Annotated in this window: 46 protein-coding genes (2 of these 46 cut by a window edge); 37 read left to right on the top strand and 9 right to left on the bottom strand. The window is 33.1% G+C overall.

Annotation, left to right across the window (positions count from 1 at the left end; all coding sequences use genetic code 11):
* The 12 genes from AC2D6V_RS11350 to AC2D6V_RS11295 all read left to right on the top strand — a co-directional run.
* Positions 1-164, top strand: the end of a protein-coding gene (locus AC2D6V_RS11350; RefSeq protein ID WP_484648313.1) for a heavy metal translocating P-type ATPase. It extends 2212 nt beyond the left edge of the window; the window shows 164 of its 2376 coding nt (coding positions 2213-2376); the start codon falls outside the window, past its left edge; it ends in the stop codon at positions 162-164.
* A 73-nt stretch (positions 165-237) separates the two neighbouring features.
* Complete coding sequence (ccoS, locus tag AC2D6V_RS11345) at positions 238-429, top strand: cbb3-type cytochrome oxidase assembly protein CcoS (protein WP_484648312.1); 192 nt, start codon at positions 238-240, stop codon at positions 427-429.
* 2 nt (positions 430-431) lie between these two features.
* Positions 432-2627 (top strand): cytochrome-c oxidase, cbb3-type subunit I, encoded by a 2196-nt coding sequence (ccoN, locus tag AC2D6V_RS11340; RefSeq protein ID WP_484648311.1) that lies wholly within the window; start codon positions 432-434, stop codon positions 2625-2627.
* Positions 2628-2647: 20 nt separating this feature from the next.
* Complete coding sequence (locus tag AC2D6V_RS11335) at positions 2648-2842, top strand: CcoQ/FixQ family Cbb3-type cytochrome c oxidase assembly chaperone (RefSeq protein ID WP_484648310.1); 195 nt, start codon at positions 2648-2650, stop codon at positions 2840-2842.
* Positions 2830-3759 carry a cbb3-type cytochrome c oxidase N-terminal domain-containing protein gene (locus tag AC2D6V_RS11330; protein WP_484648309.1) on the top strand — a complete coding sequence of 310 codons (930 nt, stop codon included), beginning with the start codon at positions 2830-2832 and terminating at the stop codon, positions 3757-3759. The genes AC2D6V_RS11335 and AC2D6V_RS11330 overlap by 13 nt, the downstream gene beginning before the upstream one ends.
* Before the next feature lie 66 nt (positions 3760-3825).
* Entirely contained in the window at positions 3826-5250 is a 1425-nt protein-coding gene (gene ccoG, locus AC2D6V_RS11325; RefSeq protein ID WP_484648308.1) for a cytochrome c oxidase accessory protein CcoG, read from the top strand.
* Between the two features lie 38 nt (positions 5251-5288).
* Positions 5289-5735, top strand: coding sequence for a FixH family protein (locus AC2D6V_RS11320; protein ID WP_484648307.1), 447 nt, complete (start codon positions 5289-5291; stop codon positions 5733-5735).
* Position 5736: 1 nt separating this feature from the next.
* Complete coding sequence (locus tag AC2D6V_RS11315; protein ID WP_484648306.1) at positions 5737-6438, top strand: sulfite exporter TauE/SafE family protein; 702 nt, start codon at positions 5737-5739, stop codon at positions 6436-6438.
* A 187-nt stretch (positions 6439-6625) separates the two neighbouring features.
* The gene (locus AC2D6V_RS11310; protein ID WP_484648305.1) at positions 6626-7297 is read left to right on the top strand and encodes a TetR/AcrR family transcriptional regulator; all 672 of its coding nucleotides are present in this window, start codon (positions 6626-6628) and stop codon (positions 7295-7297) included.
* A 2-nt stretch (positions 7298-7299) separates the two neighbouring features.
* The gene (locus AC2D6V_RS11305) at positions 7300-8964 is read left to right on the top strand and encodes a peptidase domain-containing ABC transporter (RefSeq protein WP_484648304.1); all 1665 of its coding nucleotides are present in this window, start codon (positions 7300-7302) and stop codon (positions 8962-8964) included.
* A gap of 3 nt (positions 8965-8967) precedes the next feature.
* Positions 8968-10326, top strand: coding sequence for an HlyD family secretion protein (locus AC2D6V_RS11300; RefSeq protein ID WP_484648303.1), 1359 nt, complete (start codon positions 8968-8970; stop codon positions 10324-10326).
* A complete protein-coding gene (locus AC2D6V_RS11295) occupies positions 10323-11726 on the top strand; it encodes a TolC family protein (RefSeq protein ID WP_484648302.1) in 1404 nt (467 codons plus the stop codon). Before AC2D6V_RS11300 ends, AC2D6V_RS11295 begins: the two co-directional genes overlap by 4 nt.
* A gap of 72 nt (positions 11727-11798) precedes the next feature.
* Here the strand turns inward: AC2D6V_RS11295 and AC2D6V_RS11290 are convergent, their stop codons facing one another.
* Together AC2D6V_RS11290 and hemN are read right to left on the bottom strand one after the other, a co-directional pair.
* Entirely contained in the window at positions 11799-12632 is an 834-nt protein-coding gene (locus tag AC2D6V_RS11290) for a universal stress protein (protein ID WP_484648301.1), read from the bottom strand.
* Between the two features lie 17 nt (positions 12633-12649).
* On the bottom strand, positions 12650-14014 hold the full coding sequence (hemN, locus tag AC2D6V_RS11285) for an oxygen-independent coproporphyrinogen III oxidase (protein WP_484648300.1): 1365 nt from the start codon (positions 14012-14014) through the stop codon (positions 12650-12652).
* A gap of 124 nt (positions 14015-14138) precedes the next feature.
* On the opposite strand from hemN, the gene AC2D6V_RS11280 reads away from it, so the two are divergent.
* The 3 genes from AC2D6V_RS11280 to AC2D6V_RS11270 all read left to right on the top strand — a co-directional run bounded on the left by AC2D6V_RS11280 (position 14139) and on the right by AC2D6V_RS11270 (position 15813).
* Positions 14139-14714 carry a superoxide dismutase family protein gene (locus AC2D6V_RS11280; RefSeq protein ID WP_484648299.1) on the top strand — a complete coding sequence of 192 codons (576 nt, stop codon included), beginning with the start codon at positions 14139-14141 and terminating at the stop codon, positions 14712-14714.
* 193 nt (positions 14715-14907) lie between these two features.
* The gene (locus AC2D6V_RS11275) at positions 14908-15165 is read left to right on the top strand and encodes a hypothetical protein (RefSeq protein WP_484648298.1); all 258 of its coding nucleotides are present in this window, start codon (positions 14908-14910) and stop codon (positions 15163-15165) included.
* Positions 15166-15813 (top strand): DinB family protein, encoded by a 648-nt coding sequence (locus AC2D6V_RS11270; protein WP_484648297.1) that lies wholly within the window; start codon positions 15166-15168, stop codon positions 15811-15813.
* A 117-nt stretch (positions 15814-15930) separates the two neighbouring features.
* On the opposite strand, the gene secDF is transcribed toward AC2D6V_RS11270, so the two are convergent.
* From secDF to AC2D6V_RS11250, 4 genes are all read right to left on the bottom strand, one after another.
* Positions 15931-18912: a protein translocase subunit SecDF gene (gene secDF, locus AC2D6V_RS11265; RefSeq protein WP_484648296.1), complete on the bottom strand. Its 2982-nt coding sequence runs from the start codon at positions 18910-18912 to the stop codon at positions 15931-15933.
* A gap of 177 nt (positions 18913-19089) precedes the next feature.
* Positions 19090-19704 (bottom strand): hypothetical protein, encoded by a 615-nt coding sequence (locus tag AC2D6V_RS11260; RefSeq protein WP_484648295.1) that lies wholly within the window; start codon positions 19702-19704, stop codon positions 19090-19092.
* 72 nt (positions 19705-19776) lie between these two features.
* Positions 19777-20703: a malate dehydrogenase gene (gene mdh, locus AC2D6V_RS11255; protein ID WP_484648294.1), complete on the bottom strand. Its 927-nt coding sequence runs from the start codon at positions 20701-20703 to the stop codon at positions 19777-19779.
* A 196-nt stretch (positions 20704-20899) separates the two neighbouring features.
* Positions 20900-21898, bottom strand: a complete 999-nt coding sequence (locus tag AC2D6V_RS11250) for a DUF6588 family protein (protein WP_484648293.1) — start codon at positions 21896-21898, stop codon at positions 20900-20902.
* Between the two features lie 109 nt (positions 21899-22007).
* Here AC2D6V_RS11250 and AC2D6V_RS11245 point away from each other — a divergent pair, with 109 nt between their 5' ends.
* Positions 22008-22772, top strand: coding sequence for a membrane metalloprotease (locus AC2D6V_RS11245; protein ID WP_484648292.1), 765 nt, complete (start codon positions 22008-22010; stop codon positions 22770-22772).
* 59 nt (positions 22773-22831) lie between these two features.
* Here AC2D6V_RS11245 and gyrB read toward each other — a convergent pair whose 3' ends face one another.
* Entirely contained in the window at positions 22832-24781 is a 1950-nt protein-coding gene (gene gyrB, locus AC2D6V_RS11240) for a DNA topoisomerase (ATP-hydrolyzing) subunit B (RefSeq protein ID WP_484648291.1), read from the bottom strand.
* A gap of 388 nt (positions 24782-25169) precedes the next feature.
* On the opposite strand from gyrB, the gene AC2D6V_RS11235 reads away from it, so the two are divergent.
* The 16 genes from AC2D6V_RS11235 (at position 25170) to AC2D6V_RS11160 (ending at position 49477) form a co-directional block, all read left to right on the top strand.
* Positions 25170-26306, top strand: coding sequence for a helix-turn-helix transcriptional regulator (locus tag AC2D6V_RS11235; protein ID WP_484648289.1), 1137 nt, complete (start codon positions 25170-25172; stop codon positions 26304-26306).
* 241 nt (positions 26307-26547) lie between these two features.
* Positions 26548-27615: a hypothetical protein gene (locus AC2D6V_RS11230; RefSeq protein ID WP_484648286.1), complete on the top strand. Its 1068-nt coding sequence runs from the start codon at positions 26548-26550 to the stop codon at positions 27613-27615.
* Between the two features lie 15 nt (positions 27616-27630).
* Positions 27631-30063 (top strand): T9SS type A sorting domain-containing protein, encoded by a 2433-nt coding sequence (locus AC2D6V_RS11225; RefSeq protein WP_484648283.1) that lies wholly within the window; start codon positions 27631-27633, stop codon positions 30061-30063.
* A gap of 464 nt (positions 30064-30527) precedes the next feature.
* Positions 30528-31289: a hypothetical protein gene (locus AC2D6V_RS11220; RefSeq protein WP_484648281.1), complete on the top strand. Its 762-nt coding sequence runs from the start codon at positions 30528-30530 to the stop codon at positions 31287-31289.
* Between the two features lie 556 nt (positions 31290-31845).
* Positions 31846-32115 carry an Asp-tRNA(Asn)/Glu-tRNA(Gln) amidotransferase subunit GatC gene (locus tag AC2D6V_RS11215; protein WP_484648279.1) on the top strand — a complete coding sequence of 90 codons (270 nt, stop codon included), beginning with the start codon at positions 31846-31848 and terminating at the stop codon, positions 32113-32115.
* Positions 32116-32118: 3 nt separating this feature from the next.
* Positions 32119-33519 carry an amidase family protein gene (locus tag AC2D6V_RS11210; protein ID WP_484648277.1) on the top strand — a complete coding sequence of 467 codons (1401 nt, stop codon included), beginning with the start codon at positions 32119-32121 and terminating at the stop codon, positions 33517-33519.
* A complete protein-coding gene (gatB/aspS, locus tag AC2D6V_RS11205; protein ID WP_484648275.1) occupies positions 33519-36866 on the top strand; it encodes a bifunctional amidotransferase subunit GatB/aspartate--tRNA ligase AspS in 3348 nt (1115 codons plus the stop codon). Before AC2D6V_RS11210 ends, gatB/aspS begins: the two co-directional genes overlap by 1 nt.
* Positions 36867-37436: 570 nt before the next feature.
* A complete protein-coding gene (locus tag AC2D6V_RS11200; protein WP_484648273.1) occupies positions 37437-39428 on the top strand; it encodes a S9 family peptidase in 1992 nt (663 codons plus the stop codon).
* 95 nt (positions 39429-39523) lie between these two features.
* On the top strand, positions 39524-39997 hold the full coding sequence (locus AC2D6V_RS11195; protein WP_484648272.1) for a hypothetical protein: 474 nt from the start codon (positions 39524-39526) through the stop codon (positions 39995-39997).
* 104 nt (positions 39998-40101) lie between these two features.
* The gene (locus AC2D6V_RS11190) at positions 40102-41289 is read left to right on the top strand and encodes a S41 family peptidase (protein WP_484648270.1); all 1188 of its coding nucleotides are present in this window, start codon (positions 40102-40104) and stop codon (positions 41287-41289) included.
* 721 nt (positions 41290-42010) lie between these two features.
* Positions 42011-43519, top strand: coding sequence for a M61 family metallopeptidase (locus AC2D6V_RS11185; RefSeq protein ID WP_484648269.1), 1509 nt, complete (start codon positions 42011-42013; stop codon positions 43517-43519).
* A gap of 220 nt (positions 43520-43739) precedes the next feature.
* The gene (gene arsB / locus AC2D6V_RS11180; RefSeq protein ID WP_484648268.1) at positions 43740-44786 is read left to right on the top strand and encodes an ACR3 family arsenite efflux transporter; all 1047 of its coding nucleotides are present in this window, start codon (positions 43740-43742) and stop codon (positions 44784-44786) included.
* A 569-nt stretch (positions 44787-45355) separates the two neighbouring features.
* On the top strand, positions 45356-45823 hold the full coding sequence (locus AC2D6V_RS11175; protein ID WP_484648267.1) for a hypothetical protein: 468 nt from the start codon (positions 45356-45358) through the stop codon (positions 45821-45823).
* 333 nt (positions 45824-46156) lie between these two features.
* Complete coding sequence (locus tag AC2D6V_RS11170) at positions 46157-46903, top strand: DUF3667 domain-containing protein (protein ID WP_484648266.1); 747 nt, start codon at positions 46157-46159, stop codon at positions 46901-46903.
* Positions 46904-47552: 649 nt separating this feature from the next.
* A complete protein-coding gene (locus AC2D6V_RS11165; protein ID WP_484648265.1) occupies positions 47553-48293 on the top strand; it encodes a DUF2268 domain-containing putative Zn-dependent protease in 741 nt (246 codons plus the stop codon).
* Between the two features lie 503 nt (positions 48294-48796).
* Positions 48797-49477 carry a DUF4386 domain-containing protein gene (locus AC2D6V_RS11160; RefSeq protein WP_484648264.1) on the top strand — a complete coding sequence of 227 codons (681 nt, stop codon included), beginning with the start codon at positions 48797-48799 and terminating at the stop codon, positions 49475-49477.
* A 459-nt stretch (positions 49478-49936) separates the two neighbouring features.
* On the opposite strand, the gene AC2D6V_RS11155 is transcribed toward AC2D6V_RS11160, so the two are convergent.
* Positions 49937-50662: a LytR/AlgR family response regulator transcription factor gene (locus tag AC2D6V_RS11155; protein WP_484648263.1), complete on the bottom strand. Its 726-nt coding sequence runs from the start codon at positions 50660-50662 to the stop codon at positions 49937-49939.
* 6 nt (positions 50663-50668) lie between these two features.
* On the bottom strand, positions 50669-51700 hold the full coding sequence (locus AC2D6V_RS11150) for a sensor histidine kinase (protein WP_484648262.1): 1032 nt from the start codon (positions 51698-51700) through the stop codon (positions 50669-50671).
* Positions 51701-51925: 225 nt separating this feature from the next.
* Between AC2D6V_RS11150 and AC2D6V_RS11145 the strand changes: the two genes are divergently transcribed.
* The 5 genes from AC2D6V_RS11145 to AC2D6V_RS11125 all read left to right on the top strand — a co-directional run.
* Positions 51926-53740, top strand: coding sequence for a serine hydrolase (locus AC2D6V_RS11145; protein WP_484648261.1), 1815 nt, complete (start codon positions 51926-51928; stop codon positions 53738-53740).
* Positions 53741-54300: 560 nt separating this feature from the next.
* A complete protein-coding gene (locus AC2D6V_RS11140) occupies positions 54301-54567 on the top strand; it encodes a hypothetical protein (RefSeq protein ID WP_484648260.1) in 267 nt (88 codons plus the stop codon).
* Between the two features lie 182 nt (positions 54568-54749).
* Complete coding sequence (locus AC2D6V_RS11135) at positions 54750-55460, top strand: hypothetical protein (RefSeq protein WP_484648259.1); 711 nt, start codon at positions 54750-54752, stop codon at positions 55458-55460.
* 137 nt (positions 55461-55597) lie between these two features.
* Positions 55598-57085 carry a hypothetical protein gene (locus tag AC2D6V_RS11130; protein WP_484648258.1) on the top strand — a complete coding sequence of 496 codons (1488 nt, stop codon included), beginning with the start codon at positions 55598-55600 and terminating at the stop codon, positions 57083-57085.
* A gap of 527 nt (positions 57086-57612) precedes the next feature.
* Positions 57613-57671, top strand: partial view of a LytTR family transcriptional regulator DNA-binding domain-containing protein gene (locus AC2D6V_RS11125; protein ID WP_484648257.1) — the start only. It continues 787 nt past the right edge of the window; only the first 59 of its 846 coding nucleotides appear in the window; its start codon is at positions 57613-57615; its stop codon lies beyond the right edge, outside the window.

The following is a 57671-nucleotide window of genomic DNA, read 5'->3' as shown; positions in this document are numbered from 1 at the left end:
GGAGTTTTGCTTTGTCTTTAATATACAATGTTATTGGGCTATATTTTGCAGTTACAGGACAACTAGCACCTGTAATTGCTGCTATTTTGATGCCCTTGAGTTCGATTAGCATTGTGGTTTTTACTACAATTTGTACTAATATTTTAGGAAGAAACTTAGATTAAAAATAGAATATGACAAATGTCATATAATTAGAAAACAGATGAAAGTATTTTTGAAGCATAACTTCAATTAGGTATGAGTGTTATATATATTTTATTAACTATAAGTATTATAGTTGCAGTAGGCTTTTTTGTAGCCTTTATCATTGCTGTAAAAAGTGGTCAGTATGACGATAGTTATACACCATCGGTACGCATGCTTTTTGAAGACGAATTAACAAAAGATAAACCAAAGAAAACGATACTAACCAAAAAGAATAACAATTAATTATGGAAATGCAACAATTTCATTACGATAATAAAATCGTTAAAAACTTCCTTTATGCCACAATAATTTTTGGAGTTGTAGGAATGGCGGTAGGCTTGCTACTCGCTTTTATGTTTTTATTCCCAAACCTAACTGATGGAGTTTCGTGGCTAAGTTTTGGAAGGTTAAGACCTTTGCATACCAATGCTGTGATATTTGCTTTTGTAGGGAATGCGATGTTTGCAGGGATTTATTATTCACTTCAACGTTTATTAAAAACCCGAATGGCAAGTGATCTTTTAAGTAAGATTAACTTTTGGGGTTGGCAACTAATAATTGTAGCTGCTGCAATTTCACTGCCTTTAGGATATACAACTTCTAAAGAATATGCAGAATTAGAATGGCCAATCGATATTGCCATTGCGCTTATTTGGGTCGTATTTGGTGTAAATATGATTTGGACCATTTTAAAACGTCGCCAACGGCATTTATACGTTGCGGTTTGGTTCTACATTGCAACATTTGTTACGGTTGCTGTACTTCATATTTTTAATAGCTTAGAATTACCTGTTAGCGCAATGAAAAGCTACTCGGTTTACGCTGGTGTTCAAGATGCCTTAGTACAATGGTGGTATGGACATAATGCAGTTGCCTTCTTTTTAACAACACCGTTTTTAGGATTGATGTACTATTTTGTTCCTAAAGCAGCTAACAGACCCGTCTATTCTTATAGATTATCTATTGTACACTTTTGGTCGTTGATCTTTATTTATATCTGGGCTGGACCTCATCATTTATTATACACGGCTTTACCAGAATGGGCGCAAAATCTAGGTGTGGCCTTTTCTGTGATGCTTTTAATGCCTTCTTGGGGTGGTATGATAAATGGTTTGTTAACGCTGCGTGGTGCTTGGGATAAAGTACGAACTGATCCTGTTTTGAAATTTATGGTAGTAGCCATTACAGGTTATGGTATGGCAACTTTTGAAGGCCCAATGCTTTCGCTTAAAAACGTAAATGCCATTGCCCACTTTACAGATTGGATTATTGCTCACGTACATGTTGGTGCTCTAGCTTGGAATGGTTTTATGGCCTTCGGTATTATTTATTATTTAATTCCTAGGTTATTTAAAACGAAATTATACTCTTTAGGTTTAGCCAATTTACACTTTTGGCTAGGCACTTTAGGGATTATTATATATGCTTTACCCATGTATGTTGCTGGATTTACTCAAGCAAGTATGTGGAAACAATTTAATCCTGACGGTACTTTAGTTTATGGTAACTTTTTAGAAACGGTTACTGAAATTATGCCTATGTACTGGATGCGCGCAATTGGCGGAACCCTTTATATAATTGGTATGTTTATACTGGTTTATAATGTGATTGCTACTGTAAGAAGTGGAAGCAAGGTTCAAGATGATTTAGCCGAAGCGCCTGCTTTAGAACGCGTGACAAAAAAACGTACTTCAAGCGAAGGATGGCACACTTGGTTGGAAAGAAGACCTATTCAATTAACCTTATTGGCTACTGTAGCGATTTTGATAGGTGGTATTATTCAGATTGTTCCAACGATTATGGTAAAATCGAATATCCCAACAATTACAAGCGTGAAACCCTATTCTCCTCTTGAATTAGAAGGAAGAGATATTTACATTCGAGAAGGATGTGTAGGTTGTCACTCGCAAATGATACGTCCTTTTAGAAGTGAAGTAGAACGTTATGGAGAATACTCGAAAGCTGGAGAGTTTGTTTACGACCATCCATTTTTATGGGGAAGTAAACGAACAGGACCAGATTTACATAGAATTGGTGCGAAGTATTCTGATAACTGGCACTTTAACCATATGTACGATCCACAGAGCACCTCATCAGGTTCTATTATGCCTCGTTATCCTTGGTTGATTACAGGCTCTTCTAGTGCTCTTGATAAATCGCAGACCGAATCTAAAATGGAGGCTATGGTAACTTTAGGCGTACCATATACAGATGAGGAAATAGCCAATGCACAACAAAGCATGCTGGATCAAGGTGCCCAAATTGAACAAAACTTGTATAGCGACCCAGACTTTGCCAAAAACTATGAAGCTGACAAAAAATACGCTTCTGAAAATGGTGAGGACTTTATAGAGATGAAAAACAGAGAGATTGTAGCCCTAATCGCATATTTACAGCGACTAGGAACAGATATTCATGTTAAGCCAGAGCAACAACAATAACCGTCAAAATTATTTTTATCATGTTAAAATTTGTAAAAAATCATATGGATAGTATCGCAGGGATAGAGATATACCCAATAATTTCGCTACTCATATTTTTTATCTTTTTTGTAGCACTTTTTTGGTGGGTACTAACTGCAAAAAAAGACTATATAAAAACTGTTAGTAATATTCCATTAGACAACCAAAACGACGATATATCATGCGAAATTTAATTCCATCCTGGATTCGTGTTCCAGTAGCATTCTTTATTATTTTCGGAGCCGTAGAATTCTTTATAGATTCTGGAGAGAAACCCGCATTTATAGAATACCCAGCAGTATTACTATTTTTACTGTTAGTACTTTTAATTCTTATAGCAATTGAAGCTATTATTGGTGCTTTAGAAAACGTAATGCTTCATAAATTAGATGAAGAAGCTAAGGCTCGTTTTTTAGCTGAAAAAGAAAGGTCTTTTGAGTTTACTTGGCTCAAAGAAACTTACAACAAGCTTTTAGGTCAAAAACCTATTGAAGAAGAAGGTGAAATTATTCTTGACCATAACTATGATGGTATTAAAGAATTGGATAACAACTTACCACCATGGTGGCTATATGGCTTTTATGCTTCTATTATTTTTGCTGCGGTATATCTAGTAAAATATCATGTTTTCGATGGCGATAATCAAATAGATGAATTAGAAACCGAATTGGCCGATGCAAGAATTGCTATTGAAGCCTATAAAAAAACCGCAAAAAATTTAGTAGATATTAATACTGTCACACAACTTACTGAAGCTTCAGACTTAAATGCAGGTAAAACTATTTTTGAAACTAACTGTGTAGCTTGTCATATGGCAGATGGTGGCGGTGGTATTGGACCAAATTTAACTGATGAACATTGGATACTTGGTGGTGGTATTAAGGACATATTTAAAACTGTTTCTGAAGGTGGACGATCAGGAAAAGGAATGATAGCATGGAAAGCGCAACTAAAACCTTTAGAAATGGCTCAAGTATCTAGCTACGTCTTAACTTTTAAAGGTACCACACCAGCAAACCCAAAAGCTGCTGAAGGCGATATTTGGGTAGATGAAAATGCTGAAACACCAATTGAAACCGTTACAGATTCAACACAGTTTATATCAAACTAAGCTAAACACAACTAAAACCTGTTAGTTCAACTAAACTAGCAGGTTTCTTAAAAAAGCATTAGTACTTTGGAAACTCCAGATACCGAAAATTTTCGAGATTCAATTGGCACCATTACTGAAGAAGGTAAACGTGCTTGGGTATTTCCTAAAAAACCTATTGGAAAGTTTTATGAGTATAGAAAATATGTAAGCTACTTTTTATTAGCTTTTTTATTATTGTCACCTTTTATAAAAATTAATGGGAATCAATTTTTGATGTTCAATGTGTTGGAACGTCGTTTTAATATTTTTGGATTTCCATTTTGGCCTCAGGATTTTCATTTGTTTGTGATTTCGATGCTTATTGGTGTAGTTTTTATAACGCTTTTTACAGTTGCTTTTGGACGTATTTTTTGTGGATGGATTTGCCCACAAACCATTTTTATGGAAATGGTTTTCAGGCGTATAGAATACTGGATTGAAGGCGACAGGAATAAACAACGTAAACTTGATAGACAAAAATGGGATGCTGATAAAATACGTAAAAAAGGATTTAAGCTTATAATATTTGCCCTTATCTCATTTATAATTGCAAATGTCTTTTTAGCTTATTTAATTGGAAGTGATAAGCTCATTGTACATATTACTGAAGGGCCATTAAACAACCTAAGCACTTTAATTTCATTATTGATTTTTACTGCGGTATTTTATTTTGTTTTTGCATGGTTTAGAGAACAAGTTTGCATTATAGCTTGTCCTTACGGAAGGTTGCAAGGGGTTTTATTAGATACTAAATCTATTGTTGTGGCGTACGATCATAAACGTGGTGAAGCTGAAAATGGCAGAAAGAAATTCAGAAAAAATGAAGATAGAGAAGCTTTAGGTTATGGAGATTGTATTGATTGTTTACAATGTGTGCATGTATGCCCAACTGGAATAGATATTAGGAACGGAACGCAATTAGAATGTATAAACTGTACAGCTTGTATTGATGAGTGCGATCATATTATGGAAAGTATAAATCTTCCAAAGGGGTTGATTCGTTACGCAAGCGAGGAGGAAATTCAAAATAAAGCTCTTTTTAAACTGACTCCAAGAATAAAAGGTTATATAGCCGTATTAGCCATCTTGACCGGTTTATTGATTGGAATGCTATTTTTAAGAAATGATTTAGAGGCCAATGTTTTAAGGCTACCAGGTCAGTTATACGAGCACAAACAGAACAACATTATTAGTAATGTGTTTACTTATAAATTGGTAAATAAAACCTCGGCTGATATTAATGATGTTAGTTTCAAATTGATGTCGCATAAAGGCACGTTAAAATTGGTTTCTACTAGTGCTTATTTTGTGGTACCAAGCCAAGGGATTGCTGAAGGGACTTTATTTATAGAAATAAATAATTCGACATTGTCTGGAGACAGAAATAAGATTAAAATTGGTGTTTATAAAGGGTCTAAGTTGATTGAAACAACTACGGCTAATTTTTTAGGACCAAGGAGTTATAAGTAGTTAATAGAATTATAACCAGTAACTAAATAGAAATGAATATGAAATTTAATTGGGGTACCGGAATTGTGTTAGCATTTATTGGCTTTATTGCTTTTATAATGTACTTCATTGTGAGCATGAATATTAACGATAAGTACGATCATGACTTAGTGAGTGAGGATTATTATGCAGATGAACTGCAGTACCAAAATGATATTAATAAGTTAAAGAACTCAAAAGATTTAGAAACCAATATTAGTTACCAAAAAAACACGGATGGCTTATTAATAAAATTTCCAAAAGATATTGATTACAAACAGATTAAAGGAAAAGTGTTCCTATATAGACCATCTAACAAACAATTAGACTTTGAAGCTGCTATTTCATTGTCTAATCCATATTTGCTCATACCTGACAAACGTTTGGTAGATGGTCGTTGGAACATTAAAATTGATTGGCAATATAAAGGAAAATCTTATTTGTTTAAAGAATCTATAAATTATTAATATGCTCTTATCTGCGTTAATCTTAGGGTTATTAGGGAGTTTTCATTGCATAGGTATGTGTGGTCCCATTGCTTTTATGTTACCTGTAGATCGAAGCAATTCGGTTAAAAAAGTATCACAAATCGCGATATATCATTTTGGCAGATTGCTAGCTTATAGTATTATCGGGTTGATTTTTGGGCTAATTGGTAAGAGCCTACATATTTTTGGATATCAACAACAACTCTCAATAATTATTGGTGTATTAATGATTTTGGTAGTTGTAGTTCCACAAAAACAAATCAACAAATACAACTTCTCTAAACCTATTTATAGGCTTATTTCTAAAGTAAAATCTGCATTAGGCACCGCACTAAAGAAAAAAACTATGGATACCTTTTTAACTATTGGTTTTTTAAACGGCTTCTTGCCTTGTGGTTTAGTATACATGGCGTTATTTGCAGCTATGGCTGCCGGAAATGCAGCAAGCGGTGGTTTATATATGGCTGTTTTTGGTATAGGTACCATTCCATTAATGACAACAGCAATTTACTTTAGTCAGTTTTTAAAAGGAAAAACGAGGCAGCGTATCCAAAAAGCAATTCCTGTTTTTGTTATACTTATCGGAGCTCTTTTTATCCTTCGTGGCCTTGGTTTAGGCATCCCTTACCTTTCTCCTGCTCCAATTTATGATATAGTTTCTAACGAAATCAATTGCCATTAGAGTCTTATTTGGTGGTATTTATAGGTATTTGGGAAATAATATATTCTAAAACTTCTTCATTAATAACTCATTTTCAAATAGTTATTATATGCATAAATTTTCTTTATCAAACCCATTAGCAGAATCAATAGTTTAATTCACAATATTAATAGTAATGCTATTATATTTGCCATTAAATTGATTAATTATGGATTCATTACTTTCAAATTTAAAAATTGCGGTTCCTGAAAAAATCTATGTAAAAGACCCTGAGTCATCCGATTTGGGAAAGCGTATTATACAGCATAGTATCTTATTAATAAACGATATTGGTTTTGATAGTTTTACCTTCAAAAAATTAGGAACGTTAATAGGCTCTAACGAGAGTTCCATCTATCGCTATTTTGAGAGTAAACACAAATTACTTCTTTATTTATCTTCTTGGTATTGGGCATGGATTGAGTATCAATTGGTATTTGAAACCCATAGCTTAAACCCAACCAACAAACTTGAAAAAGCAATTGAAATTGTAACAAGAGCTATTAAAGAAGATTCCAAATTCTCGCATATTAATGAGATCATTTTAAACAAAATCATGGTGAACGAAAACTCCAAATCGTTTCTTACAAAGGAAGTCGATCAAGAAAACAAAGATGGGTACTTTGTTATTTATAAGCGCATCGTACATCGCCTACGAGATATGATTATAGTTTTACAACCTAAATACAAATTCCCTTCTAGCCTTGCAAGTACCATTCTAGAAGGAAGCTTACATCAACATTTCTTAAAAGATCATTTCACATCTATGACAGATTGTAACGATGGGCTTTCTCCAACTGAATTTATTAAAACCTTAGTCCTTAACACTTTGAAATCCTAAATATGGAAAACAAACAAATGACACCATGGCAGCGTTTGCTGGGATTACTTCAATTAGAAAAAAGAGATATCCTTCAAATTTTTTACTATGCCATTTTTGCTGGAATCGTGGCATTATCTTTACCGTTAGGTATACAAGCCATTATTAACTTAATTCAAGGTGCACAGATTTCAACCTCTTGGGTCATATTAGTAATTATTGTAACACTGGGTGTAGCATTTTCGGGAGCCTTACAACTTATGCAACTTCGAATAATAGAAACTATACAGCAACGCATTTTTACAAGATCTTCTTTTGAATTATCATACCGATTTCCAAAGATAAAAATGGCTGAATTACGTAATTATTATCCGCCAGAATTAGCAAATCGCTTTTTCGATACGTTAACCATTCAAAAGAGTTTATCAAAAATTTTAATCGATGTGCCAACGGCAGTTCTGCAAATTTTATTTGCTTTAATTCTACTATCCTTTTATCATCCTTTTTTTATTATTTTCGGATTACTTCTTTTAATGCTAATTTTTGTTGTTTTCAAATTCACAGCTATCAAAGGGCTTGAAACCAGCTTAAAAGAATCTCAATATAAGTATAAAGTTGCACATTGGATTCAGGAAATTGCGCGTTCCGTTATAAGTTTTAAGCTTTCTGGAAGTACAAACTTAGGTATCAATAAAAATGATGACTTAGTAAATGATTACTTAAAAGCTAGGGAAAGTCACTTTAAAATATTGATGCTTCAGTTTATTCAAATGATAAGTTTCAAAGTGATTGTAACTGCTAGTTTACTATTAATTGGTGGTGCTTTGGTGTTAAATCAAGAAATGAATATTGGGCAGTTTGTTGCTGCAGAGATCATTATCATTTTGGTAATTGCTTCGGTTGAAAAACTCATTCTTGGTTTAGAATCGTTTTATGACACTTTGACGTCATTGGAAAAAATAGGACAAATTGTAGACAAAGATTTAGAAAGCCAAACAGGGGAAACACCTCAATTTAGTAAAGGCATCCATATTGAATTGGAAAATGTTTCTTATGAAGTTGGTAATAGAGATAAACATATTCTAAAAGACATCTCATTAAAAATAAACTCCAAAAGTAGGCTATTAATTAATGGCGAAAGTGGCTCTGGAAAGTCTACTTTATTAAGATTAATTGCTGGGGTTATTCAAGCTACATCCGGACATGTTTATGTAAACGATATGTCTATTAATAGTTTGCACCTAAACTTTTACAGATCTCAATTAGGCCTTTCATTATCTGATGAAAGCCCTTTCGAAGGCACTATTCGAGACAACCTTAATTTTGGCAACACTAATATTCAAGATGAAAAAATATATGAAATTCTTGATATTGTAGGTCTGAAAAATTTTATAAAGGAACAACCCAAAGGCTTAAATACAGTGCTTTATCCCGATGGAAGACAAATGTCTTACTCATTGTCTAAAAAACTTGTTTTGGCGCGTGCCATTCTAAAAGAACCAAAAGTATTAATTCTTGAAGATGCTTTAGATAGATTTAACAGATTAGAAACAAAAGCTATCGTAGATTATTTATCACACAAAGACAGACCTTGGGCCCTAGTCGTAGTTAGTTTCAGCACCGTTTGGACAGATAAATGCAACGAAAGTATCACTTTAGAAAAAGGACAAATAAAATCTAAAAACTAGTTTATGCTTAATATATCTCATAACCAATTGAATAAAAAAATAGATTTAGCTCAATTTAAGTCGGGAAAAAACATCATGAATGTGAATTATTATAAATATTTCAACAGGTTTTTATTGGCAGCTGCTATTATTGGTTTCATAACATTGTTTTTACCATGGACTCAGAATATTTCAGGTCAAGGTATTGTTACAACATTGAAACCAAATCAACGTCCGCAACACATTCAATCTCAAATACCAGGACGTATTGAAGAGTGGTTTGTTCAAGAAGGTGATTATGTAAAAGAAGGTGATACTATTTTAAGAATTTCTGAAGTAAAAAGTGACTATTTTGATGATAGGCTTATGGAAAGAACCAACGATCAAATAGAAGCTAAATCATCTTCTGTAACCGCTTATGGAGGTAAAGTTGATGCCTTAAACAGACAAATTTCGGCTTTAAGAAATGAGCAAAAGTTAAAAATGGAGCAAACTAGAAATAAACTATTGCAATCTCAATTAAAAGTAAAAAGTGATAGTATTGATTTGGAAGCTTCAAAAACCAATTTAAAAATTGCAGAAACACAATTTAATCGTATTAAAACATTACAAGCAGAAGGATTAAAAGCAGTAAAAGATGTAGAAGAAAAACGCTTAAAATTGCAAGAAACACAGGCCAAACTTATTTCGCAAGAAAACAAATACTTAGCTAGCCAAAATGAAGTTATTAATGCTAGGTTAGAATTATCAAGAACTAATGCTGTTTTTGTTGATAAAATTTCCAAAGCACAAAGCGATATGTTTACAGCACAATCTAGTGGTTATGACACCCAAGCACAAGTTACAAAACTTAAAAACTCCTATAGTAATTATAAAAAACGAAATAGCCTATTGTATGTTACGGCTCCCCAAAACGGATTTATAAATAAAGTTCTAACTGGAGGTATAGGAGTTACCTTTAAAGAAGGCGCAGAATTAGTTGGCATAATGCCTGCCCAATATGATTTGGCTGTTGAAACATTTGTTAGACCTATAGATTTGCCTTTGCTTCATATTGGGGAAACTGTTCGCGTTCAATTTGATGGATGGCCTGCTATTGTATTTAGTGGTTGGCCTAATGTATCTTACGGAACTTATGGAGCAAAGGTTGTAGCAATTGAAAGGTTTATTAGCGACAATGGTAAATATAGAGTATTGCTAGCACCAGATAAGACCGACCATGAATGGCCAGAAGCCATACGAGTAGGTTCTGGAGCCAAGACCATTGCGTTGTTAGAGGACGTTCCTATTTGGTTTGAATTATGGCGTCAAATAAACAGCTTCCCCCCTAATTATTATCAACCAGAAGGAAATAAATCAGCTTTAATGATGAATAAAAAATGAAACATTTAATAGCAATTATATTATTATTGGTTGGCAGTCTTGCCCATTCGCAAGATTCGACTTCTGTTATTACGTTAGCTGAATACCTAGGGTATGTAAAATCATTTCACCCCATAGTTAAACAAGCAAATTTAGTGGTAAACGAAAGTGAAGCAAATCTAATGAAATCGCGAGGAGCTTTTGACCCAAAGCTAGAAGTCGATTATGACCGAAAGAAATTTAAGAATACCGAGTATTACGATAAACTAAATGCTACCTTTAAAATACCTACGTGGTACGGTATAGAATTAAAAGGAAATTTTGAAGAAAACACAGGTGTTTTTCTAAACCCTGAAGCAAATGTACCTATAGATGGTTTATATAGTGCTGGTATTTCGGTATCTCTTGCTCGCGGTTTTCTTACAAATAAACGTATGGCTATGCTAAAACAGTCAAAACTGTTTGTTAAGCAAGCTTTAATGGATAGACAATTGCTGGTAAACGACATTCTTTTTGATGCAACTCTCAGCTATTTTAAATGGCTAAAGACCTTTAATGAAAAACGTGTCTACGAAGATTTTTTAGCAAACACAGAAATGCGTTTTAAAGGTATTAAAAAAAGTTATGAGGTTGGTGACAAACCTGCTATAGACACTTTAGAAGCAAGAATAGCATTAAATAATAGAAAACTAAATTTAGAAAAATCAAAAATTAAGTTTATCAAATCATCATTGGAATTATCTAATTATTTATGGCTTAATGATAATACGCCTATTGAAATTCGTGATGGTATAATTCCAGATATTAATACATTCGAAAATATTGATTTAACGTTAAATACTTCTGAATTAGATGTCGAAAATTTTAATTTAAATAACCATCCTAAACTTCAATCGTTAGACTATAAATATCAGAGTCTTAATGTTGAAAGACGCTTAAAGCTAAACAACCTTTTACCAAAAATAGATTTGCAATACAACTTTTTATCGCAAACTCCAGAAGTATCAAGGTCATTTAGTACCTCTGCCTATAAGAGTGGTTTAAATGTTAGTTTTCCTCTTTTCTTAAGGAAAGAACGCGGCGACTTGAAATTAGCCAGACTAAAGCTACAAGACACTCGATTCCAAATACAATCGACTAGAGTTACTTTAAAGAATAAAATAGGTGCCATAAATCAAGAATTAGATTCTTATGTTTTACAAAATAGTTATACAAAAACTATTGTAAGTGATTATGCCAAAATGCTGAACGCAGAAGAACGAAAATTTTTTTTGGGAGAAAGCTCGTTGTTTTTAGTAAACTCTAGAGAGTCTAAACTTATTGATGCCAAGTTAAAAGCGATTGAAATTGAAAATAGTTTCTTTAAAACAAAAGCCAGCTTATTTAACGTACTGGCAATACCTAATTTTGAAATAAACTAAAATAACAAGAGGCTCTAAAAAGAGCCTCTTGCATTGAATATTTGGTTGCTATTACCAATTCATAAAAGCCAGCTAAATCTTAAAAGTCATTACTGGTAAAGTAGCATGATTTGCTAAATCTTCACTAATACTTCCTTCAAAGAAATGCGCCAACCCTTTTCGTCCATGTGTAGGTATAGCAATTAAATCTGCACCAACTTTATTAGAAAAATTTAAAATACCTTCTTCAACAGTATAATCACTAATATAGTGAATAGTTTCCATTTTATCTAAATTATCGTCTGCTTTATTCAAAAACTCAACAACACTTTGTTCAATTTCTTGGGAGCTTTTAAAACGATCGTTTGGCAAATTAACATGAACTAAATACATTTTTGCTTTCATGTATTCAATCATATTTTTTGCCTTTAAGTAAGATTCGATAGAGTCTTTCGAAAAATCGCAAGCGTAAACCACCACTTCAAAATCTACTTCAGGCAGGTCTTTTTTAACCACTAAAACTGGAATTTCTGAATGTCTCACTACCCTTTCTGTATTTGAGCCAACAAAGAATTCTTTCATTCCGCTAGAGCCATGAGACCCCATGACAATAATATCAGCTTCGTTCTTTATGGCAACATCATTCACTTCACTAAACACCTTAAAATGCTTTACGATAGGAACAACTGTAATTCCTTCTAAATAATCTTTCTTTAAAAAATTCTCAAAACGTTGTTGAGCTAGCTTAAAAAAGAAAGCGGCCTTTTGATTTTGAAGTTCGTCTGTGGCTGTTAACATAATATCAGACATTTCTAACATATGCAAGACTAATAATTCAGCATTATTTTTTCTTGCCAATTTAGCTGCTGCCTTTAAAGCAAATTCAGAATGCTCTGAAAAATCTATGGGTACAATAATTTTTTTCATGATAATAGTGTTTTAAGTTAAACAGTCATCGAAAACAACTTTGTTTCAGGTTGCTTTCGTTGTAACAATAAATCGAATGCCATACAAATATTCCGAACAAATGGACGGCCTTTTTTAGTCACCTCAACATAATTAGTTCCTATGTTGATTAATTCATCAGCCTCCATTTCTTTCAGCGCAATGAGTATGTCTGGTAATTCATTAAAACATAAACTTTTATCCTTCCATGATGTTTTAAATTGACACATTAGGTTTAGTATATGCTTTCGAATAATCAAATCTTCTTTATTTAAAATATGACCTCTAAAAACAGGTAAAATATTTTCTTTGATTAAATGGTAGTATTCTTCAATCCTTTTTACATTTTGAGCAAAGCCATACCAACTATCACTAATTGATGATACACCCAAGCCAATCATCACTTTGGTTTTAGAGGCCGTATAGCCCATAAAATTTCTGTGTAATTCACCTTCAATCATCGATTGGTATAAACTATCTGTTGGCAACGCAAAATGATCCATACCTATTTCAAAATAACCAATTTCAGTTAATAGTTCTTTCCCATGTTCGTACTGCTGTCTTTTTTCTTTAGCGGTAGGCAAATTGGAATCGTTAAATCCTCTTTGTCCATTACCTTTTATCCAAGGCACATGTGCATAGCTATAAAAAGCTAATCTATCTGGACGCAAAGCCTTGGTCTTAACAATAGTTTCTTTAACATGTTCTAATGTTTGGAATGGCAATCCAAATATAATATCGTGCCCTATAGATGTATATCCAATTTCTCTTGCCATTTCTATGGCTTGCTTAACATTATCAAACGGCTGAATTCTTCTAATTGCTTTTTGAACGGTTTCATTATAATCTTGCACACCATAACTCACACGCCTAAAACCAACATTAAACAAAGCTTGCAGATGCTCTCTGGTGGTATTATTTGGATGCCCCTCGAAGCTAAACTCATAATTTTCAGCAAGAATAACATGCCTTAAAATACCATTTACTAGTCGTTCTAAATTTTCTGGACTAAAGAAAGTTGGTGTGCCACCTCCAAGGTGAATCTCTTTAATTTTTGGTTTATCTCCTAAAATATCTAAATACAAGCGCCACTCTTTTAGCACCGCACTTATATAAGGCGATTCAACATTGTGTTGTTTTGTTATTCGCTTATTACAGCCACAAAACGTGCACATGCTTTCACAAAAAGGCAAATGAATATAAAGACTAATGCCTTCTTCTTCGTTACTTTCGTTAAAAGACTGCACTAATGAGCCTTTCCAACCTTTGAGGGAAAATGTGTTTTGATTCCAATAAGGAACCGTTGGATAACTGGTATAACGTGGACCAGCTACATTGTATTTATTTACTAATGAACTTAACATACCTAACAATTAATAATTCAAAACTACAATTTGGATTTAGCAAATAATATGATATATGTCATATTGAATATTTGCAATTCATTTAATATTCCCCTAACTTTCCATAAAATAAAAAACTACTAAAATGAAAAAAATCAGCTTCCTATTAATTGTATTGGTATTAGTTGTAATCGCTTGTAAAAATGAGAAAAAGACAGGAAAACCTATTGAAATTGAAACTGTTGTTGAAGAGTTAAAAGTAGTTAGCCCTAAAACAGTAAAAGCGTCTTTAAATGCGAAAAGCAATAGTAATGTATCAGGCGAAGTAACATTTAACGAAGTTGAAGGCAAAGTAATTATGACTGCCGTAATGACTGGTTTAGAGCCTGGTGTGCATGCTATTCACTTACATCAAACTGCAGATTGTTCTTCTGATGATGGGAAATCGACTGGAGGACATTGGAACCCAACCAATCAACCACACGGGAATTGGGGAGCTTCAGAAGGCTATCACAAAGGTGATATAGGAAACTTTACCGCAGACGAAGCTGGAAATGGAAAGGTAGAATTTACCACAGACCAATGGTGTATTGGTTGCAACGATGAAACCAAAAATATTGTTGGTAAAGCCGTTATTGTTCATGCAGGGGAAGACGACTTAACATCTCAACCTTCTGGTGCAGCAGGTGCTCGTGTAAGTTGTGCTGGTGTTATTGAGTAATTACTCATTAGATTATTTAAGTAGTTAAGATGGATATATTCTTTTATGGCTTATTTATGGATACTACCATTTTATCAAAAAATGGTATCAAACCATCTAACCCCAGAAATGGGGTCTTAAATAATTATACTTTAAAAATAGGGAATCGAGCATCACTAATTTCATGTAAAATAAAAAATCATATGGAGTTGTCATGACAGTTGATAAGACTTCTATAATAAATCTATATGCCGAAGCTAGTGTATCAGATTATATTCCAGAAGAAGTCAATATTATTATTAATGATAATATTCCTGTAAAAGCGACATGCTATAATTTACCAACCACGTTAATTACTGGTGCTAATACCATATATGCGAAATCGCTGTATAAATTAGTAAGGAAAAAAGGCTTCCCGAAAGAATATTTAGATGAAATTTATGAGCTGTCGAAAACTAACAACAAAATTTAAATGAAAAACCATTCTAAAACTACAAGAAGAAATTTTATTAAAGGGACGTCGCTATTAACAGCTGGTTTAATTGCAGCTCCGTTAATAAATCACGCACAACCAACAACAATAAACAAAGAAGACAAAAGCATTTACTTGATTGGGCCACAAGAAGGGTACACGCTACATGTTGGTACGCTGTTGTCTACTATGACGATGATGCGTAAATGGGTAATTGATACAGTGAAAGACTTAACCATTGAGCAATTAGATTTTCAAATAGATGAACAATCAAACTCCATTGGTGCAATGCTACTGCATCTTGCAGCTACTGAGCGATACTATCAATTAAACACATTCAATGATTTAAAATGGGGAACATGGGATGACGAAATAAAAAAAAAGTGGGACATCGCTAGTGGTTTAGGTGAAAAAGGGCGTGAAATAATTAAAGGCAATGACATTAATTATTATCTAGGTAAACTTGAAGATGTTAGAAAAGTTACTGAGCAAGAATTTGCCAAAAGAGATGATCACTGGCTTATGAAATCTGAATCATTTTTTGAAAGAAAACCAACCAATAATTATTGCAAATGGTTTCATGTGTGTGAACATGAATCGAACCACCGTGGACAAATTAAATTTATTATTAAAAGACTACCATCTTAGATTAAATTAAACTTGATTTCATTATCCAACTTTTCATATATAGACAATTTCTATTTGGAATAAAACAAAAAGCCTATCAAAAAAATTGATAGGCTTTTACTTAGAAAAAAATTTGAGTTAGTCTTTCTTCTTTCCTTCTAGTTTATTTACTGTATCATACATAATTGGTGTCGCGATAAATAAAGACGAATATGTACCTACTATCACACCAACAATTAATGCAAACATAAATCCTCGAATAGAATCTCCACCAAAAATAAAGATAGCTAGTAATACAACCAACGTTGTTAAAGAGGTATTTAATGTTCTACTTAATGTACTACTTAATGACGTGTTTACTACGCGATTAAATTCCCAGCTTGTATGCTCGTTAAAGAATTCACGAATCCTGTCGAATACCACCACCGTATCATTTAATGAATAACCAATAACTGTTAATATCGCCGCAATAAATGCTTGGTCTATTTCCATATTAAATGGCATAAATTTGTACGTTAAAGAGAATATTCCAAGTACAATTAAAACATCATGAAATACTGCTGCAACTGCACCAAGTGAATATTGCCATTTTTTGAAACGTAATAAAATATACAAGAACACTACTATAAGCGAACCTAAAATAGCCCAGAAAGATGCTTGTTTAATATCATCGGCAATAGTTGGACTAACTTTGTAATATTTCATTAAACCAGTGGTTTTCGTATCGGCATCGCTTATAAAATCATCATAAGACATACCTTCTAAATGAGGAATTAAAGCATCATATAATGATTTTCTAATTTCTTCATCTACCTCAGCTCCAGTTTCATTTACTTTATATTTTGTGGTAATTTTTAACTGATTAGCATCACCAAAAGTTTTAGCGTCTGCACTACCAAAAGCATCAGTCAATGTAACCGAAATTTCTGAAGGACTAACATCTTGTGCAAAACGCACTTGATAGGTTCTACCACCCACAAAATCGACCCCTTGGTCTAATTTATTAACTACTAACGACCCCAAACTTAAAGTAATAAAAATTCCCGAAATAATATAAGCAACCTTACGTTTTTGTAAGAATTTGATATTAATATTTCTGAAGAGGTTTTTAGTAATTGCTGTTGAGAAATCTAATTTACCTCCTCTGTTTACGTACCAGTCAACTAATAAACGTGTAATAAAAATAGCTGTGAATAATGATGTACCAATACCAATTAATAAGGTTGTTGCGAATCCTTTAATCGGACCTGTACCAAATATAAATAAGATTAAAGCTGTTAAACCTGTAGTAATATTTGCATCTAAAATTGACGATAAGGCATTGCTAAAACCATCTTGAACAGCTTCTTTTTGTCCTTTTCCTTTGGTAAGTTCTTCTCGAATCCTTTCATATATAAGTACATTCGCATCTACCGACATACCAATTGTTAAAACAATACCTGCAATACCTGGTAATGTTAATACTGCTCCTAAGCCAGATAAAATTCCGAAGATTAAAAGTATATTTAATAGCATGGCAATGTCAGCAAAAATTCCCGCTTTACCATAGTAGAAAATCATCCAGATAAGAACTAATGTCAACGCAATTAAAAATGATGTCGTGCCACTATCAATAGCTTCTTGACCTAAAGATGGCCCCACAACTTCACTTTGAATAATATCAGCCGAAGCTGGTAATTTACCTGCTCGTAAAACGTTTGCTAAATCAATAGCTTCATTTAAAGTAAAATCTCCAGAAATAGAAGAACTACCACCTGCTATAGGTCCAGTAGTTACTCCGGGTGCAGAATACACAACATCATCTAAGACAATGGCTATTTGACTTCCTTGAGTATATGCCTTTCCAGTCATTTCTTCCCATATTTTAGCCCCTTTAGCATTCATCTGCATAGACACTTCAGACTTTCCTGTTGGTCCAAACTGGTTTCTAGCATCGGTCACAACCGCCCCACTTAATTGTGGTGTATTTTCTCTATTACCTACTAAGGCATATAATTCTACTAATTCACTATCCTTCTCTGGCTTACCAAACACAAACTCTGCATAACGTTGTTCTACAGGCAATAAAGATCGAACTTCTGGCATATTCAAATATTCAAGAATAGTTTCTTTATCCTTAAGTTCAAATCTCCCAATAACTGGCCCACCTTGATATCCTGGTCCTCTAAATAAATCTAATAAAGGATTTGCAACCGCTACAGCTGTAGAATCTGTGTCTGCTTCACCTAAAAGATCATCAATCGCTGCATCTTGTGCATCTTCTTCATCTTGACTTTCAACTTCAGCTGTTTCTGTTTGAACATTAACTATACCTTTTAAAGTTTCATTAGCTTGTGATAAAAAACCAAAAAATTGCTCGCCTTTATAAGCATCCCAAAATTCTAATTGTGCCGTACTTTGTATCAATGAAAGTGCACGATCTTTATCTTTTACTCCAGGTAATTCTACTAAAATACGTCCAGAATTACCTAATCTTTGAATTGTTGGTGATGTTACACCAAATTCATCAATACGTTTACGCAATACTTCAAAAGCTGAAACTACAGATTCATCTATTTTTACTCTAATGATATCTTTAACTTCATCATCAGACATACTTCCATCAATTTCCCCATCTAATGCTTTTGTATAAAATATATCTGGTGACGCTAATTTTGTATCGCCTTTAATGGCATCAAAAGCAACGAAGAAATCTTCTAAAAAAGTATTCTGACTATTTTTTTGAAGTTCATTGGCATCCTCTAACGCTTTATTAAAAACGGGTTCTGTAGTGTTATTTGCTAGTCCTTTTAAAATATCTTTTATTGATATTTGTAAAATGGCACTAACACCACCTTTAAGGTCTAAGCCTAATGGCATTGCTTTTTGCTTCACATCATTATAAGAGAATTTTGCAATACCTATATTAAATACTGTATCGGTAGCTTTCGCTTCTAAATAATTAACTTCTTCCTGACTTCTTTTTGCACGATAGTCGGCTTCTGTTTCTGGAACAGCGCTTATGGCTGCTTGTTCCGCTTCGCTTTCAATTTGATTTGCTTTGAATGTAAATGATAATTGATAAATACTTACCAACCCAAACAAAAGCGCGAATAATTTCACTAATCCTTTATTTTGCATTTTTCTGTTTTTAAGTCAAATTTTATGTGAAGATAAATTTGAAATTCACTTATTAAATTGACAATTTATTATGTTTAATTAAAATAATTTAGGCTATTCAATATATATGGAATAGCTTTTTTATGAGATGTTTTTTAGGGATGCTTTAAAACTGAAAATAGTTTCAAATTAACCAATTTAGCAAGCAGGGCCTGCTCTAACTTCTGGAATGTATTGAAGTGTATTATTTATTGCTAAGGCAATAGTACTATGTATTTTTAAAGCTAGTAATGTTTCGGTATCATCTTGTTCAGAATTCGATATTGGAACAGATGCACCCATTTTAGGTTTGAAGAAGCGATCTGCTTTAGGCTTAAATTCTGAAACAACGATTCCATTTAAACCAGAATCAGCATCAGCTGTTTTTTGAATTTCATAAACATCGAGATTATAAGCAATATTCTCATCATGCAAAGGGAAGTTTATAGGCGCTTCTTCTTCATCAGAAGACGCTTCTAATTCAGCACGTATTCTTTTTGAAAGAAGTCCTTTAATTACAGTAATATCTGCTTCACTATAGTAAGTGATTTTTAATCTTCCTGTATCATTTTTCTTAACCTGAAAATTATGTACACCTATATTTTGCAATGTTTCCTTAACAATTGCAATTGTAGCTAGAGTATCTTCAGAAGCTAATTCTACGTCATTAAATTGTAATACAATTTCTTGATTAGGAAGCGTAACTTGCTCTCTATCAATTATGCCAAGTACGGCAAGAAGAACTACTAAAGTACCTATGTACCATTTTTTCATGCGCCAAATATAAAAAAATAAAGACTGTATCACTACAGTCTTTAAATAAATATCCATTTAATAGTTTAAAGATTATAACTCTAATAAGCCATTAGTCTTTTTAACACCTTCAGCGCTTGCTTGCATATGTGCTTTTTCAGCATCACTTAAAGGAACATCAACGATTTTTTCAATTCCGTTTTTACCTAAAATAACTGGCACCCCAATGCAAATATCATTTAAACCATACTCCCCTTCTAAGAATGTAGAACATGGAAACATTTTCTTTTGATCACACGCGATAGCTTGAACTAGCCCACTTACTGCCGCTCCTGGTGCGTACCACGCAGAGGTACCCAATAATTTGGTAAGTGTTGCTCCTCCAACCTTAGTATCTTCTTTCACTTGATTTAATCTATCCTCACTTAAGAATTCTGAAACTTTTATACTATTTCGTGAAGCCTGAGATGTTAACGGCACCATACCAGTATCGCTATGCCCACCAATTACCATTCCATCTACATCACTAATAGGTGCTCCTAACGCCTCCGCTAAACGGTATTTAAAACGTGCAGAGTCTAAAGCCCCACCCATTCCAATAATTCTGTTTTTTGGAAGATTCGTAGATTTATGAGCTAAATATGTCATAGTATCCATAGGATTACTCACAACAATTAGAATCGTATTCGGAGAATGCTCGATCAAGCTAGACGATACCGCTTTTACAATTCCAGCATTAATACCAATTAATTCTTCACGTGTCATTCCAGGTTTACGTGGAATACCAGAAGTAATCACACAAATATTACTATTTGCTGTTTTGCTGTAATCATTAGTAACGCCTGTAATTTTGGTGTCAAATCCATTTAAAGATGCACATTGCATCAAATCCATAGCTTTACCTTCGGCATACCCTTCTTTGATATCTAACAAAACGACTTCTGAAGCAAAGTTTTTAATTGCAATATACTCTGCGCAACTTGCTCCTACGGCTCCTGCTCCTACTACTGTAACTTTCATAAGTTTATATTTAAATTGTTTTTGATAAGTTTAAAATTCTTGTCAAAATTCACAATTTCTAACTATTTAAAACATGACTTATGTTTGTTTTTGTTATTATAAATTTTGAAACACAAAAGTATGAATTAAAATACTTTTAATGAAAAAAGCACAGGATAAAATCCCGTGCTTTTTGTAGTATTTTTTACTTAGAATTTTATCTAAAGCTAAAAGCTATTCCAGCCGAAAAGATATTATACTCTTGCAGCGTATAACTTCCATACATTTTAAAGAACCCTAAGCTTAATCTAGCACCTAAGGTTGCTCCAAATCCACTGGCATCAAAATCTAAATCAATCGGATCTGTTACAGTATCTACAACAGTTCCTCCATTGTACTCCAGATTATATGTTCCTAACATCTTTAGTGTTGAGCTACCACCAGAATAGCCAAAACCTCCATAAATATTAATTATTGGAAAGTTTAAAGAGGCAATTGCTTGAGCAGTAAATGAATTCAAATTAAACTCAGCTTTTTGGTTTTGTCCCGAAAATGTATCTTGATCAATAGCGTAATCTACATTCATTGAAGTATAAGCTGCCAATAAAGAGACATGCAAAGGCAACTTCTCTAACGGTCCAAATATACTTGTGATTTCCTTTTTAAGACCTATACCAAACAAATTTCCTTTAACATCATCATCCCCAATTTTGGGCACAGCACGTAGCATAATATCAAATTTATAAGGAAGTCCTAAACTAACTTGAATAGCTGGTGCAGGAACAGCATTTAGAGGAAGATCATCCTTAATTCCCTCTGGCATTTCAAAGGTAGTAGCTACCGGCTGTCCTTGCACGGTTGTAGTAACAACTAATGATGCAACATTACCAGAGCCTGCAACTGTAGGAGATGTAACTATACCTGAAGGCAAGTTTATTGATTCCAAGCCAGAAAGTGTAAATATTTCATCTTCAGAAGGTACAAAAGAAGCATTAAGTCCAATGGATATATCGAAACCTAATTTTTTATGAACCTTAGCTGTATGATACCATCCGCTATTCATGCCATATATCATTCCAGTCATCGCAGGATTAATATAAGCTTCTGTTAATTTATTAGCATCTTCTCTTGCCGCCAATAAAATGCTTTCAAACTCTTGTGATATTGAAACCTGAGTTCCAAAAATCAATACGATAAGTAGGGTTAACTTTTTCATCTGTTTATTAAATTTGGTTACAACAAAAATATAACATTTTTCACACAAATCAACTTTTAATCGTTAAAAAATACATTTAATCGGATTTTTATTATATTAGCATAAAAAAATGAAAAATAAAGCTTTAGCTTTCCTTTTACTCTTTGTCTTCATATATGGCTGTTCCAAGGACACGGTTAATGAAGAAGATACAATAAACGTATTTGATAATAGACAATTAACAGGAAGTAGTGCTAATGATATTTTATCTGACGACTTATATACAAGTATTGTTATTGAGCTAGTTTATGTGCAAGGGTTTGAACCAACACAAGCAACTATTAATAATTTTGTGTCTTTTTTACAAGCACGAACTTTTAAACCGAACGGAATTATAGTTGAAAAAAGAGCAATTCCCTCACCCGGAATAGAAATTTACTCGATAGAGGAAATAGCCGATATTGAGCGAGAACAACGAACCATATACAATAAAGGTTCCCAACTTGCAATTTGGGCTTATTTTTCTGATGGAAAATCTGAAAATGATTCTGAACAAGATAATACAACTGTTTTAGGTACCGCATATTGGAACACCTCATTTGTTATTTACGAAGAAACTGTTCAAGCATTAAGTAATAGCCCTTTTGAGCCTGATCGAACGGTACTAGAAACGACAATTATTAATCATGAATTTGGTCATATTCTAGGTCTCACAGATTTGGGTTCGCCTATGCAAACAGAACATGAAGATGAAACACATGAAAACCACTGCGACGTAGCTAGCTGTTTAATGTATTGGGCTTCAGAATTTGGATCTGGAATTAGTAATATGAGTGCTATCCCTCAATTAGATTCACAATGTATTGCGGATTTGCAAGCAAATGGTGGGCGATAATATTAATAAAAAATGCCGCTTAAATTAAGCGGCATTTTTTATTTTACAAACTGTCCGGTCTATGCATCAATATTAGCATAAACCGCGTTTTTCTCTATAAATTCTCTTCTTGGCGGTACCTCATCTCCCATAAGCATCGAGAATATTCTATCAGCCTCCGTTCCATTATCAATCTGTACTAAACGCATTGTTCTAAACTCAGGATTCATAGTAGTATCCCAAAGTTGTTCTGCATTCATTTCTCCTAAACCTTTATAACGTTGTATTTTAGAACCATCTCCAAAATCAGACACAATATCATCGCGTTCTTTATCAGACCATGCATATTGTTTTTTAGCACCTCTTTTAACTAAATATAAAGGTGGTGTAGCAATATATATATGACCAGCTTCAATTAGTTCCTTCATATATCTAAAGAAGAAGGTCAATATTAAAGTAGCAATGTGACTACCATCAATATCGGCATCACACATAATTACTACTTTATGATAGCGTAATTTTGAAAGATTTAAAGCTTTACTATCTTCTTCCGTCCCAATAGTAACTCCAAGTGCTGTAAAAATATTTTTAATCTCTTCGTTTTCAAAAACTTTGTGAACCATCGCTTTTTCAACATTCAAAATCTTACCCCTTAAAGGTAAAATTGCTTGAAATGCTCTATCGCGGCCTTGTTTAGCGGTTCCACCTGCCGAATCTCCCTCTACAAGAAATACTTCACATTTAGCAGGATCTTGTTCAGAACAGTCAGATAATTTCCCAGGAAGACCACCAATACTCATTACCGTTTTACGCTGCACCATTTCACGTGCTTTTTGAGCTGCATGACGTGCTTGAGCTGCTAAAATTACTTTTTGTACAATTATTTTAGCATCATCTGGATGTTCTTCTAAATAATCCGTCAACATTTCTGAAACCGATTGACTTACCGCTGCAGAAACCTCTCTGTTTCCTAATTTTGTTTTAGTCTGACCTTCAAATTGAGGCTCCTGAACTTTTACAGAAATAATTGCAGTTAGCCCTTCACGGAAATCATCACCTGCAATATCAAACTTTAATTTGTCTAACATTCCAGAACCATCAGCAAATTTCTTCAATGTATGGGTTAACCCACGACGGAAACCAGATAAATGGGTTCCACCTTCATGTGTATTGATATTGTTTACATAAGAATGTAGGTTTTCGGCATAAGATGTATTATAAATCATCGCCACCTCAACAGGTACGCCATTTTTTTCACCTTCAAATGCAATTACATCTTTCATTAAAGGCTCACGAGTGGCGTCCAAATATTGGATAAATTCTTTAAGTCCTTCAGTAGAATGGAACGTTTCTCCTTCAAACCCTCCATCTTCTTTTTTAGTTCTTTTATCTACCAAATGAATTGTAATTCCTTTATTTAAATAGGCCAACTCTCGTAATCTACTCGCTAATGTATCGTAGCTGTATTCTAAAGTTTGTGTGAAAATTGTTGAATCTGGTCTAAAAGTTACCGTAGTACCCCTTTTATCCGTTTCACCAATTTGCTTAACCGGATACATGGTTTTACCACGCTCGTATTCTTGCTCGTATATCTTACCATCTCTAAAAACAGTAGCCTTTAAATGTTCCGATAAAGCATTAACACAACTTACACCTACCCCGTGCAATCCACCCGACACTTTATAAGAGTCCTTATCGAACTTACCTCCTGCACCGATCTTAGTCATTACAACTTCTAGGGCAGAAACACCTTCTTTTTTATGTAAATCTACAGGAATTCCACGACCATCATCCTCTGTAGTTATAGAATTATCTTCATTAATAATAACTGTTATATTATTACAATGCCCAGCTAAAGCCTCATCAATAGAGTTATCTACAACCTCATATACTAAATGGTGTAAACCACGCGTTCCAACATCTCCAATATACATTGATGGACGCATACGTACGTGCTCCATACCCTCTAATGCCTGAATACTATCTGCCGAATAATTGTGCTTATTAAATTCTTCTTTTGCTTCGCTCATATTCTATTTTTATCTTAATTTGAGTTAGTTTTATTTCATAAAAAAATGACGCAATTGCATCATTTTTTGATACTAACAAATATACGAAATATCGAAGTCAATAAAAAGCATTTTGGCTAGTACATACAATAATTATCAACAATTGTTAATTATTTGAAAGTCGCTTAAATCGCTTAAAAAGTGTCTTAAAATTGATTTTGATTATTTTTTAACTATTCTAAAAGTCAGAATTTTACAAAATGTTTTAAAAGCTCTTAAATGAATGCCTCTCCCCTGAAAAATACATTTTATTCAAAATTTAACGTGATAATATTTTACTAATTATAACTAACTAATTGTCAGATTTTTAAAGGAATTTTGTATATTATTATGAGAAAATCCCTCATTCATGAATTTCAATATTTATAATACAATAATTATTGCTGGAATTTTTCAAGGGATTATTTTTGTGACCGTAGTTCTATGCTCTAAAAAGTTCAGATCTAAAAGCACCCTATTTTTAGCAACCTTAGTATTTTGTTATTCTTTAAGTAATGTTATTTACATAATTCCAGATATTGGACTTATTCCCTTAATTGAAGCTTACCATTACTTCTTTATTCCTCTGGCACCACTGATACCTGTTTTAATTTATTTTTATGTATTATTCTTTTTAAATCCTATACGAAAGCTCTCCTATAATGATAAACTCTTATTTGTGCCATTTATATTTTTTCTTGCTATTTTTTTAGCTTTCAAATTTGCCGTATTGTTCGGTTCGCTTAAAACCACAGAATTGACACCATCCTTTTTATTTTGGATTAGATGTAATGAAATTTTTTCTGTTCTTTATAGTATTGTTTTATTGGTTTTAGTACTAATTAAAGTTTATAATCACCATAAGTTAAAAGAGACATTCAATTTAAAAAAGATTAAATCTAGCCTCGCATGGCTAAAATTAATGCTAACCACCATTTTTTTCTTCACTTTGTTTTGGGCTTATCTTACTTATGCCAATATTTTTGGAAATACCGTTGGTGAAAAAGACTTTTATATTCTCTGGATTTCTATGGCAGCCTTAATCTATTTAATGGGGCATATTGGCATCTATAAATTCGGAGTTCTTAAAGAGCGTAATAGAATTAGACGTTTTATTATTTCTAAGCAAATTGATGTTTCCCAAGTTAGCATAAATCAACATATCAGAGATTTTGAAAATTACCTCAAAGAAGAAAAAGCTTATTTAAACCCTAATTTATCTTTAGAAAGTGTTGCTGAGCACATTAAAATTAGCCCAAGTTATTTATCCAGAACAATACATAATGAACTGGGTACTAGTTTTTCAGATTATGTTCATAATTTAAGAGTTCAAGAAGCCAAATTGTATTTATGTAAATCTGAATTTTCAAATTACACTATGGTTTCTATAGGTCTTGAGGCTGGTTTCAACTCTAGATCTTCCTTTTTTAACACCTTCAAGCTGGAAACAGGAAAAACCCCATATCAATACAAAAAGGAGTGTTTAAAAAATGACTTAAAGTGTTAGTACTATATTGTAATAGTCAAAAAAGAAGTTTATTTAAATATTACTGCATACAAAATAAGTCCAGATAATTGACATCTACAGAAAATTGGACTCCAAAAATAACTCAAGTATATATATTTAAATATCCAATTCTCCCCATAATTTCATCTTCTTTCTCTGAGCATTAATAGCAAAAACACTTATGCTTTTACTAAATGTAAAAGCAATGACATTCTATTAACTCATTTAAAACACTTGAATCATGAAAAATTTTATTTCAATTTCAAAGAGTCCCCTAATCTTTTATGCCTTTTTACTGACTACAACTTTAATGGTCGCACAAACAACACACATAGTTAACAACAACCCAGATGTTTCTACAAATTTTACCGATTTACAGGCAGCTATAGATGCTGCCAATAATGGTGATATCTTGTACGTACAACATTCTCCTTCAAGCTACGGAAATGTCGAATTAGATAAAGAATTAACAATTATTGGACGTTCTCATGCCGATGTGGGTTATACCACCACCATCGGAACTTTAAGCTTAAACGGTGGTGCAGACAATTCTGTTATTAAAGGATGTAGAATTAATAGCGTTAATAGATTAGGTAGTGGCTCTACCATAGACAATGTTTCCTTTAATGACAACAGTATTGGGTCTTTCGATTTAAACAATACTCATAACTGGACCAATTTCACAATTAAAGGCAATGTAATTACAGGCTCCGTGACTATTAGATCTACCATGGAAAATATCGTCATAACAAATAACCTTTTACTAGGTGCGGGCTTTACTTTTTATGAGGTTGAATCAGTATTTTTTAGTTATAATGTTATTGGCTATGGCACCAATTACCCTATTAATAATTTTGACACAGATGACTCTCAACAGTTAAATATAAGTAACTGTATCTTTGTTCTTAATAGTGGTGCCAATAGAACCATTAATTTAAATCCTAATGGTACTAATATTATACAAATAGACAATTGTGTAACCTATAATTATGGTAGTGGAAATTACACGTTTTCGGGCGGCAACATAAATGGAAATGTACAAGAGAACACAAACCCAAATTTTACAAGTGTCAATTCAGGAAGTACTGCATCATTAGCGGGAACTGGCTCAAATTACGACCCTCTAAATGACGATTTAACCTTAACAGATGGACCAGGATTATTTGGTAGTGAAGGCTTATTTGAAGGGTATAATTTTATCAATTTAGGATTACCTACAGGGTATCCCAGTGTAAAAATATTATCCCATGACCCCACCATAGCTAAAAACGGGAATTTAAGCGTTACTATAGAGGCCAAGACTAACTAAGAAAATCCAGAAATCATGAAAACAAAAATCATAACTTGGTTATGCTGTTGTTTTGCTGTACTTGGATTTGGGCAATCTATTGACAAAATTGAGTACTTTTTTAATTCAGACCCAGGACTTGATAACGGTATAGATATTACACCAAATGCCAACTCTGGAAATTTAACACAAACAGAAAGCATCAGCATAAGTTCCTTAACAGGCTTTAATAGCCTCTATATTAGAACCATGGATAACAATGGAACCTGGACCATGTACGAAAAGCGCGTATTCTATGTCACCGATTTTATGCCCATAGTAGGAGCATCATCAATAACAGCAGCAGAATACTTTTTTAATACTGACCCTGGTTTTGGCATGGGTGATCCCATTTCTTTAGGGAGTTTTCCACTAACCTTTTCTATAGACACGTCATTGGAAGGCTTACCTGTAGGATTTAACAGCATCTACGTGCGTGTTAAAGACAATTTAGACGTATGGAGTATATATGAGAAACGGATCTTTTATATAACAGATTTTATGCCTATGGTTGGTGCTTCAAACATAGATGCTGCAGAGTATTTTTTTAATTCTGATCCAGGTTTAGGTAATGGTAAGCCAATAACGTTAGGCAGTTTTCCTCTCATGTTCGATATTGATACTACTTCGGATAATTTATCAGTTGGGTTTAATAATTTATACATTCGAACACAAGATGATTTAGGTGTATGGAGTATATACGAAAAGCGAATATTTTATGTAGAAGACACCTCTAATTTAAACATACCAACAATTACAGGAGCCGAATACTTTTATGACACCGATCCAGGGTTTGGAAATGCCTATGCCGCTTCTATAACAACAACTGGCAATCCTAATGAATTCACCATTGATTTAGGAACCTCACTAGAAACATGCGATTTGCACGATTTTTATATTCGATTACAAAACTCAGATGGCACTTGGGGGCTTTACGATTATAGTGAAGATTTAGATATTTTTGATAACGCACCACCAACAATTGTAGTATTTCCAAATATTACAGCAGAATTGGATGCTAGCGGTCAAGCTTCCATAAGCCTTGCAGATGTAGACAATGGCACATTTGATGATTGTGAATTGGTTTCTGTGGCTCTTAACCAAGCGCAATTCGATTATACTTGCGCTAATTTAGGAAGTAATTCTGTAACCATTACAGCCGAAGATGCAGAGGCTAAAGTAAGTAACCAAAATGTTAATATTAACGTTGTGGACTTAATTAATCCGGTTGCAGCTGCTAAGGATATTACCGTTCAATTAGATGGTACGGGTAATGCAACTATTACAGGAGCACAAATAGATGATGGGTCGAGCGATAATTGCTCTGTAACCAGTTTTTTTCTAGATATTTCTAGCTTTGATTGCAACGATTTAGGAGCAAATAGTGTTACACTAACTGCAATTGACCAAAGTAATAATAGCAGTACTAATGCGCCAACGGCAACCGTTACCGTGCAAGATGTTATGAACCCAACAGTGGTAACACAAAACATTAGCGTGCAACTAGATGCTTCAGGTAGTGCTTCAATAATAGCAAATAATATTGATAACGGATCCACAGATAACTGTACAATAAGCAATCGTAGCTTAGATGTTTCAGCGTTTACTTGTGCCAATTTAGGAGCTAATGTAGTGACACTAACAGTTACCGATCAAAGTGGAAATTCAAACAACAATAATGCAACTGTTACCGTTCAAGATATCATTCAACCAACAGTGGTAACACAAAACATTAACATGCAATTGGATGCTTCAGGTAATGCTTCAATAACAGCAAATGATATCGATAATGGTTCTACAGATAATTGTACAATAAACAATCGTAGTTTAGATGTTTCTTCGTTTACTTGTGCCAATTTAGGAGCTAATGTAGTGACACTAACAGTTACCGATCAGAGTGGAAATTCCAATAATGACACAGCTACGGTAACGATCGAAGATATGATAGACCCTGTCGCTATTGGTAAAGATATTACGGTCGACTTAGATGGAAATCCATCTGTAAGTATTACCGCTAACGATGTCGACAATGGATCTTCTGATAACTGTGGGTTCTCATTGAGTATAGATATAGACACTTTTAATACAGAAGGTGTTTATCCTGTGGAATTAACTGCAACCGATGGTTCTGGAAATACACATAATGTAACCGTTATGGTAACTGTTGAGGACACTTCTTTGGGAATTGAGGATTTTGAAATTGCTGCCAAAAATATTTTGGTTCACCCGATTCCAACTGATAATATTTTAAGCATTACCACAGAATTAATAATTGACAAAATCACGATATTCGATTTATCTGGTAAAAAGATTCGAAGCGAGACGTTTTCTAAAAACCAAATAGATATAGGTAATTTATCTTCTGGATTATACTTTATCAAGTTTGATGTTGAAAACAAAGCTTTAATAAAACGAGTAATTAAAAAATAAAACACTTAATCAACAAAAAGGCCAATAACATTTAAAGTATTGGTCAACTATCTTAAACGACCATTTCTTTGAAAGCAGGAAAACATTATTATTTTAAAAGTGTTTTAATTAATGATTTCCAAGTTCTGGAACTGTTTTCTTAGGAATGGTTTTTATTAAAAAAATAAAAACTAAACAATTCCCACATATTCAGAAGCAACTTTTAACTAAGTGCAAGTTTTTTTTAATATTATGATTTATCTCAAAAACTACATCGATTAAATTATTAGATATGATAATTAATTTAGGAATTCAACCATTAACAAAAGATTCTAATAAAATAAATTATTTCAAAAGCTATTTGAATGCAGAAAAAAGTGTTCTTTTATCATTTTCAAACAATTACATCTTCAAATTGAAACATATATTTCCCATATTTAAATATATTTTTTATAACTTTAAAAAACTAATCAAATTCACATATTATGAAAAAACTATTATTATTTGCATTTGTGCTTGTGTTTACAGGTACTGCATTTGGCCAGATTGCCTATTTGCAATATCGCAATGTACCCGCTGAGCACCAAGCTAAATTCGAAGAAAGAGAAACCAAACATTGGTCGAAAGTTGCAAAAGCTGCTATTGAAAAAGGCCAAATGACTGGATGGACCTTGTGGCATAAAGTTGGAGTTACTAAATCTGATGCCCCAAATTATGTATTTGTCAACTCTCATGAAAGTTTAAAACAACTCGATGCTAATATGTGGGGAGAAAATATGGATGCTTTAGGTGATGTAAAACCAGAGGATGTGGAGACCAATTCTTTTACAACAGTTACATTTGATTATTATATACAAATGGAAGATTTTGTTGCTGGAGATTATAAGTATGCAATTGTTAACTATGCAAAACCAACAAATTTGGGGCAGTTTATTCAGGAAAATAAAACGTTATGGAAACCTTTCCACGAAAGCAATATTAAAAATGGAGGTGGCATGACAGCTTGGGGTATGGCTTCAGTTATTTATCCAAGTGGTAATCAAGATCGTTTTAGCGTAATGACATGGGACGGATTTAATAAACTTTCTGACGCCCTGAATTACTTAAGTTATCGAGCTCCATCTGATGATTCTAATTCTGGAGATAATCCTTTTGCCGAAATTATGTCTGAATCTAAAATGGGAGAAATTCTTCCTGATGGATTTAATTATAGCATTATATATGAACGTGTTATGACTATAGAATAAATAATTATAATAAAATACAATTTATATTAATCAACTGTCTACCGGTTTATACTTTTTATAATTTTGGCTAGAAAATCAGTCAGTTGTTGAACCAATAATAAATAATTGAATCCTTAAATTATAATTCATAACCAAAAAGAAAGGCCAATATGATTAAAATATTGGCCTTTCATTTAAAAAACCATTTCGTTGAATGCAGGAAAACATTATTATTTTAATAAGTGTTTTAATTAATGATTTCCATGTTCTGGAACTGTTTTCTTAGGAATGATTTTATTAAAAAAAATTAAAAACTAAACAATTCCCACATATTCATAAGCAACTTTTAACTAAGCTCAAGTTTTTTTAATAATATTATAATTATGCTAAGTTAGTTCGAACAAATTGTGTGCAGTACATTTTTTCTACATATATTTGATCTCAGCAAAACGTAATGATAAATAATAACAATAATAATTTCAATAATCCTAATACTTAGGATAGGAAGGTTATTGTTTAAAAATATATGAAGCCTTCCTAATACGGAAGGCTTTTTTTAATCTAAATATTTAGAAAGATGAGTAAAATTATGACAGTCGACATATTGTCGAGTATTAAAGGAGCACAGCCATCTGAAGCAGTGAACAAATTGTTTGAAGTTATTAAAAATGCCAACCCAAATAATAATAACTCTTTTATTAATAATCATAATTATAGTGTGTCATTAGATGACTTAAGGGATGATGTGGTGATTGAAAGTTCTGTAACTGAAAAACAAATCATCATCGAAAATTTTCCTAAAGAAAAGAACGGCTATTTAGTAGTATCTAAAGTTATTGAAGCATAAATTATGGAATCTCAAATACATAAAATTCATCTACAACTGGTAAACAGAAAAATAACTTGTACCAATTTGATTCAAGAGAAGTTAGATTTACTAAAAAGCAATACTCATAATACGGTCAATTCCTTGCTTGATAATTTAGCTCTTGATTTAGCTGCAAAAGTAGACGTAAAAATTGCTAAAGGCGAAGCTATAGGGTTACTAGAAGGCATCCCATTTGGCATCAAAGATGTGTATATGGTCCAAGGCACTTACACAACTGCAAGTTCAGACTTGCTTAAAAATTATAAAGCGGCTTACACAGCAACTGCCATTCAAAAATTATTGGATGCTGGGGCTATACCTTTAGTTAAAGAAAACTGTGACAGTTTCGGGCATGGATCATCAAGTGAAAACACCATTTTTGGAGCTGTAAAAAATGCTATTAACCCGGAATTGGTGGGAGGTGGTTCTAGTGGTGGTTCTGCTGTTAACGTTGCTAATGATTATACTGTTTTTTCTATTGGTGGTGATACTGGTGGTTCTGTACGTCAACCAGCAGGATATAATAATGTTTATGGTTTAAAACCTACTTACGGACGTATTTCGCGTTTCGGATTAATGGCTTATGCATCTTCTACGGATTGTGTTGGACCTATTGCAAAATCAATAGAAGATATTCGTATTGTTTTGAATGTGATGAGCGGTAAAGATGTAAAAGATCAAACCACTTACTCTTCCACGGAAATATCGCAAGATGCTATTTCATCTTCTGAAAACATAAAAACCATCGGTTATTTTAAAAACTTTATTGAAACTGATGCGATTGACGCTCAAGTGAAAGCAGATTTTCTTGATACCATTGAAAAAATAAAAGCTAAAGGTCTTGAAGTTAAAGCACTGGATTTCTTTGAATCGAATACCTTAGTTTCTACTTACTATACAGTAGCAATGGCCGAAACAGCTTCTAACCTATCAAGATTAGACGGCACAAATTACGGAAACCGTATTGAAGCAGACAATTTAAAAGAAACTTATGCTGTAACACGTTCAGAGAACTTCTCAGAAGAAACGAAACGTAGAATTGTTGGAGGAAATCAAGTATTATCCCAAGGATTTTCGGATGAAATATATTTGAAAGGATTGGCGCTACGCGATAGTATATCTGAAAACTTTGAAAAAGATTTTGAACAGGTAGATATCATCTTATCACCCGTTACGCCAAACACACCACCAAAAATTGGAGAAAGCCTAAAAGACCCTTTAGCTATGTACTTATCTGATGTTTATACTGTTGGTTTTAGTCTAGGTCAATTACCAACGCTTACTGCCCCTCAGGGTACAGAAACGGGATTACAAATTACAGCCGCTAAAAATAATGACGAACTCGTTTTGAAGTTTGCTAACTTCTTAAAAGATACGCTATAATGGAATTAGAACAATTAAACGACTTATTAAAAAAGCACGAGTTAGAATTAGTTATAGGACTGGAAACTCACGTACGTCTCAATACAAATACAAAGTTATTCTGTTCTTGCCCTAATCAAGAAATAGAAACACCTAATCAAAATATTTGTTCGGTTTGCACAGGACAAATGGGAGTTTTACCTGCAATAAATAAAGAAGCTATTACAAAAGCAATTTATTTTGGGAAAGCTGTAAAATCGACTTTTGAGAATGATGTCATTTCATGGGATAGAAAACATTACGAGTATCCAGATAACCCGAAAAACATACAGATAACTCAGTTTCACAACCCCGTTATTCCTGACGGCCAAGTGTCTTGTTTCCGTAATGATGGCTCACAGTTTACAGTAAATTTAACACAGGTGCATATTGAGGAAGATGCTGCTAAACTAGTACACGAAAAGAAAATTTCTTTGGTAGATTTTAATAAAGCTGGCGTGCCTTTAATTGAAATTGTTACCGAACCTTGTATTCGCCATATTGAAGATGCTTCAACTTACGCACAATACATTCAGCGTATTGTTCAAAATTTAAAAATATCTGAAGCAAACCTTGAAAAAGGTGAATTTAAATCGGATGTTTCGGTCTCGCTTCGTAAGAAACGTGATTATAATTTAAATCCGCGTACCGAAATAAAAAACTTGAATTCGTTTAAGTTTATGGTAGAAGCTTTAAAAGAAGAAGTTGAAAAACAACTCAACTATTTCTTAGAACATAACGAATTTAGACCAGATCAAACTACTGTGCTTTGGGATGCCGATTTAAAGCAAACCAATACCATGCGAAAAAAGGAATATGAAGCAGATTATCGTTTCATATCTGAACCCGATTTACCATTTGTAAACATTAAAAATGTTGTAGAAAGCATTGATGTCGACACTAGCACACTACCATTTGCGGTAGAACGTATTTTAATTAAAGGTGGTGTTTTACCTCAAGACGCCAAATTTTTTACGGCAGATTCGTTACGTTCTGAAACTTTTGTTGCGATTAACAACATCATAAAAGAGCCATCTTTTGTTGCTAAAACTTTAACTAATAATATTAAACCAGAAGACTACTCAAACATTGAACAAATTTCAGACTTCATTGAAATATTCAGTTTGTTTAAAGATGAAAAAGTTACACCTGTTTTAGCGCAACATGCGATTAAATCTTTGCTAACAGATTCTCAATTTGATTATAGAACTTACTTTGAAGACCACTCTATTTCAGAAGAAAAAATTACTGATGCTATTAGAGAAGTAATTTCTAACAACGAAGGAGTTGCAAATGACATTAAATCTGGAAACCAAGGTAAAGCAGGTATTTTAGTTGGTAAGGTAATTGGCATTATTGGTAAGGGCGCTTCAGGAAAAGTAATTCGCGAAGGGATTTTAAGCGCTCTTACTGGTTATACTGATGAAAAATCGCAAACCGAAGACGGAAGCAAGACGGATATTATGCCGAGTGAAGTCGAAGCACAATCAAAAACCAAAAAAGACGAAGAAGTTCTGCCAGAAATCCCGTTAGTAATTAAAGAAAATTACCGTACACATAAAGCCTCACAGCTAGCGGAAGAATCAATTTCTAAAAAAGTAACTTTAGCCGGATGGGTATCAAGTGTGCGCGACCATGGCGAACTTGTTTTTATCGATTTAAGAGATTCTAGTAACGAGATATTTCAGGTACGATTAAGCAGAGAGTCCTTTCCAAATTTAGACGACCTTGTAAAGTTAAAACCAGAATCTGTAATTACTGTTACAGGTATTATTGTTCAAAGAAAAGCAGATGACTATAATGCATCGCTAAGAACTGGAACTATAGAATTAGAAACATCGGAATTAGAGATTCTAAACCTTTCTAAAACACTACCATTTGAAATTAAAAGAGCTACAAAAACAAATGAAACCGTTCGTTTTCAATACAAATATTTAGATCATAGAAACGATTCTGTTAGACGTGCCATAGTAAATCGCCATAGAGTGATTAAACTGATGCGAGATATTTTAGATGAACAAGAATTCTTAGAAGTAGAAACCCCTATTCTTACAGCAGGAACAGACGAAGGTGCACGAGAGTTTATTGTTCCCACAAGAAAAAAAGCAGGTCATTTTTACACATTACCACAAGCACCACAACAGTTTAAGCAGATCTTGATGGTTTCTGGATACGAAAAATATTTTCAAATTGCCCGTTGTTTTAGAGATGAAGATTCTCGTGGCGACAGACAACCAGAATTTACACAACTAGATATAGAAATGGCATTTGCCAGTATGCAGCAAATAATAGATTTAAACACTAAAATGTTTAATGACATAGTCACAAAAATCTATGGTAAGAAATGGCTTTTGCATCCGTTTGAGATTATTACTTATAAAGATGCTATGGATAAATATGGTTGCGACCGTCCCGATTTACGTTTTGGCTTACAACTTCAAGATATTACCGAAATTGTAAAGGAAACCTCTTTTCAAGTATTTAGTAAGCCAATTGACGAAGGGGGTATTGTAAAATGCATTAAGGTTTCGGCAGAAGAACAAGGTAAAAAGCGCTTATCTAAAGGTCAAATTGAAAAATTAACAAGTATTGCTCAGGATTATGGTCTTGGTGGATTAGCCTATATTATTGTAAATGAAAACGATTTACAATCGCCAATCATTAAATTTTTGGGTGAAGATATTGCGGCTGGTATTATTAAAACCACCAATGCTCAAGTTGGGGACATTGTATTTTTCTCTGCTGCAGATTATGAAACGGCTAACAAAGCCCTAGATGCTGTAAGACAAGAACTTGGTAAAATGCTCAAGCTAATAAATTCGAAAGAATTAAGGCCTGCATGGGTTGTCGATTTTCCAATGTTTGAAAAAACAGATGACGGCCATTGGACTTTTACACATAATCCGTTCTCTATGCCTGCGGTTTACGATATTGATAAGCACATGAACGGCAAAGAAGATGAAATAGGGGCAATTATAGCTCAACAATACGATCTTATACTAAACGGTTACGAAATTGGAGGTGGCTCCATTCGTGCGCACAAGGCAGACATTCTTGAAGCGACTTATAAAAACATGGGGTATAATAAAGAAGAAATGTTGAAAAGTGTTGGAACCATGTATGATGCCTTCCAATATGGTGCACCACCACATGGTGGTATTGCATGGGGTGTGGACCGGTTGATGATGATTTTAGAGAAAAAATCTTCTATTAGAGAAGTTATGGCATTTCCAAAAACAGGTACCAGTGAAGATTTATTATTTGGAGCGCCTTCTCCTCTATCTGATAAAAAGGTTGAAGAAATGAATGTGAAGGTTATGAGAAAGTAATAATACTTTTTCTGAAAAAATTACTTAGTGAAATTAATAATAATTCCCGGTAGTTTTCTGCTGAGAATTTTTAATGAAGATTAGTCATTATTAGCGATTTTATAGAGTTAGAAAACTCAGAATATTTTACAGGTGTTTTGTATAACACTCTACTTAAAACAAATCGCTATGTTATACAAAATGCATGATTCTATACTATTAATTTTATAACTGTTTACGGGAGATTTTTAAAATTTATCATACCTTGTTGGATGAAAATAAATACAGACTTATTTAAGAGTTGAGGGTCATTGCACAAGTGACGTGTTACTACGCTGCAAAAAAACCATCACTCATAGGAATAGGTGGTTTTTTCACGTCTCCCATAACACTCAATAACCCTCAACGGTCAGGGTATGGATGTGCATCAATTAATCAATTGTATATTTGTTAAATTATTTTTCTAACTTGTAAAACAGACACACAACATAGTATATGCCCTATAGATGCACAGCCAATGCTCTTAATGTATATGCTGCGCATCTACAGAGCATATACCCTGACCGTTCTCAATAATTAAACTCTATCAATATGAATAAAAACAAACCAGTTCTAATACTCTTTTTGGCAATGCTTCTTTTGAGTTGCAATGACCAGAAAAGCACTGAAGGCAAAGAGACGGCAATTGATGAGAATGCCAACTTAGTTAATTTTAAAGGCAGAGAGATTGATCTTAGTCCATTTGTAGAAGGTTTTCCCTATGCTAGATTTAATCCGGATTATGAAGCCGGTAAGTTGTATTACATGAAACGTGGAAACACCACGGATTTACTGGCGCTTGATTTGAATGGTAATACTGATTTGGCGAATGGGAAAAAAATCTCTGATATAGATTACAGTACCCGAAATGTGTGGACGATCAGATATAACGTAAATGACAAGCACTTGTATTGGATTGGTGACGAGTCAAATGACGAAATCATCAATTTAACACGGCTTAATCCTGAAACCAAAGAAGTTGAAAAACTTACAGACGTTCCCTACATTTTTGGTTATCGATGGAATGATACCAAAGACAAGGTGGCGTATGTAGCCCGTTTGGGTGATAAAGAGGAACGTCTAGGCGAGTTGAGAATTTTGGATTTGAAGACGAAAGAAGAAAGTTCGATAGTTCAAGATACCCCTGAAATGCGCTTTACATGGGGTTCTCCGAGTTGGCAACCTGAAGGAAAGGGTGTGGTTGTTAACACCTTGAAAAATGCCGACAGAACCTGGGGTAATCTCATGTATATAGATTTTGAAACAAAAACGCGCACATTGTTGACGGATGCAGAAAAGGAGCGTTCAAACCCTGGGGCATACTCCGAGTGGCTAGATAAAAACACCTTTCTTTACATCTCCAATGAAGATGGCTTTTCAAATGTGTATCTCTTTGATCTGACCAAAAAGGAATCGAAACAACTAACGAAGTTCACCACCGATTTAGGAACTTCAGAAATACTGACCATCGATGAGAACAAGTATTTGTTTGCAACCACATCTTCCCCCATAGAAACACAAGTATACCTTTTATCCCTACCCAATGGAGATGTAATACTTCAACAAAACAGTGAGGCTGTTTTGAACATCTATGACAGTGAGGCTGATAAGATGTTAGTCTCAGCCACATCGAATACATCAATGTTCCGAATTGATGAAGTAAAGGTGAACACAAATCAATTGACTTTCAGTACGATGGTGGATGTACCTAAAAACCTGAAAAATAAAATATATAATTCTACGGTGAAAAGAATCACCTACCCAACATTTGATATAGACCCTATTACCGGGGAACCTAGGCAAATTCATGCGTATTTGTATAAACCTAAAAACCCCTTACCTGAAAATGAACGGATAGTGATGATTCAATCTTTTTACGGAGGAGGTAATTCCTTTAGCACAAGGTATCAAATTCTGGCAAATGCCGGCATTTATGTTCTAAGTCCATCTCCTCGAGGCAGTAGTGGATTTGGTAAAGAGTTTTCGGCCCTGAATGACAAGGATTTAGGCGGCAATGAGATTATTGATGTCTTTTATGCGGCTAAGTATATATCAGAAAAACTTAATGTTCCTCCGAGCAATATTGGTGTATTTGGAGGTAGCCATGGGGGATATGCAACAATGCGCACACTTACCTTCCCTGGAGAAGTAAATAGTAATAAAGTTGAATTTGATTGGGGTTTTGGTATAAGTCATGCTGGTTTTAGCGATATTATTCATTTTTATGAGAACTGTAACATTCCGGATTGGGTAACTCTGGAAGCAGGAGACCCAAAAACTGAATCGGCAAAACTCAATGATCGTTCTCCGTTGTATCATGCAGATAAGATGAATGGATATTTGTTACTTACCCACGGTACTAATGACAGTCGTGTGCCCATTGCAGGAAGTGAAATGATGGCTGACAGCCTTAATAAATATAATAAGAATGTTAAGCTGGTGAAATTTGAAGGTCAGGGGCATGGAATTAAAGGATTGGACAACACAATGATTTTTTATCAAACATGGTTTGACTTCTTGGAAGAGGTAACAAAAGAAAAATGATTAAACTATTGAGAACAATGTATAAACCGCATTGAAACGCGGTTTATACTTAGCGTTGTAAACAAGCTAAGAATTATACAAGATAAAGTAACATTATGAAAAAAGACTATTTAAATAGAATATATGGAAGCGCTTTTATTTTGATTTTTCTTTTTTTAACATTTTCCGAATACGAGAGAATACTAAATCCAGTTCCTGATTTCGTAGCTTCAGGAAGATACATTGATTATTCCATTTTATTGTATTTAAGTCGTTGGATTATTTATCTCTTGCTTCTAATAGCTGGGATTGCAATATTTTTTAAATCAAAAAGAGTAAATCTATTTTTATTTATTTTTAGCGTTACAGTCTTACTAGAAATTTATTTCAACAATGCAATATATATTATTAAAAGTCTTACTGGTTATCCAAAATATATTTTATTCGGTCTTTCTATATTATGCTTAGTTGTTTTTGGTTTCAGTCTGTTAAAAACAAAAAAAACATCCTTTATTGAGATTTTTCTAAGCTTCATTTTGGCAATAACAATTGTCTACTTACCTAATGCCTTAATTACATTTTATTTTTAAACCACGCTTTTATGAAAATAGCTAATTACAATAAGACTTGTTTTTTGATTTCAATCCTATTTATTTTTTTCAGCTGCAATAACAAAGTAATAGAAAAGCCTGAAATGACCGCTGAAAAATGGGAAGTTGATATTGAAAACCTAATAAAAACTTTAGAATCAAAACATATAAATCTTTATCATAGTATATCTAAAGAAGAAGTAAAGCAAGAAGTAGATAGTTTATTGCATCAACTTCCGAAACTTTCAAATGATGAAATTTTTATAAGTCTTTCAAAAATAATAAGGTCGTTAGATGATAGCCATACAGGAATATGGGCTCAATCAGAATTCTACGAATCTTACCCCTTAGGTTTTTTTGTGTTTGATGAAGCTGAAATTAGAGTAATAAGAGCACCCAAAAATAATCCTGAACTATTGGGTGCAAAACTACTTCGTATAGATAACACCTCTTTGGAAGATATAACACGTAAAGTAGAATCAGTCATTCAGTGTGCTGATAATTGGTACTCGAAAAGTGAACGATTGGCTAGGTATATGAGATACGCTAGAATCTTAAAAATATTAGGTGTTAGTAAAAATGAAAGCTCTACCAACTTTGAGTTTTTATTAGAAAATGGATCTCCAAAAACCGTAAAACTTGATGCTATTTCAGAAGTTGAATATAGTGCTTCACTCGGTAATCCTATAGTTTTAGAAAGTCCATTCCATTTTGACAAATCATTGATTGGTACTCCATATTTATGGTATCAAACAATTGAAGAACACACCACAGGTTATATTTATTTTGCAGGATATCCCAATGCCTTACAAATGAGGCGTTTTTCTGTTGCCCTATCAAGAGATATAATTCAAAGAGGTACTAAAAATATAATTATTGATGTAAGAGATAATGGAGGTGGTAATTTCTTTGTTGGTTTAGAACTTGTCAAACTACTGGCAATTATTGACCAAATTGACTGGCAGAAAGGTGTTTACGTGATAACGGGTAGACATACCTATTCTGCAGGAATGAGTAATACTGCACATTTTAAGGAATTGCTAAACGCTAAAATCGTTGGTGAACCTACAGGTGCTAACCCAAATGATTATCAGGATGCTGAGATGTTTCAATTAAAGAATTCAAAATTGTGGGTGCAATTTTCAAAAAGATATTACAGATTTCAAGATTCTGTTTCAAATGGAATTATACCTGATGTTCATATCAAACCAAATTGGAATGACTTAAAAAATGGTATTGATTTAAATATACTTTGGATATTAGAGGATATTAAACGGAATGAAAGTCAATAAAGAAAAGCCAGTTTACAACACGAGGCTATAAGTAATTGCTCGGATTAGGCTACTATGGAAAGTTTCTGCCGAATTCCTGAAAGAAGTTTTATATTTGTGAAAGTCCGTGTTAAACTCACGCATCTACCCATAGCCCAAACGATGATGTACAATTCACCAAAAGGTGAACCCAAATTGCTACATCTCACTACGTTCGATTCCCGCCCTTTGGGATATGTACATCATCGCTGCGCTATGCCAGATTGCATTAGGCTTATGAATTAGGCATATAACTGGCAATCACCTTTGGGTGCCATCGAGGAAAACTCTACATATCAGGTCGCTAAATGCAATCTGATCACGTTTAATCTGTATTTTAAATTTATTCCAATAAATTGCATAAATTTAAAATCCAAAACGTGACTGCAAATAGCGCAGCGTTGAGGGTCATTGCACAAGTGACGTGTTACTACGCTGCAAAAAAACCATCACTCATAGGAATAGGTGGTTTTTTCACGTCTCCCATAACACTCAATAACCCTCAACGGTCAGGGTATGGATGTGCATCAATTAATCAATTGTATATTTGTTAAATTATTTTTCTAACTTGTAAAACAGACACACAACATAGTATATGCCCTATAGATGCACAGCCAATGCTCTTAATGTATATGCTGCGCATCTACAGAGCATATACCCTGACCGTTAGGTGTAATTCTAAATAACTCGATTAAAATACAACATGAATTCAATCAATAAACTAACAATTCAAATCATGCTAGCTTTTGCTAGTTTCCTTCTATTTGGTTGCGATTCTGAATTAAAAAAAGGCAATCAAGATAATGAAATCTCTTATTTAGTTACTATTGATAAAAAAAATCCAAAACTTGCAAAAGTTAAAATCACGTTTACGCCAAAGGACAGTACCTTATACATGAATCCAGGTGCCAATAAACTTGAAAATCGATGGGCTACATTTGTTCATAACCTTAAAATTCAAGATAAAAATGGAAAACCTATTCAAGTTGAAACATTAAAAGATGCTCAATGGAAAATGCATACTTCACTAAACCAAAAGCTTATCGTTAATTATGATGTACATTTAGATCACGAAAATTATGAATGGAGTGGTGGAATTGACGGAGCAGCATATACAACAGAGTTAGGTGTTTTTTATACAGGGCGATCATTATTTATATTGAATGGAGAAACAAGACAAGATATAGATGTTGATTTTAAACTTCCTAATGATTGGAAAATAACTACACCATGGGATTTAAAAGGAGATAGTAAATTAGGTTATAAAGTAAGTAATATTTCAAATTTAGCAAATTCATTAATATTTGCTGGAAGACATAAAGAAATTTCCTTTAATAGAGGTGATTTTGAATTAATACTAGCTCTTGGAGGTGATGAAATGATAGCAAGAGAAAATGAGTTTCGCGATCTAGCAAATGGTGTATTGGATTATTACATCAAGCTAATGGGCGGAATACCGAACACTCCTCCAGAGAGTAAATTCAACAAGGTTGTCGTTGTAATAAATTCTGCCGCTACAACGGATGGTGAAGCCATTGGCAATAATATTAGTATTTTATTTGAAAGGGGCAGTGATAAAATGGCAGAAACTATATCTAAATTCATTTTCGCTCATGAATTTTATCATCTTTGGAGTGGTAAATCTTTTTCGCCAATTGATGACAGTACAGAATGGTTTAAAGAAGGATTCACCAATTATTATACAATTAAAGCTTTGCGTCATGTAGGGTTTCTAAATGACGAATCTTTTCTTGATATTTTAAGTGATTTCTTCTATGAAAAATATGCCAATGACCCTGGCGTTGGCAAATTATCAATGACAAATGGAGAAGAAAAACATGATCATTGGGGGTTAATTTATTCGGGCGGGTTATTTGTAGGTATTTCTCAAGACATACTTATTAGAAAAGCCACAAATAATGAGAAAAGTATAGATGACTTAATGCGACTGCTATTTGATAAGTATGGAGGTAAAAACGAGAATTACTCATTAAATGAATTACAACAAACAATGTCAGAATTATGCAGTATTAATCAAGACGACTTTTTTAATACATATATAACTGGAACAAAAAAAATTCCACTTGATAGATATTTGAAAATGGCAGGTCTAAATGCTGAAATTTCGAATAAACACTTAGTTATTTCCAAAAGGAAAAATATTACTCTTGAAGATCAAAATATTATAAATGGGCTATTAGGCAAGAACTAAAAAAACTACACCTAACAACGTGTATAGTTCATTGCTTCTGATTTTCCTTACGGAAAATCCTTGCTACTGAACAATGGGTTTCTTTCTTTTTGCTAACTTAGTGCTCAACGCAACGAAACCATACACGAACACGTTACCCACAAGCTGAAAAACACAATCAAACAAGTATGAAAATTGCGACTGATTTGTTTTACATTTACTCACAGATCAAGTTATAAAAATGGCAAAAAAAAAATTAAGCTTTCTTGACAGAAATCTGACTTTGTGGATATTTGTTTCAATGGCTATTGGAGTTGGGCTTGGGTATTTTATCCCTACGTTTCCTAACATCATAAATTCATTTAGTAGAGGAACAACGAATATTCCTATTGCAATCGGCTTAATATTAATGATGTATCCACCTTTAGCAAAGGTCAACTATTCCCTCTTACCAAAAGTTTTCAAAAACACAAAAATCCTATCTATTTCACTTATTCTAAATTGGATAATTGGTCCCGTATTAATGTTTTTTCTAGCAATTACATTTTTACGTGATTATCCCGAATATATGGTCGGATTAATTTTGATTGGTTTGGCACGTTGTATTGCTATGGTTTTGGTGTGGAACGACCTTGCCGAAGGAAATGGCGAATATGGAGCAGGTTTAGTTGCTTTAAATAGTATTTTTCAAGTGTTTGCGTACAGTTTTTATGCGTGGGTTTTTATAACTGTTCTTCCACCTTATTTTGGATTTGAAGGTGCTATTGTAGATATTTCAATCGGGACAATTGCAGAAAGTGTAGCTATTTATTTAGGTATTCCATTTGTAATGGGAATATTGAGTAGACTTTTTTTAGTAAAATTAAAAGGAGAGGAATGGTATACAAAGAAATTCATTCCTACTATTTCTCCAATGACCTTAATTGCTCTGTTATTTACAATTGTGATTATGTTCTCGCTGAAAGGTGAATTGATTGTGGAAATCCCAATGGATGTTCTAATTATTGCAGTTCCTTTACTTATCTATTTTACGTTAATGTTTATTATCGGATTTTTCTTTACCAAAGCAACAGGAGCAGAATACGACAAGACCGCTTCAGTTGCTTTTACAGCAGCAGGAAATAATTTCGAATTAGCTATTGCAGTTGCTATTGCAGTTTTCGGACTAAATTCAGGTCAAGCATTTGCAGGAGTAATTGGTCCATTGGTTGAAGTGCCTGCATTGATTTTATTGGTTCGTGTTTCTTTTTGGTTAAGAAAAAAGTATTACAAAAAATCCAACGCCTAAAGCCAGTGGGTAACATCGTGTATAATTAATTGCTAGTACTCGCCTACTCACGAAAATCCTCGCGGATTTTCTATTCGGTTTGTATTTGCTAATTTAGTTGCTGAAACACGCAACGAAATCATACACTAGACCGATGATGTACAATTCACCAAAAGGTGAACCCAAATTGCTACATCTCACTACGTTCGATTCCCGCCCTTTGGGATATGTACATCATCGCTGCGCTATGCCAGATTGCATTAGGCTTATGAATTAGGCATATAACTGGCAATCACCTTTGGGTGCCATCGAGGAAAACTCTACATATCAGGTCGCTAAATGCAATCTGATCACGTTTAATCTGTATTTTAAATTTATTCCAATAAATTGCATAAATTTAAAATCCAAAACGTGACTGCACATAGCGCAGCGTTAGCAAATATTACGAAATCGAGTAGAAATAACAGAAGTCGTTGTGACTTAATTTTTTGTCCAAAATTCTGGGAGAATATAAAATTGAAATAACTTGAAACAGAAATCACCAAACAAATAAATATTCTTAATTTAAACCTCTCTTAAAAATAAATTTTATGAAAAAACCACTTTTGATTTCTCTTTTATCATTTTTTTTCTTTGTTAACAGTGAAGCCCAAGAAATATCTACAGGAAAATCAAAGAATTCTTTTGTAGAATGGAATTTTGGTGTTGCCTATATTGTTGACGATGATTTCGTTTTTCCCGGAACTTCAGTTCTTTGGGGGAGCACATATATCACTGAAAATAATTTTATTTTTGAATATGAAGCAGGGTTTGCGCTTCCATCAATTGTTACTGGTAAATTGGGAATAGGTAAAAAGTTTAATTATACTAAAGTAATCGTTGGAATAAGACCATTCCCATTTAATGTGTATTTGCAATCTAGCTTTACGAAAGGAAAAAAAGGATATTGGATTACCTCTGTTGAATTTAACCCACTTAATTCCGATTCATCATTATCATTTGGATCAAAAGCGATTTTGAATTTTGGATACAGATGGAATATAATTAAGAATAAGTAGTTAAACATTTCGTGTGCCATAATCTGTTTTCCTAGGTATGAGTCGTGATTTATAGTTGATGATACAATTATTTTATCTCTTATCCATAACTAAATTGAATAATTACAGAAGAGAGATTTCCTCAAAAACGGAAAATTAAATTTGGGAAAACTACCTTAATGAGTGAAATACATTTGCTAACAAGGTATAACCGCAATTACGGCGGATTCGACTACGTCCGAATCCACTCAGAATTGCTAAAGTCTGTGCTAAACCAAAAGTTAACGCATACTAACCCGTCACTGACGGTTATACTAGACCGTTGGCAATAATTTAACTAACCAATTAACAACAATGATTTGCAAAAATTGCGATTACGAATTTAATGGTAAATATTGCCCAAATTGCTCTCAAAGTACCAAAGCAAATTCTAGATTAACATTCAAAAATATTATTGCTGATTTTTTTGATACAGTCTTCAATTTAGACAGAGGCTTTTTTTTTACATTTTGGAATTTACTTAAACAACCTGAATTTATAATACAAGGTTTTATAAACGGTAAGCGCAAAAGATTTACGAATCCTGTTAAATATCTAATCATAGCAACAGCAATTCAAGCACTTTCTGAATCCATAATAATGTTTGAGGAACAAGGTATTCCCTTTACTTCCTTTTCGTTTTTATCGAACGAATTGAACCAAAATATGCATTTGTGGAATCAATCATTGACTTTAGACTATCCTATACTTTTTGGAATTATTAATCTACTTGTTTGGCCTATTCCATTTTACTTTCTATTCAAAAAATTAAAACATAATATTCCTGAACTGATAGCAGTAATGATTTACATTTATGGGACTGTTGTCATACTAATTCAGGTTATGGCCTTTATACACAATCCATTGACAGGAAAAAATATGTCTATTGAATTAGTCAGTTTAATGGCGACTGTATATATGATATATGTTTTACTTAAATTTTATAGAAGAGGCAGTATTTCTTGGCGAATACCAAGAATTATAATTGCAATGATATGTCTTTTTGTTTTTAGGATGTTCATTTTGCCTTTTTCGCTAGCATACTTTTTTCCATTAAATTAAAAAACAATTGCCAACAACGTGTATAGTTAATTGCTGGAGGTGTAATTAAAATTGAAAGTATTTGGTATCTAAATCTTGTAAATGTTGAATATGCAATTGAGAAATATTTTCAAGAGAACACTTATGTAGTTGAGAAGTATGAAACAACTTCTAATAATGTAATGGCTAGAATCAAAAAACAAAAAAGTATTGGAGCTGAGGCTATTGAACACCTATCAAAAGATTACAATATTCAGTCAATTGATATTGATTTCGAGAGAATTAAAGACATAAGTGATTTTTTTAAAAAAATAATAACGAAGCCCAACAATGTATATAGCAAATAGGGCTCAAGTTATTTAAGATCATAAATTGCTAAAATAATATTCGCCAAATCGTTAATTTGGCTTTTAATAAAAAATAAAAACAAAATAAAACGTTCGGCTTAGTGCATCCAAGAGCATTTTCTGCTCCCGTCTGCCCTACTTGCCATATACTAAACGATGATGTACAATTCACCAAAAGGTGAACCCAAATTGCTACATCTCACTACGTTCGATTCCCGCCCTTTGGGATATGTACATCATCGCTGCGCTATGTGTAATTTGAGAACAAATAGCCTCGATGGTAACATTATATCATTTGTATCGTCTTCATACTAAAAAGCAAAATGAATATACTTAGAAGCCTTATTTTAGTTATCCCAGTAGTATGTGTTATTTCCTGCAATTCTAATGTGAAGAAATCCCCAATAGCGACAGTAGATGTTGTCTTTCAAGAAGACTCTCTCAAATTTACGGAATCGCAAAAAGTTTACATCCGTGAAGTGATAAGCAATTCAGAAGAGAAGGTGCGCGATCTTTTGCCGAATCTACCAGATAGTATAAAAGTTATTGTTGAAAATGTAGATTGGAATCTTGATATTGTGAATGGAGTAACTGGAAGAACAGAAACCAATTATCCACCTCTTGTTCTGGTTCAAATATCAAATAATTATAAAGGCGGCGTAATTGATTCGACATATCAGGGTATCAAATCGACAATTTTTCACGAATTTCATCACTTGTCACGAGGTTGGGCAATTCAGGACAACAAATTTAGTTATGGAATACCTAATGCAATGGTTAATGAAGGTTTGGCAGTTGCCTTTACCGAAATATATACAGGAAACATAAATGATGTAAATGCCTATAGTGATGAGGCTGATAGTTGGGTAAAAGAGATATTGGCTCTTCCTTTAGATGCAGATTATGCTCAGTGGGTAATGGGTAAGCATCCTGATGGAAGAACATATATAGGATATCGAACTGGAAATTTTTTAGCCAGACAAGCAATGAAAAAATCAGGAAAAAGTATTTTAGAGTTAAGCAACTTAATGCCGAAGGAAATAATAAAACAAGCTGGCTACTAATATTATAAAAAACTACACACAACATTGTATTAACGCAATAGCGGTTTAAGTCATTACTTATGCCGCTATTTTTTTATAAAAAAAACTTATCTTGACAATTGAAAATTTGGTCATTGTAATCCGCTACTGAGTTTATACGAGACCGATGATGTACAATTCACCAAAAGGTGAACCCAAATTGCTACATCTCACTACGTTCGATTCCCGCCCTTTGGGATATGTACATCATCGCTGCGCTATGCCAGATTGCATTAGGCTTATGAATTAGGCATATAACTGGCAATCACCTTTGGGTGCCATCGAGGAAAACTCTACATATCAGGTCGCTAAATGCAATCTGATCACGTTTAATCTGTATTTTAAATTTATTCCAATAAATTGCATAAATTTAAAATCCAAAACGTGACTGCACATAGCGCAGCGTTAACTACAATTATTTTAATCTAAAATTGTAACAATTCCATATTTCAGTCGTGTTTTAAATAAACTATTAAACTCTAAAAATGAATTCAAGGAAAAAAAACGCTAGAATTGCAGGAATTTTATATTTACTTATTGCAATAACTGGAGGATTTGGAATAATGTATACACCTTCTAGTATTATTGTTTCTGATGATGCAACAGCCACCGCAAACAATTTAATAAATTCTGAATTTATTTATAGTTTAAGCATAATAAGCTATTTAATTAGTCAAGCCTTAACAGTCTTTTTAGTTCTAACCTTAAGTCGATTATTCAAGGATATAAATCCAAAATTAACAAAGTACATGGTTACTTTTGTATTAGTTGCAGTGCCAATATCTTTCCTTAATGTACTCAACCTTGCTGCTGCTCAAACGTTTGTTAGTGGAGTCGAATTTTTAGAAGTTTTCAAGACTGACCAGCTGAATTCCTTAGCTTTAGTATTTCTTAATTTATATGAATTTGGAATTGCTGTTGTTGGAATTTTTTGGGGTCTTTGGTTATTTCCATTTGGAATGCTTATTATAAAATCTAAATTCATTCCGAAAATCATAGGTATATTCCTAATTATTGGTTGTTTTGCTTATCTAATAGATAGTTTTATTTCAATTCTTTTACCAGAATATAAAGAATCAGTTTCCGCAATTATAATGTTACCTCTAGCTATAGGAGAGTTTTCAACGATTTTATGGCTTTTAATAAAAGGGGTAAAAGAAAATTAACAGTAGTTAACAACGTGTATAGTTCATTGCGTCTGAAATTCCTTTCGGAATTTCCTCGCTGCTGAACAACAGGTTTATCTTTTTTGCTAACTTAGTACTCAACGCAACGAAACCATACACGAACACGATGATGTACAATTCACCAAAAGGTGAACCCAAATTGCTACATCTCACTACGTTCGATTCCCGCCCTTTGGGATATGTACATCATCGCTGCGCTATGCCAGATTGCATTAGGCTTATGAATTAGGCATATAACTGGCAATCACCTTTGGGTGCCATCGAGAAAAACTCTACATATCAGGTCGCTAAATGCAATCTGATCACGTTTAATCTGTATTTTAAATTTATTCCAATAAATTGCATAAATTTAAAATCCAAAACGTGACTGCACATAGCGCAGCGTTAGTGGTAAGCGTAAACAAGCCATCCGATAGAATTAGTTGTCTTTAGGTTTAATTATCTCTTCTTACTAATACCATCTATAATAGTTGAAAATCCTTCTCTATAATTACTACTTATAGGAATCTCCTTAGCGTCAATAACTACAGTGTGTTTTTTGACCGTTTCTATATGTTTTATTGCAACAATGAAGGAACGATGTATTCTTACAAAGAACTGCTGAGGCAATAACTCTTTCACTTCTGATATTTTGTAACGTGCAAGAATAGAACGCTTGGTAGTATGGAACGTCACATAATTACCATCACTTTCTATGTATTTGATATTTTGAATAGAGACTTGATGAAATTCCGAACCGCTTTTAATAAAAACGGTTTGTTCAGGTATCTCTTGAGAAGTTTCAGGACTTGCTTTTACCCCTGTCTTATTTTGATTTAATACTTCTTTCGCTTTCATTACTGCTTGTAGTAATCGATCAAATTCAATAGGTTTTAATAAATAGTCCACCGCTTTAAGTTCGTAACTCTCCAAAGCATATTCTGAATAGGCTGTTGTAAAAATAATAAGTGGCGGTTTTTCTAAAAATTTAGGAAAGCTAATTCCAGATAATTTAGGCATATTGATATCTAAGAAAAGAAGATCAACGGTATGCTTTTGAAGGTGTTCAAGAGCGTCCAAAGGATCTCTAAATGTTGCTTTTAATTCCATAAAAGGAATATTATTTAGATGAAACTTAAGAACATCAATAGCATCTGGTTCATCGTCAATTATTATATAATCCATAAAAAGTTAATCAATTTGCAGTTTAAGTAAAGATATAAAATATCCTTTTTCCACTTTTGTTTCCATTGTATGTGCATTGGGATACAGAATAGCTAGTCTTTTTTTTAAATTATCAAGACCGAATCCAGAGGCACTATCCTTCAAACCATAAAAGGCTTGATGTATTGTATTGGTCACTTTATATGATAAACTATTTTTAGTGACCTCCAAAGATATATCTATGATAGATTTAGTCTTTGGGTCTATTCCATGTTTAATGGCGTTTTCAACAAATGGAATAAGCAACATAGGGCTAATTTGCACGTTTTCAACAGCTCCTTTAATAGTGAAATTAATAAATACATCATCGTCTTCAGCAATGCGTAACTGATATACTTGAATGAACTTTTTGAGATGATGAATTTCTTTTTCCAATGCCACGTTATCTTCATTAGTTTCATACACCATATAGCGCATCAATTCAGCTAATTTAGCTATGCCATCTGCCAATTCGAGTACATCATTTTTTAATGCTTTGGCATAAAAACTATTGAGCACATTAAACAAAAAATGAGGATTTATTTGAGCCTTCAGAAAAGCCATTTCTGTAGTTAGCTTCTCTTCATATAAAACCCTCTTCAATTTTTCACTTTGAAACCAATACTTAATTAAGGCATATGATAAACCAAGTAAGAGTATAAAAAAACTACTTATTGAATTATAGTTCAAATAGCTAAGATAAGACTCACTTTCACTGGAGAAAAAGCCAACCAACCAATAATAGTCAATAAAGCTCTCGAATAAATTAATGAGGATAAAAGCACTTATTAAGGTAACGATTAAAAGCAGTATTCTTTTTTCACGTAAAAACCTTGGAACAATAAAAAAAGCGGTAGAATAAAATATAACTTGGTTCATAAGCATTCCAAACAATATTGCAAGCCAAAATGGGCCTTGACCTTTCCTGAAATCAGAGATCGTATTTACATAATTTAGAATCAAGAAATAGGCAACTCCCCAAATCAAAACATGTATTATCGCTTCTAAATACCTTTTCATTCTAACTGTTTAAGTCTCAAAAATAGGGTTTTAATCGCGTTCTAAACCACTATAGGGATAAAGCAAGTCCTTAAAGTGACCAAACTCCATATTCCTGTGAAGTTTATGCTGTTTCACATCGTTTAGAGTATCTACCACATTAAAAGACCTAACGATCACATTCTTTTTATTCTATGATTATTACGTATTACTATTGCTTCATATTAATCATAAAACATTTATAAAATGAAGAAAGCAATAATAGTTGTAATGGCATTAATCCTTGGGTTTAATACATTTGGACAGACAAGTTCTAATAAGAAATTAGAAGAAAGCATCAACGAAGTATTTGAAAGCTATGCACATTATAATCGTTTTATTGGTAATGTATTAATAAGTCAGAATGAAGATATAATTTACAATAAAAGTTTCGGCTATGCTGATATGGAAAATCACAAGAAGAATACTGAAAAATCAATTTTCAGCATCGCTTCTATCACCAAATCTCTGACTGCTGTAGGTATCATGAAATTAGTAGAAGATGGAAAGCTTACCTTAGAAACATCTATCAGTACTTATTTTCCAAATTTCATACCTGATTTTTCTAAGAAAATAACAATTCGTCATTTGTTAAACCATAGTTCTGGTATGCAAGCTAATGTAGGTAGAATAGACGACCAAGGAAATGGCCTAATGCCTGGAGAAAATCCGATTACACTAAATGAACTTTTTGAAAAATTTAAAGATTCAAAACTAAAATATGAACCAGGAACAGGGTATGAATACAATAATTTTGGATATACGCTTTTAGCATATATTATTGAAAATGTAACTAAACTGTCGTATGCTGACTATATGGAACAGGCTGTTTTTAAACCTGCCAACATGAAAAACACAGCTGTTAACGATTATAAAGTATTAAACCAAAGAGCTTTTCCACATACTGGCTTAGGTATGAATGAGTTCACAAAATTGAGTTTCCCCATCCACTCTTCTTGGATAATTGGTGCTGGAAACATTAATTCTACTACTGGAGATTTATATAACTTTATGAAAGCCTTAGAAAACGGAATAGTGTTAAACCCAGCTTCTGTAGATAAACTTTACAGGTTAACACAATCTAGAGACGTTAATGATTCGGAATATGGGTTAGGATGGAGAATTGAAAATAAAGGAGGAGAAAAATGGATTAACCATACCGGTTTACTTCCAGGTGTTACTTCTATAATAGGTTCATTACCACAAAAAAATATAAAGATCATCATCTTATCCAATGCAACTTCTAATGATCTAATTACAGAAAGTGACTTTCAAGGAAAAGGTCAGTTCGTGGATGGGGAAATAATTGATAACGTTATTGCTGTTTTGCAAGGTAAAAATCCTGAATTGCTCCCAGTAGCGGTAAAGATGAATAACCAAAATACTGCAGACTTTAGTAGAACATATATGCTAGATAGCGACCATTCACTGCTACTAAGAAAACAAGGTGATGGGTATTCACTTGAAACATTAGGAAAAGAATCTTGGGCAGTTTTTACATATAAATTTTCAAGAGATGCTAAAGAAGATAACAAAACAAGTGAAACTGCTTTATTTTTTGCCAATGCAATGAGTACCCAAAATTTCGTAGGTCTGGCCGATTTTGCCAATGATGATATGAAAGGTTTTTTAGGTTCAGAAGAAGGTGTAAATCAGTTAAAAGGAATGTGGGCTTATTATGTAAAAGAAGCTGGAGAATTCAAATCTTACAATATTTATAAAACTGAAGGAGAGGAAGGCAGTAAGACGGTAAATATTAGATTTCATTTTGAAAAAGAAGATGTAGGTTTTGTCCTAGGAATTAATTCTAAGAATCAAATTCAAGGGATGTTTAATGATGATAACATTAGAACAAGCTCTATTCAAAAAGTAAAATTAACACAGGTTAGTGAAAATGAATTTTTTATCAATGGTCACCAAAATGGAGGCATGCAGGATTTGAAAATAAAAGTATCTGAAAAAGGATTAATTTTAATAGACGATAACATAAATTATAAAGCAGCAATTAAACTTTCCTTATAAACAAGAAAATAGCCAACCGCTAACAACGTGTATAAAACATAGCTATTATAGGCTTTCAGAGAGATTTTTGTATATTTACAAAGTACGCCAAATTTTTTATTTGGTTATATTTATAAAAGAAAATTAAACATAAAAATTAAAAATTCGGCTCGTGCAAAATCCGAAAAGTTAGTGTCTATTTATACGCTACGTTTCATACACAAAACCGATGATGTACAATTCACCAAAAGGTGAACCCAAATTACTACATCTCACTACGTTCGATTCCCGCCCTTTGGGATATGTACATCATCGCTGCGCTATGCCAGATTGCATTAGGCATATGAATTAGGCATATAACTGGCAATCACCTTTGGGTGCCATCGAGGAAAACTCTACATATCAGGTCGCTAAATGCAATCTGATCACGTTTAATCTGTATTTTAAATTTATTCCAATAAATTGCATAAATTTAAAATCCAAAACGTGACTGCACATAGCGCAGCGTTGTGTTTCATTATTAATAGCGTAACTAATATTCATAAGAGAGCCTAAAAACTAAACAATTAGAGATCATTAAAATGAAATTACTGATAAAAATATTTGTTGTATTAATATCTGGTATTATTGGTTTATATCTTGGAGGTAGATACGGTATTTACTTAACAGAAAACAATATCGTCAATTTAGGCGCACCAGCAGGAAATCTCTTGTACCCTTTTTTCTGGATTATAATGGCTATAATCGGTGGTATACTCTCTGTTATCACTAGTCTCATAACAGTTATTATTATTTCAAAATTCCATAAACGAAATAAAGATAAAAAACTCACTAATAATTTTAATTGAATAAAAAATTAAAAAATAACAAAAGCACAACAACGTGTATAATTAATTACTTACTACTCGCCTACTTACGAAAATTCCGCTGGAATTTTCTATCTGTGATTTGTTTACTAAATTAGTTGTTTAACCACGCAACTAACCATATAAAAACAAGTTGTGCTCAATTTGGATTAGAATAATAAACTATGAATAATGCCAATTATAAATTCTTTCTAAAACTTGCTGGAATTTGCTCTATTCTTGGAGCGATAACAACCAGTTTGTTAATATTCCTGCCAAATCCAGTAGCTTCAGATTTTGAATCTCAAACTTTACTTTTTGAGAACAAACTATATTTGACCAAACTTTGGATATTATTTATCCACCCTCAGATAAACATAATTGCAAGTTTAGGTATCGCTTGTATTCTTTTTAGAAAATATCCCACACAAATGATAGTTGGGAGTTTATTCTTGTTGGTTTGGGCATATACCGAAATGTCTCAACAATCCTTATTAATAGACACCTTAAATCAAATATGGAGGCCTAACTATATAAATGCTGAAAGTGAGATTACCAAAAGTATGTTCAAATCATTGATTAATGCTGCAAACGGAATTTCAGACAGCAAGTATTTTCTTGTTATTTACGGTTTTGGACTTGGTTCATTCCTATATGGTACTGCACTCATTCAGGAAAATGGGCTTGGAAAATGGATTGGTGTTTCACTTTTATTCATCGGAATACTGAGCCTTTGTTCATTTATAAGATTCTATTTCGGGATTTATTCATTGAATAAGCCAGTAAATTGGCTATATGAATGGATTTATTCCTACCTACAACCAATAGTTCGAATTGTTATTGGGATTTGGATATTTAGAAGAATAAAAACTGAGCACAACAACGTATATAATTAATTGCTTTGGTCGTTGCTTATTTGGAAAATTCCTATAGAATTTTCTCGCGTTCGGTTTTGTTTACTAAATTAGTTGCTTAAACACGCAACGAAACCATATGCAAACACGTTACCTGTAATTACCAAAAAAGAACAATTATGAAAGTAAAACTTTATACAATGCTTTTGACTGTTCTAATAATTGGTTGTACTATAAAAAAGGAAAGCCCTGCTGATATTGAATTCACCGTTTTACCAAACTTAAAGGACAGCATACCCGCTGTTGAAATGAATTTTGATTATAAAAGTGATAAAAGGGGACTAATTACATTAAAATATGAAAATAATTCATGGGGAGATAATGATGTATTTAATTGCATTCATGACTTACAGGTTTTTCCAAAACCAGAAAATATTGAATTTAATAGGGACAGTAGTTTAATAACAATTAAAACAAAACCTAATTTACTTTCATCTATTAACTACAAAATTACCCAAGACTATAAAGGACCGCCATTAAATCAATATCGCTACAGACCTATGATGGATAAAAACTATTTCCATATTCTAGGCATGAGATTATTTATGGTTCCTGAGGGAATATTTGAATCAGATAACAGTAAAGCGAAGATAAAAATCAGTTACCAAAGTAAATCAGATGAGGACATATTTCACAGCAGTTTTGGTAAAGAGAATGTTCAAAATATCGAAGTGAATAGAGATGATTTGTATGGGTCATTCTTTGTTGGAGGGGACTACAGAAGATATTCCTTTACATACGATAATGATAGTATCTACTTTATTACTAGGGGTAATTGGAAAGCATTTACAGATCAAGATATTTTAAACCAATTAAAACAAACTATCAGCTCTCAAAGAAAGTTTTGGAATGACCCTCGAAAGGGAAATTTTTCAGTATCGCTCACCCCAACTTATGAGACTTGGTATTCTATTGGAGGAAGTGGGTTTTCAAACTCATTTGTTTCTTTCGCCTCTAACAATGAAAAAGTAACCCTAGCGCAAATGAAATGGCTCTACAATCATGAATTACTTCATAAGTGGATAAGCAGAACCATAATAAATGAGAATGAAGTAGAGCAATACTGGTTCAGTGAAGGGTTTACAGATTATTATGCATATAAATTAATGCTTAAAAATGACTTTTTGGATGTGTCTGAGTACGTTAAAATTTTAAATCACGAAGTGATTATTCCCCATTATCAAGACCCTTTTAATACCATTCCAAATTCTGAATTAACATTTGAAGAATATTGGTCCAACTATGCTAAATACATGAAACTACCTTATAGACGAGGGCTCCTTTACGCTTTTCTTTTAGATAATCAAATCAAGAATCAAAGCAACTACTCACAAAGCTTAGATAATTTAATGATTGATTTATTTCAGTTGTCTTTAAATGATGATTCCTTGAGATTAAATCAAAAAGTGTTTATCAGAAATTTATTGAGTTATTTAAACCATCCTGAAGTAGAGTCAGACTTTGAAGAGTATATTTTAAAAGGCAATTTAATAGATTTTAAAGATGAAATACCTGATGGATTATCAATTGAATATAAAAATAATATTCCACTATTGAAATTAGATTCTGAAGACTTCTCTGATTTAGGAAAGAGACTTAAATTTTAAAACTACAAGTAACAATGTATAAAAATAATAGCCGAAATAGTAGTGATTTCACTGTTTTTAGCGCGCTTCAGTATTCTTGTAACTTGATAGGAAAGTGCTTGGCGATCGGCTACTATTTTTATACAAAACAGATGATGTACAATTCACCAAAAGGTGAACCCAAATTGCTACATCTCACTACGTTCGATTCCCGCCCTTTGGGATATGTACATCATCGCTGCGCTATGCCAGATTGCATTAGGCTTATGAATTAGGCATATAACTGGCAATCACCTTTGGGTGCCATCGAGGAAAACTGTACATATCAGGTCGCTAAATGCAATCTGATCACGTTTAATCTGTGTTTTAAATTTATTCCAATAAATTGCATAAATTTAAAATCCAAAACGTGACTGCACATAGCGCAGCGTTACAAGTAATTAGTATTTGGAATAAGAAAACACCCTCTGAAATGGGAGAATTAAAATGCTGGACGACATCCATAGAAAATTTTTTATTTTGCATGGATATAAAGTTAACTTAGTGTCATGTTTGAATCTTTGGCGAATAGAAAAACGATCATGTGGCCAAAAGGCAGCAGCATTTA

The organism is Algibacter sp. YIN40, from assembly GCF_057219435.1.
This window is presented reverse-complemented; position numbering and strand designations above follow the sequence as displayed.

Bases quoted from the DNA above. Each gene is read 5' to 3' on its own strand.
- ccoS (WP_484648312.1), top strand. From the start codon at position 238: ATGAGTGTTATATATATTTTATTAACTATAAGTATTATAGTTGCAGTA.
- ccoN (WP_484648311.1), top strand. From the start codon at position 432: ATGGAAATGCAACAATTTCATTACGATAATAAAATCGTTAAAAACTTC.
- AC2D6V_RS11335 (WP_484648310.1), top strand. From the start codon at position 2,648: ATGTTAAAATTTGTAAAAAATCATATGGATAGTATCGCAGGGATAGAG.
- AC2D6V_RS11330 (WP_484648309.1), top strand. From the start codon at position 2,830: ATGCGAAATTTAATTCCATCCTGGATTCGTGTTCCAGTAGCATTCTTT.
- AC2D6V_RS11320 (WP_484648307.1), top strand. From the start codon at position 5,289: ATGAAATTTAATTGGGGTACCGGAATTGTGTTAGCATTTATTGGCTTT.
- AC2D6V_RS11315 (WP_484648306.1), top strand. From the start codon at position 5,737: ATGCTCTTATCTGCGTTAATCTTAGGGTTATTAGGGAGTTTTCATTGC.
- AC2D6V_RS11310 (WP_484648305.1), top strand. From the start codon at position 6,626: ATGGATTCATTACTTTCAAATTTAAAAATTGCGGTTCCTGAAAAAATC.
- AC2D6V_RS11305 (WP_484648304.1), top strand. From the start codon at position 7,300: ATGGAAAACAAACAAATGACACCATGGCAGCGTTTGCTGGGATTACTT.
- AC2D6V_RS11300 (WP_484648303.1), top strand. From the start codon at position 8,968: ATGCTTAATATATCTCATAACCAATTGAATAAAAAAATAGATTTAGCT.
- AC2D6V_RS11295 (WP_484648302.1), top strand. From the start codon at position 10,323: ATGAAACATTTAATAGCAATTATATTATTATTGGTTGGCAGTCTTGCC.
- AC2D6V_RS11290 (WP_484648301.1), bottom strand. From the start codon at position 12,632: ATGAAAAAAATTATTGTACCCATAGATTTTTCAGAGCATTCTGAATTT.
- hemN (WP_484648300.1), bottom strand. From the start codon at position 14,014: ATGTTAAGTTCATTAGTAAATAAATACAATGTAGCTGGTCCACGTTAT.
- AC2D6V_RS11280 (WP_484648299.1), top strand. From the start codon at position 14,139: ATGAAAAAAATCAGCTTCCTATTAATTGTATTGGTATTAGTTGTAATC.
- AC2D6V_RS11275 (WP_484648298.1), top strand. From the start codon at position 14,908: ATGACAGTTGATAAGACTTCTATAATAAATCTATATGCCGAAGCTAGT.
- AC2D6V_RS11270 (WP_484648297.1), top strand. From the start codon at position 15,166: ATGAAAAACCATTCTAAAACTACAAGAAGAAATTTTATTAAAGGGACG.
- secDF (WP_484648296.1), bottom strand. From the start codon at position 18,912: ATGCAAAATAAAGGATTAGTGAAATTATTCGCGCTTTTGTTTGGGTTG.
- AC2D6V_RS11260 (WP_484648295.1), bottom strand. From the start codon at position 19,704: ATGAAAAAATGGTACATAGGTACTTTAGTAGTTCTTCTTGCCGTACTT.
- mdh (WP_484648294.1), bottom strand. From the start codon at position 20,703: ATGAAAGTTACAGTAGTAGGAGCAGGAGCCGTAGGAGCAAGTTGCGCA.
- AC2D6V_RS11250 (WP_484648293.1), bottom strand. From the start codon at position 21,898: ATGAAAAAGTTAACCCTACTTATCGTATTGATTTTTGGAACTCAGGTT.
- AC2D6V_RS11245 (WP_484648292.1), top strand. From the start codon at position 22,008: ATGAAAAATAAAGCTTTAGCTTTCCTTTTACTCTTTGTCTTCATATAT.
- gyrB (WP_484648291.1), bottom strand. From the start codon at position 24,781: ATGAGCGAAGCAAAAGAAGAATTTAATAAGCACAATTATTCGGCAGAT.
- AC2D6V_RS11235 (WP_484648289.1), top strand. From the start codon at position 25,170: ATGAATTTCAATATTTATAATACAATAATTATTGCTGGAATTTTTCAA.
- AC2D6V_RS11230 (WP_484648286.1), top strand. From the start codon at position 26,548: ATGAAAAATTTTATTTCAATTTCAAAGAGTCCCCTAATCTTTTATGCC.
- AC2D6V_RS11225 (WP_484648283.1), top strand. From the start codon at position 27,631: ATGAAAACAAAAATCATAACTTGGTTATGCTGTTGTTTTGCTGTACTT.
- AC2D6V_RS11220 (WP_484648281.1), top strand. From the start codon at position 30,528: ATGAAAAAACTATTATTATTTGCATTTGTGCTTGTGTTTACAGGTACT.
- AC2D6V_RS11215 (WP_484648279.1), top strand. From the start codon at position 31,846: ATGAGTAAAATTATGACAGTCGACATATTGTCGAGTATTAAAGGAGCA.
- AC2D6V_RS11210 (WP_484648277.1), top strand. From the start codon at position 32,119: ATGGAATCTCAAATACATAAAATTCATCTACAACTGGTAAACAGAAAA.
- gatB/aspS (WP_484648275.1), top strand. From the start codon at position 33,519: ATGGAATTAGAACAATTAAACGACTTATTAAAAAAGCACGAGTTAGAA.
- AC2D6V_RS11200 (WP_484648273.1), top strand. From the start codon at position 37,437: ATGAATAAAAACAAACCAGTTCTAATACTCTTTTTGGCAATGCTTCTT.
- AC2D6V_RS11195 (WP_484648272.1), top strand. From the start codon at position 39,524: ATGAAAAAAGACTATTTAAATAGAATATATGGAAGCGCTTTTATTTTG.
- AC2D6V_RS11190 (WP_484648270.1), top strand. From the start codon at position 40,102: ATGACCGCTGAAAAATGGGAAGTTGATATTGAAAACCTAATAAAAACT.
- AC2D6V_RS11185 (WP_484648269.1), top strand. From the start codon at position 42,011: ATGAATTCAATCAATAAACTAACAATTCAAATCATGCTAGCTTTTGCT.
- arsB (WP_484648268.1), top strand. From the start codon at position 43,740: ATGGCAAAAAAAAAATTAAGCTTTCTTGACAGAAATCTGACTTTGTGG.
- AC2D6V_RS11175 (WP_484648267.1), top strand. From the start codon at position 45,356: ATGAAAAAACCACTTTTGATTTCTCTTTTATCATTTTTTTTCTTTGTT.
- AC2D6V_RS11170 (WP_484648266.1), top strand. From the start codon at position 46,157: ATGATTTGCAAAAATTGCGATTACGAATTTAATGGTAAATATTGCCCA.
- AC2D6V_RS11165 (WP_484648265.1), top strand. From the start codon at position 47,553: ATGAATATACTTAGAAGCCTTATTTTAGTTATCCCAGTAGTATGTGTT.
- AC2D6V_RS11160 (WP_484648264.1), top strand. From the start codon at position 48,797: ATGAATTCAAGGAAAAAAAACGCTAGAATTGCAGGAATTTTATATTTA.
- AC2D6V_RS11155 (WP_484648263.1), bottom strand. From the start codon at position 50,662: ATGGATTATATAATAATTGACGATGAACCAGATGCTATTGATGTTCTT.
- AC2D6V_RS11150 (WP_484648262.1), bottom strand. From the start codon at position 51,700: ATGAAAAGGTATTTAGAAGCGATAATACATGTTTTGATTTGGGGAGTT.
- AC2D6V_RS11145 (WP_484648261.1), top strand. From the start codon at position 51,926: ATGAAGAAAGCAATAATAGTTGTAATGGCATTAATCCTTGGGTTTAAT.
- AC2D6V_RS11140 (WP_484648260.1), top strand. From the start codon at position 54,301: ATGAAATTACTGATAAAAATATTTGTTGTATTAATATCTGGTATTATT.
- AC2D6V_RS11135 (WP_484648259.1), top strand. From the start codon at position 54,750: ATGAATAATGCCAATTATAAATTCTTTCTAAAACTTGCTGGAATTTGC.
- AC2D6V_RS11130 (WP_484648258.1), top strand. From the start codon at position 55,598: ATGAAAGTAAAACTTTATACAATGCTTTTGACTGTTCTAATAATTGGT.